This window comes from uncultured Campylobacter sp. (assembly GCF_938045345.1).
Lineage (GTDB): Bacteria > Campylobacterota > Campylobacteria > Campylobacterales > Campylobacteraceae > Campylobacter_B.
Genome location: NZ_CALIMS010000006.1, coordinates 1 through 57671 on the forward strand (window position 1 = coordinate 1; position 57671 = coordinate 57671).

Sequence of the window (57671 nt, forward strand, 5' to 3'; positions counted from 1 at the left end):
CGGGACGCGTAAACGGCAATCTCGTCGCGCTGCTAACGGTGATGAAGGGCTTGCCACTAGCATACAACAAGGATATGCAAGAGGACAAGGAGGGCGTTTTTGATAGCGTCGCCACCGCGCTTGCTAGCCTTGAAATTTTAAAACAGATGTTAAAAACGGCTAAATTTAACGAGCAAAATATGCTCGCGATGACCAGGCGCGGACACCTCACGGCGACCGATCTGGCAGACTATCTCGTGCGGGAGAAAAACGTACCCTTTCGCCAGGCGCACTTCATCACGGGTAAAGCCGTGGCGTATGCGGAAAATTTGGGTCTAGATTTGAGCGAGCTAAATGCGCAGCAGCTTGCTAGCGTGGATGAAAGCTTAGGCGGCGATGCGGTTAAATTTCTTGATCTAAACGCTTCTAAGGAGGCGCGCAAGTCGCAAGGAGGCACGGCAAATGAGAGCGTAGAGGCACAGATTGAAATTTTAAACGAGTGGCTGAAAGGCTAAATTTAAGGAGCCAAATTTGAACGTGCGCGAGCTTTATGAGTATATAGCGGACGAGGACGGGCATTTTTCATTGAGCTCGGCGGGGCGATGAGAACGAAAAAGAGTGTAATAAAAAATAGCACGCTAGCGGAGTTTTTTAAGCGCAAGGATGAAATTTTAAGCGTTTCAAAATTTAGGCGGCAAAATTTTGAAATTTTGCGATCGTGTCTTTAAATTTGAAACTTCGGCGATCTGTGTGGATGCATACACGGGCTAGGCGGGATTAGCGAGCGGCGGCGCGTTAGCTGTGTCCTGAGCGGGCCTCTCGACAGTGTTTTAAGTGCTTGCCGCGACCCGCTAAGTAAAATTTAAGAACGGCGGCGCGTCCTAAGCTGGCTTTAGAGAAGGCGCCTGAGGCTATAAAGTTAAATTTAAAAGACCGAGCCGGCGCAAAGTGGAGTGCTTGGTTGCAAATTTAGACAGTGAGATAAAATTTTAAAAAAGCGTGCCGCCGCTAGACTGCTTAAGCGTGACTAAATAAGCGTAGGCAGGTCAGACAGGCGGTTTTGCCCAGGCAAAAAGGGCGGCTCGGAGTAGAATTAAGTCGAAGCAAATCAAATAATATTTTCTTTGTTTCTACGCGTCGTGGAGGTAGGAGTGAGGCTGAATCAAAGTAAATTTAAATATTTTGGAGAGCGTTTTGATATATTTGGTGTCTAATACGAGATTTGATCATCCGCAGGTGAGGCGGCTTGCGGTCTGCGAGATAAAATTTCTCAAATTTAGCCTGCCTGCGCAGACGGGCGCGCTAATTTTTACCTCCAAAAACGCGGTGGCGGCGATAAAATTTAATGAAATTTTGCCTGATTTAGATACGCCCGTTTACGCTATCGGCGAGCCGTGTGCGGCGGCTGCGCGCGAGTTTGGATTTCGCGATATTTTTGTGGCGCTACACGGGCACGGAAATGAGTTTGCCGCTGAGATCGCGCCGCTTCTAAGGGGCAGAGACGCGCTGTATCTGCGCGCTCGCGAGACGGTATCAAAGCTGGAGCAAATTCTATCTAGCGCCGGCGTGCGGCTGCAAAGCGTGATTGCCTACGAAAATTCCATTCTCAGCCTGTCTGCCGCCGCAAAGCCGCCGCAAGGCAGCACACTGATTTTTACCTCGCCTAAAAACGTTCGTGGCTTTACCGCAAATTTCGGCTGGGACGGGAGCTACAAGGCGATCTGCATCGGTAGGACGACGGCGAGCGTTTTGAGCGAGTTTTGCGAGCCGATAATCTGTGAAAGAAGGTCGATAAAATCCTGCGTCGATCTGGCGCTTTTGCCATAGTTTAAGCAAATTTTGACTATAATTTTGCCCAAGCCTGGGTGAAGCGAGAGCGTTTTATATGAGGGTTCAACATATTTGTATAAGCGACGACGTGAGAGGTCCGTGTGACGCGGCTCGGCTCGAGCTTTTTTAAAGTTACGGGTTGCGACCTAGAGATTTTTCCTAGTTGCAAGATTGGCTTTGTTTGAGCCGATTCTTTTTACGCAACGCTCACTTGGGTTTTTTACGTTACGGAGGCTTCATTGAATATCCTAATAATCGGCGGCGGCGGTAGAGAATACGCGATCGGGCTAAGACTTCGCGAGGATAAAAACGTTTTAAATCTGTATTTTGCTCCAGGAAACGGCGCTACAAAGGTGCTCGGTAAAAATTTAGATTTAAAAGATTTTGATGAACTCGCGCTCTTTGCCAAAAACAACGACATAGCTCTTACTATCGTGGGCGCCGAAGAGCCGCTTACAAAAGGGATCGTGGATATTTTCAAAGCGCAAGGTCTCGCGATATTCGGTCCCAGCGCTGCTGCGGCAAAGCTTGAGGGCTCTAAAGCCTATATGAAGGACTTTCTGGCGCAAAATCATATTAAAACCGCAAAATTTCTAAGCAGCGACGATCTATCCGAAATTTCAAAATTTATCGATACCCTAAACGGCCGCGTCGTGGTCAAAGCAGACGGCCTGTGCGCGGGCAAAGGCGTCATTATCGCAAATTCCAAAGATGAAGCTAAAAAAGCCGCCGCGGATATGCTAAGCGGCGAAAGCTTCGGCGAAGCGGGCAAGCGCGTCGTCGTGGAGGAGTTTTTAGAGGGTTTTGAGCTGAGCTTTTTTGCGATCTGCGACGGGGAAAATTTCGTAAGCCTGCCCGTAGCGCAGGATCACAAAAAGCTGCTTGACGGCGATCTGGGTCCGAACACCGGCGGCATGGGAGCTTATGCGCCAAGCCCGCTAGCGGATGCCGTGCTGATAAAAAGAGTAGAAAGCGAGATCGTCGCACCCACGCTAAAAGGGATGCAGCAGCAGGGCGCGCCCTTTTGCGGCGTGCTATTCGTGGGGCTTATGATCGTAGGCGGCGAGCCTTACGTGTTGGAGTACAACGTCCGCTTCGGCGATCCCGAGTGCGAGGTTTTGATGCCGCTAATCGACGGAAATTTGAGCGAAATTTTATACAACGCCGCCGTAGGCAAGCTAAGTAGCATAAGCTTAAAAGAGCGATTTGCGGTTGGCGTCGTGATGGCTAGCGAGCGCTATCCTTACGGTTCTTCGCAGCCTGCTTTGATCGAAGTCGGCGAAATTCCCGCGAGCGCGCATATCTGCTACGCGGGCGTGAGCGAGCGGGAGGGGCAGATTTACGCTAGCGGCGGGCGCGTTTTGGTAAGCGTGGGCGTCGCGCAGAGCCTAAAGCAGGCGCGCGATGCGGCTTACGCGCTGTGCGAAAATATAAAATTTAGCGGCGCGCAGTATAGGCGCGATATCGCGCACCAAGCCTTAAGAGATAAAATTTGATCGTCGCTCCGCTTAGCAAGCGCGTAATCGCGTTTAGTATCGACGAAGCGGTGAGCGTAACGCTTTTTGTGGTCGTGCTATTTGCTATCGACGAGCCAGAGCTTGTTGCAGCGGCGCAGAGCGGAAGCAATCTTGAGGTACAAAAGATCGCGTCGAAATTCATTTTGCATTACGCGATAATAAAATTTTTATATCAAGCGATTTTTGTCTATCTATACGGCGCGACGCTAGGCAAGCTTGCGGTTAAAATTTATTGCGTCCGCGCTGACGGCAGCGCTATGGATATCGCTACGGCAGCGATCCGCGCGGCGGTTAGGTTGATAAGCGAGATGATCTTTTATATGGGATTTTTGGTGGCGCTTTTTACGAACTCGCGTCAGAGCCTGCATGATATGGCGGCGAAAACATTGGTGGTAGAGATTGAAAAAGAGTAAAAAATTTAAAATTCTAGCGCTTAGTTTTAGCGCTCTTTTAGCAAGTAGTGCGAGTGCAAAGGTCCAAGACGTCGAGCTCATAGCAGATAATGTCGAGAAAAACGGCTTTTTGACGGAGGCGAGCGGCAACGTAACGGTGTATTCGCAGGACTACTTTATCACCGCCGATCGCGCTACATACGACGAACAAAACGGCATCATCGAGCTTTTCGGCAACGTCAATGCGATGCGCGGTAGCAGCGAGACCACGCGTGCACAGCATGTCAAAATCGATCTGAAAAACGATAAGCAGCAAGCCGACGTAAATTTTATGATGGACAAGGACTCCGAGCTTTGGATGCAAAACGACGCTAGCTGCAGCGACAGCGAATATTACCGCGTGGAGGGCTCCAGCGTATCTAGCTGCAACGTTACCGATCCTGATTGGCGCATCAAATTTAGTAGCGGCATGCTAAATAAAGAGAGCAAATTCCTCCATCTTTTTAATCCAAGATTTTACGTGGGTGATGTGCCGGTGCTCTATCTGCCGTATTTCGGCTTTCCGACCGACCGTACGCGTCGCACGGGCTTGCTGCCTCCCGAGGCCGGCTACATCAGCAAGGAAGGGATTTACTACAAGCAACCGATCTATTTTGCGCCTTACGATAGCTGGGATTTTCAGCTCGATCCGCAGGTGCGCACGCGCAGGGGCTTTGGCGTATACGGGACATTTCGATTTACGGAGTCGCCGTATTCTTACGGCGAGATTAGAGGCGGAGTTTTCGATAACTTTTCGCGAGCGCAAAAGCGCCTCGAATACAAAAACGAGCGCCATCACGGCTTTGAAGTGCAATACGATCGCAGCAAGCTCGCGACCTATTTGCTAGACGGCGATCTGCGCGAAAATTTATGGATCGATTTTACTCAGCTAAACGACCTTGAATACTACGATCTGAAGGAAAAGGGAGGTCTTGGCAACGATGCGGATAACTCGCTCGTAACTTCACGGCTGAATTATTATTTGACCTCAGACGAGCACTATTTTGGCGCTTACGGACGCTACTATATCGATACAAGCAAGCTAAACGCCGATAATACCTTTCGCAACGAAGATACCGTCCAAGAGCTTCCGACGCTGCAATATCATAAATTTAGCAATGATTTGGGACTGCCAAATTTGATCTATTCGCTTGATGCGAAGGCGCGTAATTACACCAGATGGGAGGGCGCGACTGCTCGCCAATACGAGTTTGACGTACCGATTAGTATAAGCACGCCGCTACTGGCGGATTATTTAAATTTCGCCTTTACCGAGCGAGTGTATATGACCAATATCGATTGGCACGATAAATTCTACTACGCAAACGGAGATCTTGGCGAGGATAAAAGCACTTTCTACGCTAATCAATACACCGAGCTTTCACTCTACACCGACGTAGCCAGGGCTTACGATAGCTTGTATCATACGATGAGCTGGAGGGCGGATTTTAGAATTCCCGGATGGCAGCAAGGCGACATCGAGGATAGAATTTTAAAGTATCATCAGTATAAATACGACCTTGCTCGCGGCGCAGTAGATCGCTCACGGCTGGGTAACTTGCAAGACTCGCTTTATTGGGAGGATAACTTCTTAAGTGAGCTTAGCGACGAATACACCCACGAAAATGCAGCTTTAAGTATGACGCAGTTTTTTTATAATGAGGACGGACGTAAATTCTTACGCCATAGTGTCAAGCAGCGATATGACTTCGACGATCATCAGTTTGACGATTTAGAACACCGCATCGATGCGTATTTTGCAAATGGGCTAAATATCGGAAACCGCTTTACCTACTCGCATAAATATAAAAGCTTCGATAAGGTCTATACCTACGCCAACTACTCCAACGACGACTTTAGCTTTGGACTCAGCCACGCTTACGAATATGAAAAGCTAAGCATGGAGCCTAAACGCTATACGAAAGATAACTACGGCATCGTAAACGCTTCGGTAAATTTACCTAGGAATAATAAAATTTTTGGGCGTTGGGATTACGACTTGGAGCGATCTTATTCTAAAATGTGGCGTGTGGGACTTTCTCATACGCGCAAGTGTTGGAATTACTCTTTTGTGTATCAAGAGGATATTGAGCCTAAAAATACCAGTACGACGGGCTACAGCAAAGCAAGCAAGGAGCGCGGAATTTACTTTCTCGTAAATTTCTATCCGTTCGGCGGAGTAGGGTATGATTTTTCGGTAGATAGCGAATACGGAAGCGAAAAATAATGACGCCTAGAGCTGAGCTGATGTTTGAAAACCAAATTGACGCCGCGATGAAACTCGCAGAAATTTTACCCGCTACCGTGATCAAAAACGAAAATTTTCTAATAATCGCTCAGTCTCTGGAGTCGCTTCCTATCGCAAACCATCTTGCTCTAAAATTAGGGCTTGCTTATGAGTTTTTATTCACAGAACCCGTTTTGGCACCCAATAATCCGGAATGCGCGATCGCGTGCGTAAGCGAAACCCAAGAGATCGTGATGGTAGATGAGCTCGTGCGAAGCTTCGGCATCAGCCTGGATTACGTTTACGGGCAGGCGAATAGACTTTATGAGGAGAAAATTTTAAAAAACATGTATAAATTTCGCAAGGGTGAGCTTTTGGGAAATTTAGAGAAAAAAAACGTCATCTTGGTAGATGAGGGGTGTGAGAGCGGGCTGACTGCACTTACTTGCATAAAGACGCTCGTAAGCTTAAACGCCAAAGCGATCTTTTACGCTACGCCCGTTATCGGCAGCGATAATGCAGACGAGATCGCCATGCTAGTAGATGGAATTTATGCTGTTCATAAGATCAGAGATTTTGTGAATGTGGATTTTTATTACAAAGAAAAAACGCTCTCAAGCGCGGAGGAGATAATGCAAATTTTAAACAAATGCCCGCTTTATCTGCCGTTTCACGAGACTAACAAAAACAAGGAGAAAATTAATGCAGTGCAAAATTGAAGTAAATGGCAATACCGAAATTTTCGATATCAATAAGGTCGCAAAGCAAGCCGCGGGTGCGGCGCTTTTGCGTGTGAAAAATACCGTCGTGCTGGCTACCGTAGCGCGCGAAGAGACGCAGGTGCAGGAGGACTTTTTGCCCCTTACCGTGCAGTATATCGAAAAGATGTACGCAGCAGGCAGAATCCCCGGAGGCTACATCAAGCGCGAGACCAAGCCGGGCGATTTTGAGACGCTAACGAGCCGCATCATAGACCGCTCGCTGCGCCCGCTCTTTCCAAAGGGATACGCGTATCCGACGCAGATCGTAGTTTACGTGCTATCGGCAGATCCGGAGGTCGATCTGCAAGTCGTTGCTCTTAATGCGGCGTCTGCGGCTCTGTATCTTAGCGACATCCCGATTAAAGCGCCGGTTTGCGGCGTGCGCATAGGCTATGAAAACGGAAATTTCATCTTAAATCCGAGCAACTCCGCGCTTAAAGCTAGTGCGCTCGATCTTTATGTAGCGGGCGTCGGCGATGAGCTTTTGATGATCGAGATGCGCTCCCTGCCGCAGATTAGAGGCGGCGCGCAACAGATGAATGAATTTAGTGAAGATCTGATGGTAGATGCGATCGATTTTGCCGCAAAGGCGATAAGTGTGGGCTCGGGCGCCTACGAAGAGGCCTTTCTGCCGCTTAAAAAGCCGGATGCGAGCCTGGAGTATAAGCCTGAGATCGAGGATGAGGAGATCGCAAGCTTCATCGACGCAAACTACAAAGACGCCGTCAAAGCGGCGATCAATCAGATGGCAAAGAGCGAGCGCGCTACCGAACTAAACAAAATCGTGGATCAAATTTTAGCGACCGAGGCTGCGGCGCAAAACGAATGGAGCAAAGAGGTGATCTCCAGCGTCATTGGCAAGTATAAGCGCGGCATCATCCGCACGCAGATCATCGAGGATCGCTGCAGAGCCGACGGACGCGCGCTTGATGAGGTGCGCCCGATCAGTATCGAGACAAATATCCTGCCGTGCGCGCACGGAAGCTGCCTATTTACGCGCGGGCAGACGCAAGCTTTGGTCGTCACCACGCTGGGCGGCGATAGCGATGCGCAGCTAAGCGACAGCCTAACGCAGCTCGAGCCGATCAACGATAGATTTATGTTTAACTACAACTTCCCGGGCTTTTGCGTCGGCGAAGCAAGCCCGCTTAAAAGCCCCGGCAGACGCGAACTGGGACATGGAAATTTAGCCAAAAGAGCGCTGTATCCGAGTATCGATCTAAACTCGCCGCAGTCTATCCGCGTGGTAAGCGAAATTTTAGAGAGCAACGGCTCAAGCTCTATGGCTTCGGTCTGCGGCGGCGCACTTTCATTGCGCGCAGCGGGCGTGCCTACGCTAAAGCTCGTTGCGGGCGTCGCGATGGGCTTGATTTTTGAGGGCGAAAAACACGCCGTGCTAACCGACATAATGGGTCTTGAGGATCACGACGGCGATATGGACTTTAAGGTCGCGGGCACCCACGAGGGCATCACCGCGCTTCAGATGGATATCAAGCTCGGCGGCATCAGCCTGGAAGTTTTAAAAGAGGCTCTCGCACAGGCAAAACAGGCTCGTGCGCATATTTTGGGCATAATGGAGCAGGCGGACGCGGCGATCGTGATAAATCAAGATGTGCTTCCGAAGCTTGAAATTTTTAGCGTCGATCCGAGCAAAATCCCCGACATCATCGGCCAGGGCGGCAAGGTCATCAAAGAGATTACCGAAAGCTTCGGCGTAAATATCGATCTGGATCGCGAAAAGGGCGAGGTTAAGATCCAAGGCGCAAAATCGGGCGGCGTATCAGGCGCGAAAGAGAAAATTTTATCGATAGTCTCGAATTCTCGCGATTTTCGCAAGCCGCGCAATGAGCGCAAAGAGGTAAAATTTCAGATCGGCGAGGAGTTTGACGGCGTGGTGCAAAGCGTGCTGGATTTTGGCACCTTTATCTCGCTGCGAGACGGCGTGGATGGGCTACTGCGCGCCAAATTTATCACGACGCCTTACAAGGCGGGCGACGTGGTGCGAGTGCGCGTGACCGATCAGAAAGGCACTAAAATTTCACTGGAATTAGCTTAAAATTTTAATAGGAGTATGAGATGCAGCTTAAAAAGATTTTTTTCCCTATCGGCGGTGGCGAGGAGCTGGCAGAGCGTATACGCGGAGCGCTGCTAGTGAATAAATTTTTCGGCACGCACATAAACATAATGGCGTGCCAGCTCGATCCTAAGATGATCTACAACGTTCGTATGACGCTAAAAGGCGGCGTGTTGATGGAGGAATTTTTAAAATCAGCGGGCGATGAGATGAGGGCCGAGCGCGAGGAGATTAAAGCGATCTTCGACGCCGAATGCGCCAAGCTGGGCCTAGATCAAAGCGACGACGATCACGTCCCAAATAGCGCCGCTTTGAGGCATATGGTAGGCATCCGCTCCGAGCTGGTCGAGAAATACTCCAAATATTGCGATTTGGTGCTGGTTTCGGTGCCGCCTACCGGCTCTATCACCGGCACATTCGAGGCGGCGGTCACTAAAAGCGGCAAGCCTTGCATCGTCATACCGCGCAAGCTGAAGGAGTTTAGGGCGGATAAAATTTTGGTCTCGCTTACCGGTACTGCGGCGTCTGCAAGGGCGCTTGATAATTGGCTAGAGCTTTTACAGCGCGCCAAATCCGTCACCGTCATCACGGCAAACCACTATCTTCAAGAGAGCATCCCCGAAACGAAGCGCCGCATAAGCGATTATTTGGCTCTGCACGACGTTAATATCGATGCTTTCGAGACACTAAACGCAGACGGCAAGATCCCGGGGCAGGTGCTGCTAGAGTATGCCGATGCGGGCGATTTCGACCTCATCGTCGCGGGCTTGCACTCAGACAGCGGCATAAAGGAGATTTTCTTAGGCGGCGCGTCGAAATACTTCCTGCAAAAGACGAAAATTCCGGTCTTAATGTAGATTGAGGCTTGGGTGCTGTGTCACGGCATATCGCCCGCACCGCGTCTAGGCTTAAGTTGGCTTTAAGCGCCGCAAGCTAAAGCTTAAATTTTAATCGGCTTGCTTTGATCTTGCTAGCCCGTCCATAAATCGTGCAGTTATGCCATTTTGCGGATGGGTTGCGATTAATTTTATTGCTAGCTTTGCTGACGAGCCGCTTTTGCTTTGCCGCGGCTAGAGGGAGCAAATATATCAGCGGCGAGCGGAGTTAGCGGTCGCAGCAAGCGCGCCGATCCATCTTTTAGCGCGCGAGTTGGGAATTTCCACGCTTGCCGTTTTCGGCTGTGTCGCGAAATTCCGCATAAAATTTGCACTTGAAATTTCTGTTTGCACGCTAAATTTTAAATTCCAAGGAGCGCAGATGGCGTTTGAAAATGCAATCATCACAAAAGATGATGATGAGAAGTATGGATTGAGTAAAATTTACTACAAATATAATCCATACTATGAGACTTTTATTAATGAGCTGCGATGGACTATCGATAGGGAGAGAGATTGCTGGGCTTGGTTTCTTTATAGCTTCCCAGGCTATGAACACGACCACGATTACGATACAAAGTCTATTTGGATATTATATCATAAAGGTGAAATTATAGAGATGATTATAGATCATGAGGTAAATATTGATAGAAAAGTAGTTCCAGAGGAATTTCATAGGATTTGGAAACTCCTAGATTTAAAACCAAATCATACGCAAAGTCTTAATAAGCAAGACATTTTATGTCTGTTAAAAGAAATTTTAGAAGCATATAGGGACTGTGATTTGTGGAAACCGGAGCCGAATTATACTATGGAACTACAAGACCTAACCAATCGCGGCGTAAAATAGAGCTTTAAATTTAACTCCATCTTAGCCCCGCATCAAATCAAATTTCATAGAATTCTAGAATTTCATAGGACTTTAAAATCCTATAATTCCAAAATCCTATAATCTTAAAATTCTAAAATTCCCGCCCTAAAATTTCTTGTAAATAAAATTTATCAAAATCATCGACGCGAGCGCCTCTATGAGCGAGGCGATGATCATCGCGAAGTATATCTCTTGCGAGATCGCGGCGGTGGAGTAAAAAAGCGTCGCCGTGGCGATGACGAGGGTTAGCGGCATAGATAGTGATAGCGCGAAAAGCACCGCGCCTTTGCGCCCCAGGGTGCTTAAAAACGTAGCGCTCGCAAGCAGTCTGATGCCAAACATCAGCGCCGCTAGGCTTACGGCGAAGCTCATCACTCCGGGCATAAGGAGCGCCTCAAGCTTGATCACCGCTCCGGTGTGTATGAAAAATATCGGCACTAAAAAGCCGAAGCCGAACGACGATAGCTTTTCGATGAGGTCGTCCTTGTGCGAGAAAAAGGTCGGCAGAAAGGTGCCTGCGATGAAGGCGCCGATGACGACCTCAAGCCCCAAAAGCATTACTCCGGCGCAGATGAGGCAAAACAGCGCCATCGCAAATCGCACGTCCTTTTCATTTTTGTCGTATTTGGGCATGATGACCGTTTTTAGCGCGGGGAACCACCAAAATAAAATTTCAAGCCCTTTAAAAACCGCAAGGGCTGCTACCGAAAAGCCCAAAAGCGCGCCGATATGAAGCACCATCTCCACGCCGAAGCCGTTTTTAAGGTAGATGCCGCCCACCGTGAGGGCGGCGATGCTAATAAGCTCGCCGATCACGCCCGCGGGCATTGCGAGATTGAGCCACGCTTGATCCTTACCGTACTCCTTATACAGCGCCGAAAGCAGCCCGACGCTCATCAGAGGCGCTGCGATGATAAGCATCTTCGGCAGTTCAAACATCCAAACCGCAAGCGCGCTTAGGATATAAAGCAGCGCCAAAAAGATTAGGATCAGCCGCAAAATTTTGCGCGGCATCGCAAGCAGCGCGCGGAAATCCACCTCGCAGCCCGCCAAAAACATAAGGTAGCAAAAGCCGATCTGCGCGGCTAGATCGAAGGTCGCGCTTGGCGGCAAAAGCCCTAAATTTGCAGCTATGATGCCGAGCATAATCTCCATAGGCGAGAGCGGAATTCTAGCTAAGCTAGCCAAAAATGGCGAAGCAAAGATCAAAAACGATAGCGCGATTAGGACGTAAATTTCATTCATAGTTTTATCTCGCGTTCGCGACATTTTAGAGCTTTTTCGGGCGCGGCACAGACGTGAAATACGCGGAATTTCTCGCCCTGCGCCACGACGTAGGCAAACTCGAAAAGTCGCTTTTTGCGCCCGCAAATCTCGCCCGGATTTAGCACGAGCGCGCCGTTTTTGTCCACCGCCGCGGCGAAATAGTGGGTGTGACCGTAAATTTTGATAGTTGGAATTTTATCCGCGCCGCACTGGCACAAACCCTGATTTTTACTTTCGCCGCTTGCATTGGAGTCAGAATTCGCGGTCAAATTTGAGTTCAAGTTTGGTGTGGCTAAATTTACGCATGAATTCGGTGCGACTAAATTTGCGCATGAGTTCGGCGCCGTTAAATTTACTACGCGATCCGCACCGGAGCTTGCTTTAGAATTCATATCTGGGCTCATATCAGCGGCTAAATTTGCGCTTGCATTTGAGTTTAAATTTGCGTTCGTGCCCGAAGCAAGGTCTACATTCAAATCTAAGTCCAAATTTGCATTTGAGTTCACTTCCGCGCCCGCATTCAAGCCCAAGTTTACATTTGGACTTGCGGGTTGCCCACTTTTTAAATTTACGCTCGCTTTATGCGCGTTTTTGAAATTTTCGTCTGCGCGGAGTGCACTATCTAAAATTTTATCAACGTCCGCGCCATTAGAATTTGCGATTAAAATTTCTCTGCGATCTGCTCCGCAGTTTGAGCCTAAATTCATGCCGCAACTTGCTTCGTCGCTAAAGCTAGAATTTTTGGCTAGGCCCGCGCCGCAATCCATGCGAAAATTTACCACGCGATCCGCACCCGCGCCTAAATCCGCGTTTAAATTTAATCCGTCTGCTTCATTTTGCGCCGCGGGCTCCTCGTCAAATAGATAAAACGGATGGTGCATTATTTTTAGTCGCAGCCCGGCAAACTCCGTGCAGAAGGGCTCACTCTGTAGGTTGAACTCATTTTTAAACTCAGCAAGCGCTTCGTCGTTGTTCCCTAAAACCGCAAAGTAAGGCTTGCCGCTTTGCCTCAAAAGCCGCAGCGTCTCGCTCGCGACGATGTCGCCCGCGTGTACGAGCAGATCCGCTCCGTGCGCGAGCAGCCATTCTATAGCGCTTGCGGGGACATCCGTTTCGCGATGAGAGTCCGAGATGACGCCTATTATCAATCGATCTCTTCTTTAAGCTTGCACTGCGGGCACTCGGCGAAGTTGCCTTTTTTCAGCTCTTTTCGGAGCATGTATGAGTTGCCGCACTGCGGGCACGCGCGCGCAATCGGCGCGTAGTTGCTCACAAAGCCGCATTTAGGGTAGTTCGTGCAGCCGTAGAATTTGCCGCGTCTGGAGAAGCGCTCGACGATCTCGCCCGTGCCGCAGCTCGGGCACTTGACGCCCGTGGAGACGAGCGGCTTTTTCTCCTTTGCCACGCCCTCGATTTTGCGCGAGTATTTGCACTTCGGATAGCCCTCGCAAGCGATAAACTCGCCGTATCTGCCCTTTCGCTTGATCAAATTTTTACCGCACTGCGGGCATTTTTCATCTAGTACTTCGGGCGCCGCCTTCTCCTCGCTTGCCCCCTCGGCGCTAGCGTCCGCGTTTCGCGAGTATTTACATTTCGGATAGTTCGAGCAAGCGATGAACTCGCCGAATCTGCCCTGGCGCCTAAGTAGCTCGCCGCCGCAGTTCGGGCATGCTTCGCCGATCTTTTCGGCTAGCTTTTGGCTTGCGATCGACGTTTTTCCTTTGGCGATCTCGTCCATAAAAGGGTAGTAGAAATCCGCCAAAATTTGCTGCCAGTCCGCTTTGTTTTCGGCGATGTCGTCGAGCTTTTCTTCCATTTTGGAGGTAAACTCGCTATCGACGATGTTTTTAAAATTTTGCTCCAGCATCTCGGTGATCTTAAAGGCGATCTCGCTCGGCACCAGGTGCTTTTGCTCGATATTTACGTAGTTGCGCGCCGTAAGCAGCGAGATGGTAGGCGCATAAGTCGAGGGCCTGCCGATGCCGAGGCTTTCGAGCTTTTTGATGAGGCTCGCTTCCGAATAGCGCGCCGGCGGCTCGGTGAAATGCTGCTGCGAGCTTAGGCTTTGCAGGCTCATCACGTCACCCGCGCTAAGGCTCGGTAAAATTTTATCTTTATCCAGATCGCCGTAAGCCTTGTAAAATCCGTCAAATTCCACCTTGCGTCCGCTGATCTTAAACGCGCCCGCTTCGCCGCGTACGATGATCGTTTGGACCTGCGAGACGCTAGGGCTCATCTGCGAGGCTACGAAGCGGTTGTAGATGAGTGCGTAAAGGCGGTACTCGTCGCGAGGCAGGATCTTTTGCGCGAGCTCGGGGGTAAGCTTCAGATCGGTAGGCCTTATCGCTTCGTGCGCTTCCTGCGCGCCTTTACTTTTGGTGGCGTATAAATTCGGGCTTTTCGGTAGATACTTTTCGCCGAAGCGCTGCTCGATTAGCTCGCGAGCCGCCGCGATCGCTTCTTTAGCGATATTTAGCGAGTCGGTTCGCATATAGGTGATCGCGCCGCCGTTTTTGGTATTGACGCCCTCGTAAAGGCTCTGCGCGAGGCTCATCGTTTTGCGCGGATTAAAGCCCAGAGCCGTGCTCGCCGCCTGTTGTAGCGTCGAGGTCATAAACGGCGGATAGGGGTTCGTCTTGCGCGATTTACTCTCGATACTCTCTACGCTAAATCTGTCTTTTTGCAGCTCAGAGACGATCTCGCTAGCTTGCGCCGCGTTTTTGACCGAGAGCTTTTCCATCTTTTTGCCGCGAAATTCCACGAGCTCGGCTTCCAAGTCCTTTTTAAAAACTGCGTCGATGCTGTGAAATTCTACCGGTTTAAAATTTAAAATTTCGCGCTCGCGATCGACGACGATCTTAAGCGCGGCGCTTTGGACGCGACCCGCGCTTAAGCCGCGCTGGATCTTTAAATTTAAAAGCGGACTTAGCTTGTAGCCCACGATGCGATCGAGCAGGCGGCGCGCTTGTTGGGCGTTTACGCTTGCGATATTCAGCTTGCGCGGCGAGCTTAGCGCGTTTGAGATCGCGCTTTTGGTGATCTCGTGAAACACGATGCGCGGCAGCTCCTCCGCTTGCTTGCCGATCGAAGCTGCGATATGATAGGCGATCGCCTCGCCCTCGCGGTCCTCGTCCGTCGCGAGGTAAATTTGATCCGCCTTTTTAGCGAGCGTCTTTATCTGCTTTACGATCTGATCGTGATCGGCGCTGATTTCGTATTCGGGCTCGAAGCTTTTATCTTTGATTTTAATGCCGAATTTTTTTTGCGGTAGATCGCGGATATGGCCTTTAGACGCGATTACGTCGTAGTCATCGCCTAAGAAATTTTTGATCGTTTTGGCTTTTGCCGGGGATTCTACGATGATTAAATTTTTCATTGTTTAATCCTTTAGAATTCTAGGCAGCGTGATGCCCTTTTGGCTTTGGTATTTGCCCTTTTTATCGCAGTAGCTCACCTCACATGGCTCATCTCCTTGCAGAAATAAAACCTGCGCGATGCCTTCGTTCGCGTAAATTTTTGCAGGCAGCGGCGTGGTGTTGGAAATTTCAATCGTGATGTGTCCCTCAAAACCGGGCTCAAAGGGCGTTACGTTTACGATGATGCCACAGCGCGCGTAGGTACTTTTACCGAGGCAGATCGCAAGCACGTCGCGCGGCATTTTGAAGTATTCGATAGTGCGCGCTAGAGCGAAGGAATTCGGCGGCACGATGCAGACGTCGCCCTCAAAGTCCACGACGTTTTTTGCGTCGAAATTTTTAGGATCGACGACCGTTCCGCCGACGTTTGTAAAAATTTTAAATTCGCGCGCTACGCGTATGTCGTATCCGTAGCTCGAAAGTCCGTAGCTAACGACGCCGCGGCCGATATTCTCCTCGCAAAAGGGCGATATCATATCGTGCTGCTGCGACATCTGTCTGATCCATTTATCGCTTTTCAGTCCCATAAAATTTCCTTAAAATAATCAAAATTTTTCGCGCATTATAGCAGCAAAATAAAATATAATAAAAATTTTATGCTAGAATTTTGCTTAAATTATAAAAATTTTATCACTTTTTAAGGAGCAACTATGGGGCTACTCAAGAAATTTGCGTTCATTACGTTTTTTATCGCGTCATCTTTGGCTGCTGCGAAGCCAAATATTTATATTTTAGCTACCGGCGGCACTATCGCGGGAAGCAGCGCAAGTGCCACGGAGGGCAACTATACCGCAGGCTCTAAGGGCATAGAGGAGATATTATCGGCAGTGCCGCAGCTAGGGGATTTAGCCACGATTAAAAGCGAGCAAATTTCAAATATCGGCTCGCAGGAGATGAATGATGAAATTTGGCTCAAGCTCGCAAACCGCGTAAGCGAACTGCTTACTAAAAACGACGTAGACGGCGTCGTCATCGTGCATGGAACCGATACGATGGAGGAGACGGCGTATTTTTTAAGCTTAGTCATAAAATCCAAAAAACCGATCGTTTTGGTGGGCGCGATGCGAAACGCCGATTCGATGAGCGCGGACGGCCCTTTGAATATCTATAACGCCGTAAGCGTCGCGGCAGATAAAAACGCTCGCGAAAAGGGCGCTCTTGTAGTAATGAACGACGAAATCCACGCCGCGCGCGAGGTTACGAAAACAAATACTACTAACGTTGCGGCTTTTGCCTCGCCGAATTCCGGCAAGATCGGCACCGTAAATTATGGCGTCGTAAATTTTTATATGGCACCGCTTCGCAAACACACCGTCGCAAGTGAGTTTAATATCAAGGACCTCAAAGCCTTGCCGCGCGTCGATATCATCTATGGACACGCGCAAGATAGTGGCGATTTGGTCGATGCAGCGGTGCAAAAGGGCGCTAAGGGCATTATCGTAGCGGGCGTAGGCAATGGAAATTTATATCCGGATCTGCAGGCTGCGCTTGCAAAAGCTAGCGAAGCGGGCGTGATCGTCGTGCGCTCAAGCCGCACGGGCAGCGGCTCAACTAGCGTTAGCTCGGAGGTGGACGACGCAAAACTTGGCTTTCTAACCGCAGATAATTTAAATCCACAAAAGGCGCGCGTGCTGCTGATGTTAGCCCTTAGCAAAACGAGCGATAAAGCTAAAATTCAGAGCTTTTTTGCGACGCATTAACGCATAGGGCTTCGCGCGGATAGAATTTCGGCGCGAGGCTTTAAAATAAAATTTCAGCGCGAAATTTTAAAGAAAAGCAAGGCGCGGAATTTTCGCGCTCGGGGCTTGGGCGTAGAATTTCGGTCGTAAAATTAAGTGCTAAATTTAAAGGATTTAAAATCATCCTGCGCTCTTACGGCAAAATTTCGTGTTTCGCTTGCGAAGTTCGAGCTTAAAATGAACGAGGCAAATCGCAGCCTATAAATCCTTAAAATCAATCCGCAAATTCTGTCGTAAATTTCGCTTTATACTTCTTAAAAGTCCCGCAAAAATCCATTTAAAGAAACAATTATAAAAATTTAGCTAAAATTTCGCAAATTTTTTCAGGAGAAATTTATGACAAAAGCAGAAATCAAAGAGTTAATGGACTTTTTCGGCGAAAAGCAAGGCATTAACGAGCTAAAAATTAAAGATAAAGATTTTGAGATCGAGATAAAAAAATATGGCCCATGCGGTGGGAGCACGCCTCAGCTCGCCGCACCGGCACCCGCTCCGCAACTTGCTGCGCCTTCGGTAAACGTGCTCGTGGGCGATAAGCCCGCCTCAAAAGGCGCGATGGATACGATCGACAGCCCGATGGTAGGTACTTTTTATAAAGCGCCAAGTCCCGGTGCGGCAGAGTTCGTAAGCGTGGGCCAGGTCGTGCATAAGGGTGATACAATCGGCATAATAGAAGCGATGAAGATTATGAACGAGATCGAGGCGGAATTCGACTGCCGCATCAAAAAAGCCCTCGTCGAGGATGGACAGCCTGTCGAATACGCTATGGCGCTGTTTGAGGTCGAGAAGCTATGAGAGAGCTTAAAAAGATCCTCATTGCAAATCGCGGCGAGATAGCGCTTAGAGCGCTTCGCACGATCCAAGAGATGGGCAAGCAAGCCATCGTCGTGCACTCTACCGCCGATCAGGACGCGCTTTACGTGAAATACGCCGACGCGTCGGTCTGTATAGGCGGACCGCGCAGTAGCGATAGTTACCTAAATATCCCCGCGATCATCACAGCCTGCGAGCTAACTGAAGCTGACGCGATATTTCCGGGATACGGCTTTTTGAGTGAAAGTCAAAATTTCGTCGAAATTTGCGCCAAGCACGGCATTAAATTTATCGGTCCAAGCGTCGAGGCGATGACCTTGATGAGCGATAAGAGCAAGGCTAAGCAAGTGATGATGCGCGCGGGCATCCCCGTAGTGCCTGGCAGCGACGGCGCGATTGCAAGTGTCGAAGAGGCACGCAAGCTAGCCGCCGAAATCGGCTATCCGGTCATCATTAAAGCCGCAGCCGGCGGCGGCGGGCGCGGAATGCGCGTGGTCGAGCGCGAAGAGGATATCGAAAAGCTATTTTGGTCGGCAGAGAGCGAAGCGATGAGCGCGTTTGGCGACGGCACGATGTATATGGAAAAATATATCACAAACCCCCGCCACATCGAGGTTCAGGTCTTAGGCGACGAGCACGGACATGTCGTGCATATCGGCGAGCGCGACTGCTCAATGCAGCGCCGCCACCAAAAGTTGATCGAAGAAAGTCCAGCCGTGATCTTGGATGAGCCGACGCGAAAAAGCCTGCATGAAACGGCGGTTCGCGCCGCTAAGGCGATCGGATACGCAAGCGCGGGAACGTTTGAGTTTTTATACGATAGCAAGGACAAGAAATTCTATTTCATCGAGATGAATACCCGCCTGCAAGTCGAACACACCGTAAGCGAGATGCGAAGCGGGCTCGATCTGATCGAGTGGATGATCCGTATCGCACAGGGCGAGAAACTGCTGCCGCAAAGCGAGATAAAATTTAGCGGGCATGCGCTTGAGTGCCGCATCACCGCCGAGGACTCTAAAAGTTTTATGCCAAACCCGGGTAAAATCACAAAATACGTTGCTCCGGGCGGCAGAAACGTCCGTATGGACAGCCACGTCTATGAGGGCTACTCGGTGCCGCCTTACTACGACAGCATGATCGGCAAGCTCATCGTTTACGACAAGGACCGCGCGCGTGCGATTGCGAAGATGAAGGTCGCTCTAGATGAGCTCATCATCGGCGGTATAAAATCGACGCGCGATTTTCATCTTAGGATGATGAATAACCCCGATTTCGTGGATAATAACTACGACACAAATTACCTAGCCAAGCACTGAATTTAAAATTCCAAGGGATGATACTCTTGGAATTTTAAAATTTATTTGAAATTCTGCATTCAAGATTCCGTTTAAAATTTTATATTTAAAAATCTACTTGAAATTTTGTTTTAAAATTTTATCGCGCCACGTTTTAAATTTTGCTATTAAATTTGCCGTCAAATTTAGGTGAAGATGCGCGAGATGCGTCGTCGCACGTGTTTTACGGCGAGATTAATGCTAGGTTCGGTTTAAATTTTACGTTCTGTGGCGATTTAAATTTAGAATATATGTCTTGCCACCGCAAATATTCGCTTTGATCCGCACCGATCTAGTTAAAATTTTAAGTCGCGTACGCGCTTTAATTATCTATTTCGGCGAGTGGTTACCGATGAGCGAGTAAGCGGCTAAAATTTACCGCGCGCCGCCTGCGCCCATTCGGTGTAAACTTGACCGCGCTTGCCGTTGCGAGTATGAAAAAGAGTATCGAGCTGCAAATTTTAAACTATCTCGTCGCACGCGCTTAAGAAATGGTGTTCTGCTTTACGAACAGAACATTTCAGATTCTCAAATTGTCAAAATTTCAAACCCCGAATTCCTCGTAAAATTTATTTAGATAATCGGCGTAGTAAAAGTTTTGATTTCTAGCGTCAAATTTGCCCGCTAGCTCCAAAGCTGTTTTATAGTCGTTCTCGTCGCCAAACGCGCTAACGGCGATGAAAAATCGCAAGTCGTTTAGATCGTCGTTACCGTCAAGTATCGACGCGGAGTGCTTGCGAGCTAAGCTTATCGCCATCTCACGCTCATCCAGCCTAACGGCGATCTCGATGAGCGGCGCGATCTGGTTTATGACGCGAGGATTTGACTCGATGATCTCCGCGGCCTTTGGCAGCAGGGTTTTTGCCTCCTCTATCTTGCCCGTCTTTATCATACTAAAAAGTGTCGGCGCGTAGGTTATGTGCGGCACCTCGGAGCAAGTTAGCTCGCCCGAGAGTATCGGCGCGGCAAGCCCAAGCGCCGCTGCGTGCTCACCTGCAAAATTTAAATACGCGATCTCACCCGATACTTCGCACGCCTCGCAATCATTCATATCGTCTTTGGCGAGCTTTTTCCACAGCTCGTAGTTTGCCCTCATTTCTCTGGCGTCGCCCATGTCGATGTTTTGGTTCATCAAAGCCTTGTAATAAGCCGCCAGCGAGAGCTCCAAGCGCTCGTAGTAAAACAGCATCGCTTCGTTCACCTCATCTATGAGCTCTTTTTCGATCATGGAGCTTTTGGCGACGCCCGAGACGATCCATTTAAATTTCCACAGACAGCTCTCAAAGTCGCCGAAATTTGGGTATTCGCTTTCGCTATCTTTCAAATTTTGCGCGATGTAGTTCGTGAGCCACATTAGCGCTCTCGTTCTTAAAACCGCGCCAAATTTTTCAAAATCGTCGTTTAAAACAAAGTCGCAAATTTGCGTGGCAAAGTCAAAATTTTCCACCTCGATGGTGCCCTTTATCGCATCAAACAGATACTCCTCTTTATCCGCCAGCCTATCAAATTGCCTTAGCTTTTCATAAAGCCCCTCTAGCGAGCTCTGTTTCATTCCTGCTCCTCGTTAAATTTTGCGATAATTATATCCGTTTAATCTGAAGCTAAGCGGCTCATCGCGATTTTAAAACCCAAAAGGCAAAATTTAAAATTTATAGCGTTATCTTAAAGCGGCTCTGCTCGCGCCGTTTTAGCGCCCTATTTGCCGTCGCAATAGGCAAATTTCAGCTTCGTTATATAAATTTGATATTAAAATGCCGTATTCATAAATTTTTTAAAAAAGGAGATTTATGGACATAAACACACGGCGCTTTAAAAGCGAGTTTGAGCAGATAAGCCGCTTTGGGGCTTTGGCGGGCGGCGGGCTTACGCGGCTTGCGTTTTCGCGCGAGGATAAAGCGGCGCGCAACTTCCTCATATCGCTACTTCAAAAAGAAAATTTCAAGATCAAAATCGACGATATGGGCAATATTTTCGTTAAATTTATGGACGTTAAAAATCCCGATCTACCGTCCGTAAGTGCTGGCTCGCATATCGATAGCGTGCCGCAGGGCGGCTTTTACGACGGCACGCTAGGCGTCATGGCCGCTTTAGAGGCGATCCGCGCGGTGCGAGATAGCGGAGAGAGGCTTGCGCGACCGCTGGAGCTCATCGTCTTTGTTTGCGAGGAATCAAGCCGCTTTAAAATGGCGACCGTAGGCAGTAAGATAATTAGTGGCAAGCTCTCGCGGCAGCGGCTAGGCGAGCTAAAGGATCCGGACGGAATTTCGCTATTTGACGCCATGCAGGAGTTTGGGCTAAATCCCGCAAATTTAAAAAGCTGCGTCCTGCCCAAATCCAGCTTTCATAGCTATATCGAGCTTCATATCGAGCAGGGGCCGGTATTGCAGCGACGCGGCATCCCAGTAGGCATCGTCACGGGTATCGCCGCGCCCGTGCGATACGAGCTGCGAATCGAGGGTAGAGCCGATCACAGCGGCGCTACGCCGATGGATATGCGCTGCGACGCCCTAGCTTGCGCTAGCGAGATCGTTTTAAGCGCGGAGAGGATCGCTAAGGCGGGCAAAACCACGGTCGCGACGGCGGGCTATGCAAACGCGCTACCCGGCGTGCTAAACGTAATCCCGAGCTCCTGCACGCTAGGTCTTGATATACGCGATATAGACGAGGAGGCGCTTAGGGCGGCGGACGATAAAATTTGCGCGGCGATAGATGAAATTTGCACTCGCCGAGGGTGTAAATTCGAACTAAAAAATCTCATCAAAGACCGCCCCGTAAAGCTAAGCGAGGAGATGATAGATCTGCTTGAGAGCTGTGCCTGCGAGCTTAAAATTCCAAGCCTAAGGCTTCCTAGCGGCGCGGGACACGACGCGATGAATATGACGGAGCTCGCAGGTCGCGTGGGGATGCTTTTCGTGCCGTGCAAGGACGGCATCAGCCACAACGTAAACGAAAGCATAAACTGGAACGACGCCTTCGCCGCTACGAAGGTTTTAGCCGCGGCGATGTTAAGCTTAGCCAAAGAATAAAGGAGAGAAGATGGATACTATCGCACAAAAAGTAGAGGCGCTCAAAGGCGAGATGATCAGGGATCGCAGGTTTTTTCACTCGCATCCCGAGACGGGCTGGTTTACCTTTTTTACGACCGCGGTTATCGCAGATCGAATGCAGCGCCTGGGCTATGAGATAAAGCTCGGTCGCGAGGTTGTAAAGGCTGAGGCAAGGCAGGGCGTAGGTAGCAAGGATGCCTGCGAGAAGGCGAGGCAGCGCGCCGAGGGGCTTCTAAACGCAGATCAGATAAAATTTCTTGATGCGATGGAGGATGGGCTAACGGGTCTCGTGGCCGAAATAGACACGGGGCGCGCGGGCAAGACGGTCGCTTTTAGATTTGACATAGACGGCGTGGACGTGACCGAGAGCATGGATGCGGATCACCGCCCTTTTAAGGAGGGCTTTCGCTCCGACATTAACGGCATCACGCACGCGTGCGGGCACGATGGGCATATCACGATGGGGCTTGCTTTAGCAAAGCTGATCGCGCAGAGCTTAGATGATTTTAGCGGTAAATTTAGATTTATCTTTCAAACCGCCGAGGAGGGCACCAGAGGCGCCGTAGGTATGGAAGCTGCGGGCGTTACCAAGGGCGTAGATTATCTGCTGGGCGGTCATATCGGCTTTCAGGCAAACACGATGAGAGGCATCATCTGCGGTACCAAAAAGCTACTTGCGACCACTAAATTTGATGTAAGCTTAAAAGGTAAGTCCGCTCACGCAGCGGGCGCGCCGCAAAACGGAGCCAATGCTCTGCTCGCGGCAGCCGAGATGGCGCTTGATATGCACGGCATCACGAGGCACGCAGACGGCGTCACGCGTATCAACGTCGGCGTGCTGCGCGCGGGCGAAGGACGCAACGTCATCGCGCCTAACGGCTATCTTGCGTGCGAGACTCGCGGCGAGAGCACGGAGCTGAATGAGTTTATGAAGGCCAAATGCATGGACATAGTGGAAGGCGTTTCTAAAATTTACGGCGTTAGCTACGACGTGCAGGTTACGGGCGGCACCGCGGGCGGCGATAGCGACGAGGCTACAACGCAGCTTTACGAGGATGCGGCGAAGGCGTCGCCGTTTATCGACGATGATAAAATCGTAAGGGAGCTAAATTTTGGCGCATGCGAGGACTTCGCGCATTTTATGCGCTCGGTGCAAGATGCGGGCGGCAAGAGCGGATATCTGATGATCGGCACGACGCTTGCGGCGGGGCATCACAACGGTAAATTCGACTTCGACGAGGATTCGCTACTTGCGGGAGTGGACGTTTATCTGCGCTGCGCGTATAAGCTAAACGGCAAAATTTAAGGAAGGCGGTATGAAAAGAGCACTACTTCTAAGCGCTTCTAGTTACAAAGACAGCGGCTATCTAAACCACTGCAAGGGGTGGATCAGGGAATTTTTAGGCAGGTTATGGGAGGATGAAATTTTATTCATTCCATTTGCGGGCGTTAGGCGCACAAGCGAGCAATACGAGCAGAAGGTCGCGGACTGCTTGGAGAGCAACAATATCAGATCGATCCATCGATTTGCCGATATGAAAGCCGCCGTTAAAAATGCCAAATCGATCTGCATCGGCGGCGGTAATACCTTCGTGCTGCTAAATGAGCTTTATAAATTTGATCTCTTAGGCGCGATCAAAGACGCCGTGGATAGCGGTACGCCGTATTTTGGCTGGTCTGCCGGCGCAAACGTCGCAGGCAAGACGATGATGACTACCAACGACATGCCGATCGTCTTTCCGCCCTCGCCGGTAGCTCTGGGGATCTTTCCGCACCAGATCAATCCGCACTTCATAAGCGGTAAAATTTCAAACCACAACGGCGAGAGCAGGGAGGAGCGGCTAGAGGAGTTTTTGATTGTCAATCAAAACGACAGCGTCTATGCTATGCCCGAGGGCAGCGCGTTTTTGATAAACGGAAACGAATGCGAGGTGATGGGGCATGCGGACGTGCTAAAATTCGAGTATAAAAAAGAGATCTCGCGCATCGCCGTGGGAAGTAAATTTAAAATTTAAAAGGAGTTATCGTGCAGACGTTTAGGTTACTTTTGGCACTTGCGGGTATCGTCGCAGTCGTCGCTTTGCTAATCATGAAGAAGGACACCAAAACCGTGCTTATCGGCGTGGGTTTGGTGCTGTGCGTGCTTTGTCTAAAGCCGCTGGACGGGCTGGGCGCCTTTACCTCGTATATGACTAAAGCGGGTCTTATTAAGGCGATCTGCGCTAGTATGGGTTTTGCCTTCGTGATGAAATTTACCGGCTGCGACCGCGCTCTTGTAAATTTACTAACCAGGCCTCTTGGAAATATTGGATTTTTATTGATCCCTATCGTCGTGGCGCTTACATATTTTATCAATATCGCTATCCCCTCCGCTGCGGGCTGCTCGGCTGCGGTCGGCGCTACGCTGATCCCCGTGATGATGGCTGCGGGCGTTAAACCAGAGATGGCGGGAGCTGCGGTATTTGCAGGAACTTTCGGTAGCGTTTTAAGCCCGGGCTCGGCGCACAACGTATTTGTCGCCGATATGGTAAAGGCGCACAACCCATCCTATACGGTTCAAGACGTCATCGGGGTGCAGTTTTCTAGCGCGATTACCGCTTTGATCGTGGTTTTGATCGTAATGAGTATAACGGCGATAGTTTGCAAAGACTACACCAAGGGGGTGAATTATCTAGCTCAAAGAGAAAATTTCGCAGGTGCAGACGGCGCAAGCTCTGCCGCATCCGTCGCCGGTTCAAATTTAGATGCGCAGCCTCAGAAAATAAACGTCTTGTACGCGCTTATGCCGCTAGTGCCTTTGGTGATCTTAATCATCGGCGGTACGTCCAAGCTCAACACGATCTCCTTTCTTAAATGGACCAAGATGGGCGTCGCCGAGGCGATGCTACTAGGCGCTATCGTCACCATCGTCATTACTCTGAGCAACCCTCAAAAGATCACGAAAGAATTTTTCAAAGGTATGGGTAGCGCGTATGCCGATATCATGGGTATCATCATCGCAGCGGGCGTCTTCGTCGCGGGTCTTAGCGCGTGCGGAGCGATCGATTTCGTAATCGAGTGGCTGAAAGGCGAGCAGAGCTACGTAAAATTCGGCGGCACCTTCGTTCCGTTTTTTATGGGCGTCGTGACTGGCTCGGGAGATGCGGCGGCGATGGCGTTCAACACCGCCGTGACAGTGCACGCCGACGCGTTAGGTTTTGAACAAGATAAGCTCGGTATGGCGGTTGCGATAAGCGGCGCGTTAGGCAGGAGCGCATCGCCGATCGCAGGCGCTTGCATCGTTTGCGCGGGACTTGCGATGGTAAGCCCTATTCAGATCGCTAAAAGAACGGCCCTAGGTATGTTTCTATCCGTCTGCGTCATCGCATTTTTCATTTTGTAAAAGGAGCTTAATATGGATATCGTGCAGAGGTTTTTAAATTATACCAAGATCAACACCACCACAAATAGAGCCGCGGGCGCGGCGGGTATAATGCCCTCAAACCCCAAGGAGCTCGAGCTTGCAGGTCTCATAAAAGGCGAGCTCGAAGCCTTGGGCATAAAAAATATCAGCCTTAGCGAGAAGTCGATTTTGATCGCTAAAATTCCCTCAAATTTAGACGCGCCCGCTGCGAGCATAGCGTTTTTTGCCCACCTTGATACCAGCGCCGAGCAGACGAATGATACCAAAGCTCAGATCGTAAGATACGAAGGCGGCGATATCTGCCTAAATAAAGAGCTTGGGATCTATCTCAAAGCGAGCGAAAATGAGGAGCTGCAAGATTACAAAGCAGACGAGATCATCGTAACGGACGGTACCAGCTTACTAGGCGCCGACGATAAGGCGGCGATTGCTGCGATCGTGAATGCGCTGGAATTTTTCGTCCAAAATCCGCAGATCAAACACGGCGAGATAATCGCCTGCTTCGTGCCGGACGAGGAGCAGGGCTTGCGGGGCGCAAAGGCGCTGGATGTAAGCGAGGTAGGCGCGGATTTTGGCTACTGCCTTGATTGCTGCGGCATCGGCGAGTTTATCTACGAGAATTGGAACGCGGGCGATTGCGTCGTTACCTTCAAAGGCCAGTCGGCTCATCCGATGAACGCCAAGGGCAAGCTCGTAAATTCCTTGCTTTTGGCGCATAAGTTTATCTCGCTGCTGCCTGCGGGCGAGGCGCCCGAATATACAGAGGGAAAGGAGGGTTATTTTTGGGTCAAGGAGCTTAGCGGCAATAGCGCAAAAACCGTCCTAAAGATTGACGTGAGGGAATTTGACGAGAAAAGATACGAGCAGCGTATGGAATTTTTGCAAAAAACTGCGGACGGGCTTCGCGAGATCTGGGGCGATCGGATCGAAATTTCGCTAAACGACCGCTACAAAAACGTCTATAACTTTTTGAAAAACGATGATGCGCCCGCGATTCGCTTTGCGAAGCAGGCTTTTAAAAGCCTAAACATCGAGCCCAAGATCAAGCCTATGCGAGGCGGCTACGACGGCGCCGTCATCTCCGCAAAGGGATTGCCGTGCCCGAACCTCTTTACCGGCGGGCATAATTTCCACTCGATCTACGAGTATCTGCCCGTAGGCTCTTTAAAAGCGGCGAGCGAAGTGGTTAAGCAGATCATAACGCTGGCGGCGGCGCGAGCCTAGCTCGGGCGCTTTCTGCTCCGCGCGCAGATTTGATTTTAAAATTTTGCTAGTTTATCTCGCCTATTTTGCTACGAAATTTGGCCTTGCTCGGCGGAATTTCTCCTTGCTTTGCGGAATTTCGCAGCGGACAGAATTTTACTCTGCTTGAGTAAATTTTACCGATACGAGGACGTCAAAAACACGGATCAAATTTGCCCGGACTGCGGTAAAAAGCTTACAGAGTATAATGACGGCGACTACTGGCGAAGAAACGCTCCTCATCAAAGCGCTAAAACCCCGAAGATCAAAAAGCGTAAATTTAAAAAGCGATGAAATTTGATTTGTTATAGAGGAATATATAAAAATGCTAAATAGAATTTTCGCATTAATCGGTTTTTTTGCTTTTTTCGCATGGGGACTGGCGGCCGCTCTATTGGGGAGAGTTGATATAAAACCCGACTTTATGGCGTCGGTAAAATTTGAAAGCGCGTATCTGCGTATCATCATAGGAATTTTATGCTTTGCGGCGTGCGCTTTCTTTTTATATCTCGCATTTCGCCCTGAAAAAAGCGTAAAGTATTATCCTAAATTTATGCGTTGCAAAGGATGTCTTAAATTTTAAAATTTAGCCCCGAAATCGGGCTTTAAATTTAAAATTTTTTATCCGCGCTCTTTGCGCTTAAATTTTTTAAAAATTCCGCGTACTCCGCCGCGCCTTTTTCTATCTGCGTGACACTGCTTTGATAATCCACGCCCGGCGTCTCTTCGGCGCCGTAAAACGCGAAAAATCCGCGCCAGTCGGCATGAAAATAGTAGCGGAATGCGAGCTCAAACGGCACCAAAATCTGTTCCATCGTGAAATGATACCGCCCGCTAGGCGCGTAGTCGGCGCGCTTGATACCCGCGCTCACTGCCAGCGCCACGGCGCGCCCACGAATGCCCTCGCTCGTGCGTCCGTAGGCAAATCCATACGTCATCGTCGCATCGATCCAGCTTTTTAAAATCGCGGGCGAGGAGAAATTATGCAGCGGAAATTGCAGCACCAGTGCGTCATGAGCTTTGATTATCGCGCGCTCGCGCTCGCCGTCTATCTCGCCGCTAGGATACTCGCACGCCAGGTCGCGCACGGCGAAATTTTGTGCGGCAGCCTCTTTCAAAAACCGCTTGTTTATGAGCGAATTTTCGATGTCGGGATGAGCTAGAATGATTAAATTTTTCATATTTTTCCTTTAAAATTTTGGTGTGGGGCGATAAAATTTGCCGCTAAAATCGTAGTTATAGCTCTGCCTAAAATTCAATTTTCAAATGAGAAGCAGAATTCTGAGGCAAAATTTCAAGACTAAATTTTAATGCCGAAGCTTCGACGCTTAAATTTGACGTCGAAATTCCGTAGCAAATTCAGTGCATAAATTTCATATTAAAGCTTAGCGCCCAAATACGCCGGGCCCTATTTCAAAATGCTTGCTTAGCGCTTTATTTCCCCGCAGCTAGCAGATCTGCAAGCACCTTTGCGGCGTGATCCTTTGCCTTGACGCTTTTATAGACCTTTAAAATTTTGCCATCCGCACCGATCAGAAAGGTCGAGCGCACGATCCCCAGATACTCGCGCCCGTAGTTTTTACGCACCTGCCACGCGCCGTATAGCTTGGCTACCTCGTGCTGCGGATCGCTCAGCAGGATGTGCTTTAGGCTCTGCTTGGCGATGAAGCCTGCGTGGGATTTGGCGCTGTCGGGGCTGATGCCGACGATCACGCAGTCTGCGGCGATGAAATCATCGTATGCGGCGCTAAATTCGCACGCTTCGGTCGTGCAGCCGGGGGTATTGTCCTTGGGGTAAAAATACAGCGCGACCTTTTTTCCCGCGAAGTCCTTTAGCGCGACGCTCGCGCCGTCGGCGTTTTGCAAGCTAAACTCGGGCGCCACATCTCCGGCTTGCAGCGTGATTTTGCGCTCGCGATCCTCTGCGCTAAACTCGTCTTCGATCTGTGTTTTTCTCTGCATATCGTTTCCTTTTTTTGAAATTTTCAGGCTCGTAGCCCAAATCGCGGCTAAATTTTAATCTTTTTTCATAAATTTATCCTTGCTTGGATAAAATTTTGCTCCGTGCCGTAGCTGCACGCGCATTGGACGGATCGTAAGCAGATCGTTCTAGACGAGACTAATCCTGGAAGCTTGTGCTTTACGGCACGCGTAAAAACATTTGTTGCACATGCCTTGAGGCAGTATGGTACGAGAGCGCCTAGTTATCTATCGTGCCACGCAAATCCCATTCCTCACAGGCAAAATAACGCCTTGCTTTCCAACTCCTCTTAATCTACTTTTAGCTTTTTAACGATATGATTCTGCAAATTTTAAGAAAGGAAATAAGATGAAAACGCTAGTGATCTTATCACATCCCAATTTCGCCGCATCGCGTGTGAACAAAGCCCTATCGCAGGTCGCAAAGGGCGCTACCGGCGTAGAGGTGCGTCATTTGGAGGGACTTTACGGCACCGATACTGCGCGTATTGACACCCGCGCAGAGCAAGACGCGCTATTGGGCGCTGAGCGCATCGTATTTTTGTACCCGATGTACTGGCTAAACGTGCCGCCTATGCTAAAAGCCTATATCGACATCGTCTTTTCGCACGAGCTGGTGGGTTCCGGCGCGCTTAGGGGCAAGGTTCTGCAGCTCGCGCTAAGCGCTAGTACGCCGCTTAGCGAGTACTCCAAACAGGGTGCTATCGGCTTTAGCTTGGATGAAATTTTAACACCGCTTAAGATCGCAGCAAACTACTGCGGGATGGACTTTGCTGTGCCGTTTGTCAGCAGCGGGTTTGAGCCTGGAGAGTTTGGCGACGATGCCGTAGATGCCGCAGCCGCACGCTTTGGTAAGCTCTTGCGAGGCGAGTTGAGCCCCGGCGAGTATCAAATTTAGCAAAGCAAGTGCTCGCTACCCGTGGCTACGAGCTGAAATTTTACAAGAGTGATTTTATTCGCGGAATCTACGCCTTTTAACGAGCCGATCGGTAAAAGCTCAAAAAACGCTCGGATTTAGGGCGAGGCGATCGGTTCGATGATCTGTTCGTGCTGCTATGATCTAGATCGGCTCACTCTTGATGTGGACATCTACGCGAGGATCGGTCGCTACTACGCAAAGCGGCGGCGTGTCACGAGTGCGCAAAATATGAAAACACATCGTTATAAGCGAGCAGGCAGGGCAAAGGCGGGTCTGCGTTTCATAGATATCTCGTGCTAGTGGGGCTTGCGTGCTACATGGATACAAAGCCTGCGCGAAATGCGCACTGCGGTAAAATAGGGTAAGACCGCTTCTTGGTGTGATTGGGGCTGGATGTCGCGCGGGATATATTTGCGTGCATGAGAGAAAAGAGCGCTTATAGCGCGATTTGAGCTGCTACGAAATTTAATTTATCAAAAGAGATTTTTGAATAAGGAGCAGAATTTATAAAATTTCGCTCCTTGATTTTGCGATGTTTAAAGCGCGCGTATCGCTGTCGCACGCACCGTTACGCCTGATTATTTTACACCGACGATGATTTGAGTAGCTTTGATGATCGCAGTTACTTCGTCGCCGACTGCTAGCGCCAAATTTTTAACGGAGCCGTTTGTGACGATCGCGCTTAGATTCTCACCGCCTGCGGTTCTGACATCGATTTCAGCATTGATTGCGCCCTCTTTAACGGCGGTGATTTTGCCTTTTAGTTGATTTGCAGCACTTAGGCGAAGATCATTTTCTCCCTTTGAAATGATGACATTTGGGGCTTTGAATAAAAATACCGCCTCTTTGCCTGCTTTTAAATCCAAAGTTTTTTCAGAATCGACCGTAACGGTCGCTTTTAGCACGTCGCCGCCTCTGGTTTTAGCTGTGATTAGCGAATTTACCGCACCTATTTTTACGTCGCTGATTACGACGTGAAGCTGATTTCTAGCACTTATTGCCATTGTTTCTCCTTGTAAAAAATTACGAGCAATGTTAGCGGCAAATCCTTAAATGAAATTTAAAAATGCTGCGTGTAAGAAATTAATTTAATTTGTTGCGAATTTATATTAAGCTCACTTTTTAAATTCCTAGCTTGCATTATGAAAAATAGCGTTAAAAAATAGATGAAATTCTAAATTTGCATATATTAAATCGAGTTATTTTCCTTGAAATTTTATTTGCTTTTTATAAAATTCTGCGTTTTTTAGAGTTCTGACGCAAAATTTAGCGTTTGTTTTGCGCATCTGCGAAGTGTACATCCGGATGAAAATTTATCTCAAATTACGCCTGGCAAGGCTTTAATAGCGCTCCGCTTAAGCCTTGTTCGCTGAATTTTACGCCTCGCGCATCGGTTTTACGAGTGGATTGGTGAGTGAGGCGGTTTTACATTTGCTTTAAAATTATGGCGAGCGGTGCGCTTTGAGCGCAAAATTTCAGTGCACCTTACTTTGCAAAAAATCGCGCAGAATCATCGCGTGGTTGCAGTGCTCGTCCTTTGCGGCGTATAGTAGCGTGACGACCGACTCGTTTTTAACCGCTTTTAAAAACTCCGCCACGGCGGGATTTTGCTCAAGTTCGACTAGGTAAAGTTCCTTAAAATGGGCGAAATTCTCAGGCTTATGCGCGAAAAGCTTACGTATTTCGGTGCTAGGTGTTATATCTTTCGCCCACATATCAAGCTCCAGCGCGTCTTTTTTTATGCCGCGCGGCCAAAGTCTGTCGCATAGTACGCGAAATCCATCCTCTTTCTCCGCGCTCTCATAGACGCGCTTAATCTTAAATTTTGTCATAGTTTGCCCCTTTAAATTCGCTAATCTTTGATGAAATAATCGCCGTCGAAACTTACGAGCGAATACTTGCGCTCGCTTCCAAGCGCCTCTACGAGCTCCGGTACGCTAAGAAACGTGAGGCTGTCGGCGCCTATAAATTTGCAAATTTCATCCGTGCTCATATTTGCGGCGATCAGCTCGCGCACGCTCGGCGTGTCGATGCCGTAGCGTTCGGGATACTTCAGCTCCGGGCTTGCGATGCACATATGCACGCGCGCTGCGCCCGCATGGCGCAGAAGCTCGACGATCTTTTTGCTCGTGGTGCCGCGCACGATGCTGTCGTCGATCACCGCGACGCTCTTGCCGTGCAGTGCCGCGCCGATCGGATTTAGCTTGAGTTTGACCTTTAAATTTCGCACTTCTTGCGTCGGCTCGATGAAAGTGCGGCCGATGTAGTGGTTGCGAACGATCGCCATCTCAAAAGGGATTTTGCTCTCTTGCGCGAAACCTAGCGCCGCCGGCACGCCGCTATCGGGCACGGGCACGACGAAATCGGCTTTTAAACTCTCGCATTTTCGCGCGAGCGCAGCGCCCAGCTTTTTTCTGACCTCGTATACGTTTTTGCTCTCTACGACGCTGTCGGGGCGCGCGAAGTAGATGTATTCAAACGCGCAAATTCTAGCCTCCGCGGCTTTTAAAATTTGAACCGAGCTGAACTCATCCTTGCCCTCTTCGAAGATCACCATCTCGCCGGGCTTCACGTCGCGGACGAACTCGGCTCCTACGAGATCAAACGCGCAGGTTTCGCTCGCGACGATGTAGCCGCCGTCTTTGAGCCTGCCGATGCTGAGCGGACGCACGCCGTAGCGATCGCGCACGGCAAACATCTTCGAGCGGCTCAGGATCAGAAGCGAGTACGCGCCCACGCACTGATTCAGAGCTTCGACGATGCGGTCTTTTAGATGCTCCTGCTTGCTGCGTGCGATGAGGTGTAGGATATTTTCGGTGTCCATGCCGGACTGAAAAATCGCCCCCTCGCTTACGAGCTTGCGGCGGATTTCGTCTTTATTGATCAAATTTCCGTTATGAACGATCGAGATCTCTCCCAGTGCGTAGTTGCCGGCTACCGGCTGCGCGTCCTTCAGGCTGCCTGCGCCCGCGGTGCCGTAGCGGTTGTGGCCGATCGCGATGTTGCCCTTTAAAAGCTCAAAACTCGCGGGGCTAAAAACCTCCGTCACTAGTCCTGTGGCTTTGATCGTTTTGATATGATGGTTGAAGCTCGAGCTGATGCCGCTTGCCTCCTGGCCGCGGTGCTGCATGGCAAAAAGCCCGTAATACGCGGTTTTAGCCGCACCTTCGGAATTTATGACTCCCACGATTGCGCACATTTTTTAACCTCTTAAATTTTATTTTTTAGAAATTTATCTATATTTTGTTTTATCATTGACGGCTCGCCGTCCGGCATTTTGCCGACGCCTCATCAAACAGATCGGCTGAAATTTTAAACCTCTCGGCGATATTTTCTCCGCCTTTGGCGTAGCTGCCGAATAGCCCGACTTTGCAAATTCCAAAGCTTTCAAGCTCGGGCTTTAGCTCGCGCAAAAAATTTAAAATTTCATCTTTGGTTGGCATTTTTTCCTCTTAAATTTAGCCGCAAACGCTAGATTCCTAAGCAGTCGTCTATGCCGTAAAGCCCGCTATTTTGGGGCGCTAGCCAAACTGCCGCCTTTATCGCGCCTCTGGCAAAGGTCGCGCGCGAAGTTGCCGTATGATTTAGCTCGACGAACTCGCCCTCGCCGTAAAACCCCACGGTGTGGCGCCCGACTATATCGCCGCCGCGCAGCGACATCACGGCGATCTCGTCCTTGCCGCGCTCGCCGATGAGCCCGTCGCGACCGCTTACGCGCACGTCTTTTAAGTTTAGCTCGCGCGCGCTTGCGGCACTCTCGGCAAGGCTCATCGCCGTGCCGCTCGGAGCGTCTTTTTTGTGGCGGTGGTGCATCTCTAAAATTTCGCAGTCAAAATCGCGCAGGCTCCTGCTAGCAAGCGCTACGAGCTTGTTTAGCACCGCGACGCCCAGGCTCATATTCGTAGCGTGTAGTACGGGCATTTTTGCGCTGCATTCGCGCAGTAGCCGCTCACCCTCATCGCCCAGAGCCGTTGTGCCGATGCAAAGCGGCTTTGGATGCGAAAGCGCAAATTCCATTAAATTTATTGCGCCGTCTCGGATCGTGAAGTCTATCACGACGTCGCAGCCGCTAAAAAGCTCGTCGTAGCTGCTCGTTACGGCGCAGCTGGGCGTATAATCAAGCGGCGCAATCGTGTAGATTACGCTTGCTCGCGCCTGATCGAAATTTTTCAGGCATTCGTAGATCATCGTGCCCATTCTGCCGCTTCCGCCGTGAATTCCTATATTTATCATCGCCGTTCCTTTAAATTTAGTCCGCTTAGTATAGCCAAATTTTGCTTACACTACCTCTCTACGCCGAGATTTAGCGGGATGAAGCTGTTTTGTTTGAGCTCGGCTTCGCTTGGTTTTTTGATCTCTATGCGAGAGGCGCTTACGCCGCGCTGCACGAGTGCCGCTTGCACGGCAGTCGCCCTGGCAAGGGCTAACTCATCAAGACGCGAACGGGTAAATTTCTGCGCCCCTATCAGCTCCTCCATCGCCTCATCGCCGCTAGCTTTGATGCCGTATTTGACCTTAAGCGCCGCTATGGCTTCATCCGTGGAGAGACCTTGTTTATTAGACATCAGCGTGAGGGTATTTTGCAGCGAGCGCCTTTTAAACTCGTGAGTATCGAGCTTTTCGTTATACGCAGAGTTTAGAATGATCTTGAGTTCAGGCTTGGCTTTTGCGACCTTGGCCAAATCATCGATTTTAGAGTTTTCGCTTATTAAAATTTCACTACTTGCCGCCTCAAAATCGATACTTTCGAGCTTTTTCGTATCTACGCCCGCGATCTTTCCCATAAATCTAAACGGGCTTAACACGATGTCGGAGAGTAGCTTTTTGACCGCGCCCCAAACCAGCGCGCCGTAGCTAAATTTCGGATCGCTCAGCGTGCCGCTTAGAGGCAGGCTAATATCGATCTGATCGTCGCTGTCCTTTAGGATCGATACGACTAGACCGATCGGAAGACTCAGCGCATCCTTGCTCGCTACCTCTTTGCCGAGCTCGAAGCGGTCTAAATTTAGATCGTTGCTTGCGTTTAGCTTGCCATCGTCGATTTTGTAGGCAAGTTTTAAATTTAACTTGCCACCCGCGATTTCATTGCCGATATACTTGGCGGTATAGGGCGATGCGGGCACAAGCGGAATCTCCTTTAAAACGACGTTTATATCGCTTTTTCGTTTAAAATCCAGCGGATAGGCGCGCACCGTGATGCTCGCTAGCCCGCTTCCGCTTACGAGCGAGCTAAGCTTGATATCCGCCGCTCGCTTCGGGCTGATCTCGCTGATGCTTGCTTTCATATCGCTGATGCGCAGTTTAAAGGGTGTTGCTAGACTCTCATCAGTGAAATTTAAACTTCCGCCGCTAAGCGAGATGTTTTTTACGCTCCACGCAAAGTTTGCCCCGTTTTTTGCGGATCTATTAGGCGCAGCTTGGGCGGGCTTTGCGGTCTGTTTTGCCTGCGCGGCGGGCTTTATCAGCGAGAGCAAATTTAAACGCCTGTCTTTATTTAGCGAGATATTTGCCGCGGGCGAGCCAAGAGTGATCTTATTTAGCGTGAGAGAGTTTGGGCTCAGCGCGATTTGCGCGACATTTAGCGATGCAAGGGAGAAAATTTTATCCCTGCCCGAGCTTAGCGCCAAGCCCTTGCCTGAAAGCTTTGCTTCGAGCGAGAATGCGTTTGAAAGCTTCAGCTGCCCTTGCGTAGCGAGCTCGCCGGCGATGGAGCCTGCGATAAATTCCGCGGCGTATTTGTTAAAGACGCCCAAGTTCGGTGCATTTAGGCTGAAGCTCACGCCCGCGTTAAGCGGCGCGATGCTAGCCTTGCCGTCCGCGTTAGCGGTGATTTCGCCCGCGATAAGGCTTGCTTTGATACCGAAGGGCTCGGCGAAATTCGAGCTTAGCCCGCTTAGCGTGGCGCTGAAATCCTTGATCTCGTGCACGTTGTTTTTAACTATAAAGCTCTCGCTGATCTTGGCCTTTGCGCCCGTTACGGAGGCCTCGCTGATCTTAAATTTTAAAGCGGGGCTTTTGGCGGGCTTTTTAGAATCCGAATTTGCGCTGCTTGCCGTAGAATTTGCATCCGCTTGGCTTACTGCGTTAGAGTTCGCCGTTTTTTTGGGGCTTGCAGGATTTTTAGAGATCGCGCTTAAGATCGCCAGATCGTTTATGCTTTTCGCGCCATTGGCGCCCACTTCCGAGTTAAAAAACGGCGCGTTTAGCAAAATTTTATCCACGCCGAGATTTAGATCCGCGATGTTAAATTTCACTCCCTGCACGCCGAAGCTTTCAAATCCGCTAAAAATTCCGTTTTTATTTACGATTTTGGAGTTTGAAATTTTAGCAAACTTCAGACTTGCGCCGTTTTGCATGCCCTCTTTGTCGTAGCTAAATCCGCCCAGCTCGGTTGCGGCGACCGAAATTTTATCGCTGCGCGCTAACATAATCTGCGTGTCAGCGATATTAAAGGCGCCAAAGCCCGTATGAAGGGCTGTGTCGTTACCTTCGGCGTTAAATTTCAAGAAATTTTCCGTGATTTTAGTGTCGTTTGAAACGACTGAAATTAGCGGGTTTGCAAAGCTTGAGCGGTTTAGATCTACGCTTTTTACGGCGGAGTTTAGCCGCAAGTTCGCGCCCGTTTTATTAAAATCCAGCGCAAAATCCGCGACCCGCGCCCCTTCAAAGCCCGTGGAAATTTTGGTTTCGTTCATATCGTATTTTGCATCCGAAAGCAGCACCTGCGGGATCGCTACTGCGCCTGAAATTTCATCCGAAACGTCCGTATTTAGGCTGAAGCTCGGGATTTTTAGCGAGCCAAGAGAAATCAGGCTTTGATCTTGCAAAATTTCTAAGCTCTCAAGCTCGAGCTTTGAGTTTTCAAGCGTAAATTTTATATTTTTATCAAGGCTCAATCGGTAATTCAGCGTGGCGGAAAGAAAGCCGTTTTTAAGCCGCACGCCGCTAGGATCGAGATACGATAGCCAAAACGGATCGATTTTCAGCCGTTTAAGATCTATTTTGCCGTGCAAGCGCAGAGGCGCCAGATCGATGGCTCCATCGAAGCTCAGCGAGTCGTATGTACGCGAAACGGCGCTTAGATCATGCTCGCCGATCGTTTCGTCCTTTAAGTTTAGCCCGTTGATCTCATAATTTAGCTCGGTCGAGATGAGTGAAAACGGCCTTTTTAAGGAGTTATCGACGTATCCTAGAGAGCCGCGCTCGATCTTAAAATTATTCAGCGTGACGTTGAAGCTCGAGTTTTCATCCTTGCTTTCGCTCTTTTGCTCCGAAAGTAGCGGCTCGAAATTGAAGGTGCCGTTTTGCTCGCGCTCGACGTGAAATTTAGGGGATTTAAGATGCAAAATTTCTACTGCGAGAGTCTTTTTAAAAAGCTTTGAAAAACCGATTTTTAAATTTATCTCATCGGCGCTAAATAGCGGCTTAAAGGTGCTAAGCTCGGGGCGCGTGATATTTAGCTCGTAGGTAAAGGGGTTAAATTTGGCATCCTGCACGCTAAAGCTTGCTCTGCCCTCTAAAATTTTAGGCAGCGCCTTTTCGATAAAAAGTGGCACGCCGAAAAAGCCCGCGAGCACGTAAAATAGCGCAAATCCGCCCAAGCCGCAAGCAAACTTACGTTGGTGTTTTATAAAAAAATTTTTCATTTTTCCGCTCATTAATTTTGATAGCGTAAAATTATATCCAAAAATTTCGTGCAAAGGGTTAAAATTTGCTGGTTCACATCTGCTGCTCGGTCGATTGCGATTATTTTTTGCGCCGCTTAAAAGAGCTCACGCAAGAGCCGCTAATAGGCTATTTTTACGATCCAAACATCCACCCTTGCGGCGAATACCTTCTTAGAATGCACGACGCAAAGCGGGTTTGCGAGAATTTAGGGATTAAATTTATCCCGGGCGAGTATGACTTTCAGAGCTGGCTAGACGGTGCGCGCGGGCTTGAAAACGAGCCCGAAAAAGGCGCGCGCTGCGAGTTTTGCTTTGATTTTCGCATGCAAAAAACGGCCGAGCTCGCGCTAAGCTTGGGCGAGCGTAAAATCACCACGACTCTTTTAATGAGTCCCAAAAAATCGCACTCTCAGCTCTGTGCCTCGTTGCAACGTATCTGCGAGCGCTGCGGACTGGAGTTTATCGCGCCCGATTTTCGCAAAAACGGCGGCACGAACGAGCAGTTTGCGCTTGCGAAAAAAGACGCGCTCTATCATCAAAACTACTGTGGCTGCATCTATGCGCTCGCGGCACAGCGGAATGATCAGCGAAAGGCTGAGCGGAATTCGAGCGGAATTTTGACGGCGGATTTGAGGCTAAATTTAGCCCAAGGCGCCGAAATTTACGAGCTAATGTCGCCGATCGATAGGCAAATCTTGCCCGCTTCGGTAGAGGAGAAGCTGAAATTTTACAAAAAGCTTTGCTCGCTTGAAAGAAAAGGGGTTAAATTTAGCGTGCTGCGCGATCGATTTTTAAACTACCGCCTGCTCCGTGCATGGATTAAATTTGACGGGCGCGCAGTGCCTTCGTTTGTGCTATTTGGCTCGCATTTTACGCGCGAAAACGTGAGCTTTGGCATAGAGCGCGAGTGCGAAATTTTTTGCAGCGACAAGGGCGAGATTAAAATTTTAAACCTGGCGAAATTTAACGAAATTTCAAGATCAAATTTCAAAAGCGTATCTGAGATGCTAAAAAATCCGCCGAGTCTCGCGCGCCAAAATAAAACTCGCGTCGCCCTGTGCGCTGCGGGCTCGCTCTCGCCGATCATCGTCACGGACGAGATAAGAGCCGCCAAAGTTCAAATTTACGGGCTCTCGCGCATATTTTTAGACGTTAGGGAAATTTTAGTAAGAATTTGATAAGATTCTAAAATTTCTAAAAAAGGCAGATCAATGATAGATATAAACGAAATCCTCTCCATCCTACCTCATCGTTTTCCGTTTTTGTTGATAGATCGCGTCGAAGAGCTCAGCATAGGCGAAAGTATCAAAGCCTATAAAAACGTAACCTATAACGAGCAGATCTTTCAGGGTCACTTCCCAGGCCACCCGATCTATCCGGGCGTAATGATAATCGAGGGCTTGGCGCAGGCGGGCGGCGTGCTGGCGTTTAAGAGCATGGAGAAAGAGGGCGTCGATCTAAGCGATAAAGTCGTGTATTTTATGAGTATCGACAACGCTAAATTTAGAAGTCCCGTCCGCCCCGGCGATAAGCTTGAGTATCGCATCAGCGTAATCAAACATCGCGGACGCATCTGGGTGCTAAAGGGCGAAGCCTACATCAACGACGGCGCCACACTGGCCGCGCAGGCTGAACTTCAAGCAATGATAATGGATAAATGATGGCTAAAGTTCACCACACGGCGATCATCGAGGACGGCGCGCAGATCGGAGCCGAGGTTGTGATCGAGCCGTATGCTTTTATAAGCGCACAGGCTAAAATCGGCGACGGCTGCACGATCAAGCAGGGCGCGCGCATCATCGGCGATACGCAAATCGGCGAGGGCTCTAAAATTTTTTCATACGCGATCGTGGGCGAAATTCCGCAGGATATGAGCTTTGAAGAGGGCGAGCGCACTGGGCTAATCATCGGTAAAAACGCTACGATTCACGAGTTTTGCACTATCAGCTCGGGCTCGCATAAGGGCGACGGATTTACGCGCATCGGCGATAATCTCTTTATGATGGCGTATTGCCACATCGCGCACGATTGCGTGCTGGGCAGCAACATAATCCTAGCCAACAACGCCACGCTCGCAGGTCACGTCGTAATGGGCGATTATGCCGTTATTGGCGGACTTACCCCCGTGCATCAATTCGTCCAAATAGGCGAGAGCTGCATGATCGCGGGGGCTAGCGCGCTTAGTCAGGACGTAGTGCCGTTTTGCCTAGCCGAGGGAAATCGCGCCTATATTCGCGGGCTAAATTTAACGGGCATCCGCCGCCGCTTCGATAAAGAGACGGTCGAGACGATAAATCGGGCGTATAAATTTTTATTTAACCAAGGCGCGGGCTTAAAGGAGCAGGCGCAGATCCTTTTAGCCGAAACGAGCGATCAAAACGTGCGCAAGATGTGCGAGTTTATAATCAACACAAAACGCGGGATTCCGCTAGATAAAGGTAAAATTTAATGGCAAATAAGTGCAGTTTTTGCGGTGAGACGGGCGCAGACGGGCGTCGTATCTATCCTAACGACGACGGTACGGCGGCTATCTGCAGCTATTGTATCGATATGGCGTACGCCGCCATCCACGGCAGCGAAGGCCAAAACGAGGCGATACAAAATCAAAATAAAGAGATCGATTTCGAGGCTATCAAGCCAAAGGCGCTGATGGAAGTGCTAAATCGCTACGTCATCGGTCAGGAGCGTGCTAAGAAAATTTTTAGCGTCGGTGTTTATAACCACTATAAAAGAATTTTCAGACAGACCGACGCGAAGGGCGACGATACCGAAATTTCAAAATCAAATATCTTGCTTATCGGACCTACCGGCAGCGGCAAGACGCTTATGGCGCAGACCTTGGCGAAATTTTTAGACGTTCCGATCGCCATTAGCGACGCTACGAGCCTAACGGAAGCGGGCTACGTCGGCGAGGACGTAGAAAATATCCTCACCCGCCTTTTGCAGGCTGCGGACGGCGATGTAGAAAAGGCACAGCGCGGTATCGTTTTCGTAGATGAGATCGATAAGATCGCGCGAATGAGCGAAAATCGCAGCATCACGCGCGACGTAAGCGGCGAGGGGGTGCAGCAAGCGCTGCTTAAGATCATCGAAGGAAGCGTCGTAAATATCCCGCCGAAGGGCGGCCGCAAGCATCCAAATCAGGACTTCATACAGATCGATACTACTAATATCCTATTCGTCTGCGGCGGCGCGTTCGACGGGCTAAACGAGATCATCAACCGCCGCATCGGGCAGAACGTGCTCGGGTTTAACCAAACAAAGCGCAGCAAGAAAGAGAGCCTAAATTTACTAAATATGGTCGAGGCCGACGATCTCGTGCATTACGGCATAATCCCTGAGTTAATCGGGCGATTGCACGTAGTGGCTACGCTAAATGAGATCGACGAAAAGGCGATGGTTAGAATTTTAACCGAGCCGAAAAACGCGATCTTAAAGCAATATCAAAAGCTCTTTGCGATAGATGGCGCAAATTTAAAATTTGACGACGACGCGCTAAGGGAGGTCGCGAGCCTTGCAATCAAGCGCAAAACCGGTGCGCGCGGACTTCGCAGCATAATCGAGGAGATCATGGTCGATATAATGTTTGATCTGCCTGAGCTTAAGGGCTATGACGTCATCATCTCCAAAGAGGTCGTAGATGGCGTTTCTAAGCCTATACTTGTAAAACAAAATTTAACTGCATAAAGGGGATAAATGTTACTTGATTCGATTCTAGGATTATTTTCTAGGGATATGGGCATCGATCTAGGCACGGCAAACACGCTCGTGCTGCTAAAAGATAAAGGCATCATCATCAACGAACCGAGCGTCGTCGCGGTACAAAACGAACGCTACGGCAAGCAAAGGATCATCGCCGTGGGCGCCGAGGCTAAAGAGATGCTAGGACGCACTCCTGGCGATATCGAGGCGGTGCGCCCGATGAAAGACGGCGTTATCGCGGATTTTGATATGACGGAGAAGATGATTAGGTATTTCATTGAAAAGACCCACAAGCGCCGCTTTTTTGTAAGTCCGCGCATCATCATCTCGGTTCCTTACGGGCTAACTCAGGTCGAGCGCAAAGCCGTGCGAGAAAGCGCGATGATAGCGGGCGCACGCGAAGTTTATCTAATTGAAGAGCCGATGGCTGCGGCGATCGGTGCGGGGCTTCCGGTAAATGAAGCGCGCGGCTCACTGGTCGTAGATATCGGCGGCGGTACCACCGAGATCGGCGTCATCTCGCTAGGTGGCATCATCAGCGCCAAATCCGTCCGCGTCGCGGGCGATAAGATCGACGCGAGCATCGTTAATTACGTCAAGGAAAAATATAGCCTGCTTATTTCGGAGCGAGCGGCCGAGGAGATTAAGATCAAGATCGGCACGGCGGTGCAGCAGCAAAAAGATCTTACATACACAGTCAAAGGAAAAGACCAGATCAGCGGGCTTTTAAGCTCAGTCGATCTTACGAGCGAGGACGTTAGAGAGGCGATCAAAGACTCGATCAGAGAGATTGCAGACGCGCTGAAATTTGTGCTAGAAAGCATACAACCCGAAGTCGCCGCCGACATTGTCGAAAACGGCGTCGTACTAACGGGCGGCGGTGCGCTAATTCGCGGATTAGATAAATATCTAAGCGACACCGTAAAGCTTCCGGTTTTCGTCGCGGACGAGCCACTGCTGTGCGTCGCAAACGGCACGGGAAAAGCCTTAGAAGAGATCAAATCGCTAAAACAAGCGGCAAATGACTAATCTCAAACTCCTCCTCGTCGCGGTTTTGCTGGTAGCCGTTTCGCTAACGTTCGGCTCGTATATCCACGGCAAATTTATCGGATTTGCAGGAGGAATTTTAGAGGTTTATTACGGTGTGAGCGATCGGGTAAAAAGCGCTGTGAACGAGCATTTTAACCAGGCAGAGACGATCAAAGCTCTACGAGAAGAAAACGCCGAGCTGAAAAAATCGGCGATGCTGCTTAGTACGTTCGCGGGCGAGCTAAATAAAATTTTGATCGATAAAAATAGCTCCATTTATGAGCCCAAAGTCCAGCTAGTAAAGGCGTTGAGTTACGCGAATCTAAATGACTACAACAAATTCTTCGTAAATTTTGAAAATTTTAACCCAAACAAAATTTACGGCCTCATCAGCGAGGGTAAAACCGCAGGGATTTTAGTAAATAAAGACGGGCGCCCGCTTGCAATCTTACAGCGCGACGAAAAGAGCAACTTCTCCGTTTTCATAGGAGATACTCAAATTCCTGGCGTCGCAGGCGGCGAAAATAACGAGCTCGTAGTTAGATACATCCCACAATGGCTTGATCCTAAGGTAGGCGATGAGGTCTTTACGAGCGGGAAAGATGAAATTTTCTTTGCCGGTGTACCAGTAGGAAAGGTTAAAGAAATTCAAAACGGGAAGCTATACAAAAGCGCCGTCGTAGAGCCCTACGTGAGCTCCGAGATGCCGGCGTTTTTGTATGTCGTTACAAAGGAAAATTGATGCCCAAAAGAGATGATATTAAGACGATTTTACTGATCGGTAGCGGTCCGATCGTAATCGGCCAGGCGTGCGAGTTTGATTATAGCGGCACGCAGGCGGCTAAGACGTTAAAGAGCCTTGGATACCGCGTAGTGCTAATAAATTCTAACCCCGCTACCATTATGACCGATCCCGATTTTGCCGACGCTACTTATATCGAGCCGATCACCAAAGAGAGCATTTTGCGTATCATAAAGCGCGAGGGCGTCGATGCGATCCTGCCTACGATGGGCGGACAGGTCGCGCTAAACGTCGCGATGCAGGCCTACGAAAGCGGCGAGCTAGCGGGGGTGAAATTTCTAGGCGCCAAGCCTGAAGCGATCAAAAAGGGCGAGGATAGGGTAAAATTTAAAGAGGCGATGATTAAGATCGGAATGGATCTGCCTAAATCCAAATATGCCTACAATATCGAAGAGGCGATGGCTGCGGCGAATGAGATCGGCTTTCCGCTCATTATCCGCGCTAGCTATACTTTGGGCGGTGCAGGCAGCGGCGTAGCGTACAATATCGACGAGTTTAAAGAGGTCGCGCAAAACGGGCTAGACGTGAGCCCTATAAATGAAATTTTGATCGAAGAGAGCCTGCTTGGATGGAAAGAGTTCGAAATGGAGGTTATCCGCGATCACAAGGACAACTGCATCATCGTCTGCTCGATCGAAAATTTCGACCCGATGGGGGTGCATACGGGCGATAGTATCACGGTTGCGCCCGCTCTGACGCTTACCGATAAAGAATACCAAGCGATGCGCGACGCGAGTTTTAAAATTTTGCGCGAGATCGGCGTGGATACGGGCGGCTCAAACGTGCAGTTTGCGGTAAATCCGCAAACGGGGCGGATGATCGTCATCGAGATGAACCCGCGCGTAAGCCGCAGCTCGGCTCTCGCATCCAAAGCCACGGGCTATCCGATCGCCAAGGTCGCTACGATGCTGGCGGTGGGCTTTAGCCTGGATGAGATTAAAAACGATATCACCGGCACGCCCGCGAGCTTCGAGCCGGTGATCGATTATATCGTGACTAAAATTCCGCGCTTTGCGTTTGAGAAATTCCCCGGCGCAAACCCGTATCTCGGCACTGCGATGAAAAGCATCGGCGAGGTGATGGCGATCGGGCGCAGCTTTAAAGAGAGTATCCAAAAGGCGCTGTGTTCGCTGGAGAAGGGCTACTTCGGCTTCGTGGAGCTAAATTTAAGCGAAAAAGATCTCATCTTCGGGCTTCGCAACGCGCAGCAAGATAGAATTTTATATATCGCTCAGGGCTTTAGAGCGGGCATGAGCGTGGATCAAATTTACGAGCTTAGCAAGATCGATCGCTGGTTTTTGAGCCAGATCGAGCAGATCGTAAAATTTGAAGAGCGCATCGATATGGAGATCATCAACGACGCGGCGCTTTTGAGACAGGCTAAGAGTTGGGGTTTTAGCGATAAGATGATCGCAAATTTAATCAACAAAAAGGACAATCTGGGCCTTACGCAAAACGACATCCATTTTGCCTGCGCCAGACAGGGCATCGACCTTGAATATAACGAAGTAGATACCTGTGCGGGCGAGTTTGCGGCGCTCACTCCGTATCTGTACTCCAGCACCAACATAACGCCCGCCATCGCAAGCCGTAAAATTTCAAAAGATAATAAAAAAGTCCTCATCATCGGTGGCGGTCCGAACCGCATCGGACAGGGCATCGAGTTTGACTACTGCTGCGTGCACGCCAGCTACGCTCTGCGCGATATGGGGATAACTACGATAATGTATAACTGCAACCCAGAAACTGTCAGCACTGACTACGACACGAGCGATATTTTATACTTCGAGCCGATCGATTTTGAGCACGTTAGAGCGGTCATCGAGGCTGAGAGCCCGGACGGCGTGATCGTGCATTTCGGCGGCCAAACTCCGCTAAAGCTCGCCAAGCGCCTAAGCACCGTGGGAGCCAAGATCATCGGCACGAGCGCGCGCACGATAGACGTAGCGGAGGACCGCAAGAAATTTAGCGAGTTTATCGCAAGCATCGGCGTTAAGCAGCCGAAAAACGATACCGCCATAAGCGAAGCAGAAGCGATCGAAAAGGCCGCTGCGATCGGCTATCCGGTGCTCGTGCGCCCTAGCTACGTGCTCGGCGGTCGCGCGATGAGGCGCGTGCATAGCGAAGCCGAGCTTAGGCAGTATATGAGCGAGGCGGTGCGCGTGAGCCACCACTCGCCGGTGCTTATAGATAAATTTTTACTTGACGCAACAGAGCTTGATGTCGACGCGATCTGCGACGGACGCGACGTGTATATCGGCGCGATAATGGAGCATATCGAAGAGGCGGGCATCCACAGCGGCGATAGCGCGAGCATTTTGCCGCCGCTTAGTCTAAGCGCGGAGATGATCGATCTGGTAAGTCGCCAAACTAAAGAGATCGCGCTAAATCTCGGCGTCGTGGGACTTATGAATATTCAATTCGCAATTTTTGAAAACGAGCTTTACATTATCGAGGTAAATCCGCGCGCGAGCCGCACCGTGCCGTTTGTGAGCAAGGCGACGGGAATTCCGATGGCTAAGGTCGCTACCCGCGTAATGTGGCAAGGGGGTCTGCGCGAGGCTTTGAAATTTTACGACGAGTTCGGCGTGCTGGTCGAAGAGAAGGGAATTTTAAAACCGCGTATTAAAAACCATATCTGCGTCAAAGAAAGCGTCTTTCCTTTCAACAAGCTTGCAGGCGCGGATCTGATCCTGGGGCCTGAGATGAAAAGCACCGGCGAGGTGATGGGTATCGGCGAAAATTTCGCCAAAAGCTTTGCTAAATCGCAAATCGGCGCGAACAACGCGCTTCCAAGCGGCGGCAAGGTATTTTTGTCGCTAGCCGATCACGACAAGCTGCGAGCCGTGGAGCTTGCACGCGCACTTACGGGCGCGGGCTTTAGTATCGCCGCTACGAGCGGCACTCACAAGCTACTGGGCGAAAACGGCGTGGAGTGCGAGTTTGTCTATAAAATCAGCGAGGGTCGCCCAAATATCGAGGACAAACTCAAAAACGGCGAAATTTCGCTCGTCATCAACACCAGCGATAGCAAATCAAACTCTACCGACGCCGCAAAGATCCGCCAGAGCGTGCTACGCTTTAGGCTGCCGTATTTTACGACGATGAAGGCGGCGATCGCCGCTACGCGCTCGATCTGCTCGATAAAGGACGACTCTGTGCTTGAAGTTAAAACGTTACAGGAGTATCTAAGCGGAAGGTAGCGCGAGCAGCCTTCTGCCGGCACCATGCTGCGATGAAATTTTAGGAAGCGAAATTTTGCTGCGAAAATTAGAGTATGGAATTGCTAAATTTTATCGGCAGCATTCCCATTTTATATGCATAAAATTTTTTTAGGAGATACTATTAAATGAGCGAAGAGACGCAGCGCAAGGCTTTGCAAAACCAAATTTGGAGTATTGCAAATGAAGTAAGAGGTGCTGTTGACGGCTGGGACTTTAAGCAATACGTCCTGGGCACGTTGTTTTACAGATTTATTAGCGAAAATTTTACGGATTATATAGAGGGCGACGACGGTGATTTTGACTACGCAAGCTTGCCCGACGATTCGCCGGAGCTTGAAGCGATCAAGCACGATACTATTGTTACGAAGGGATATTTTATATACCCTAGTCAGTTATTTAAAAACGTCGTAAAAAATGCCGACAATAACGCAAATTTAAATACCGATTTAGATCAAATTTTTAAAAGTATCGAAGGTTCGGCATCCGGGTATGAGTCAGAGCAGGACATAAAGGGGCTTTTTGCCGATTTTGATACTACTAGCAACCGTTTAGGAAATAGTGTTACAGAGAAAAACAGGCGACTCGCAGCGGTTTTAAAAGGCGTGGCCGAGCTTGATTTTGGCGATTTTAAGAACAACCATATCGATCTTTTTGGCGACGCATACGAGTTTCTTATCTCGAACTATGCCGCGAATGCAGGCAAATCCGGCGGCGAGTTTTTCACTCCGCAAAATGTCTCAAAGCTCATCGCCGCACTTGCCATGCACGAACAAGAGCGCGTAAATAAAATTTACGATCCAGCATGCGGTTCTGGTTCACTACTTTTGCAGGCTAAAAAACGTTTTGACAAACATGAGGTCGAGGATGGATTTTTTGGCCAGGAGATAAATCACACGACATACAACCTGGCGCGTATGAATATGTTTTTACACAACGTTAATTACTCTAAATTTCACATAGAGCTCGGCGATACGCTACTAGATCCAAAGCTTAGCGACGATAGGCCTTTTGACGCTATCGTTTCAAATCCTCCTTACTCCATCAACTGGATCGGTAGCGACGATCCGACGCTCATAAACGATCCTAGATTTGCTCCTGCGGGCGTTCTTGCGCCAAAAAGCAAGGCGGATTTTGCCTTTATCTTGCACGCACTCAGCTACCTTTCGGCAAAAGGCAGAGCCGCGATAGTTAGTTTCCCGGGCATTTTTTATAGAGGCGGTGTGGAAAAAAAGATCCGCGAATATCTCGTAAAAGAAAATTTTGTCGAGACCGTCATCTCGCTCGCCCCAAATCTTTTTTATGGCACTCCGGTAGCTGTTAATATCCTTGTTCTTTCAAAGCATAAAACAGAGACTAAAACGCAGTTTATAGATGCTAGCGGGTTTTTTGAAAAAAGAACAAACAACAACGTCCTAACTGACGAACACATTGCGAAAATAATAGAAATTTTTGGTAAAAAAGAAGATATCGCCCATGTATGCGCACTCGCAGATAATGAAAAAATAGTCCAAAACGATTACAATCTAGCCGTAAGCTCTTATGTCGAGGCAAAAGATACACGCGAGGTTATTAATATAGACGAGTTAAATTTACAAATAAAACAAACAGTAGCCAAAATTTCAAATTTGCGCGAACAAATCGACGAAATCGTTGCGGAAATAAATTCGGGCAGCGAAATATGAAAGCTATTATTTACACGACAAGCGATGGCAAGTCAAGATTTTCTTTGCAAAAATTTGATGAACAGCTTTGGCTGACGCAACTTGAAATCGCGGAACTTTACCAGACGACCAAACAAAATATTAGCAAGCATATAAAGGCTATTTTTTTAGAAAATGAGATAGATGAAAAAGCAACTGTCAACTTTCAGTTGACAGTTCAAAATGAAGGCGGGCGCAATATAAAGCGTAAAATGGCTTATTATCCTTTGCCTTTGATTATAGCCGTAGGTTACCGCGTGCGTTCATCTCGCGGTACGCAGTTTCGTCAGTGGGCGACGCAATGCTTAGGAGAATATATAAAAAAGGGTTTTGCGCTTGACGACGAACGCTTAAAAGGCACGGGCGGCGGCGATTATTTCAAAGAGTTGCTTGAACGCATTCGCGATATCCGTAGTAGCGAAAAAGCGATGTATCGCCAAGTACTCGACCTTTACGCCACTAGCTACGACTACGATCCAAAAAGCGACGAGAGTATTAAATTTTTTAAAATAGTTCAAAACAAGCTTCATTACGCCGTTAGCGAGCAAACCGCCTCCGAGATTATTTTTAGTAGAGTAAACGGAGATAAAGAATTTATGGGGCTTACAAATTTTAAAGGCCAAATGCCGACGCTAAACGAGGCTAAAACGGCAAAAAATTACCTAAGCGAGGATGAACTTTTTAGATTAAATCGCTTGGTTTCGGCGTTTTTCGATCTTGCCGAGGTGAAGGCGCACGAGCGCGAGCCGATGTATATGAGAGACTGGATAAGCGAGCTGGATAAATTTAGCGTAACTTACGGCAAAGGCGTTTTGCAAAATGCTGGCTCGGTAAGTCATAGCGAGGCTATGAAAAAAGTTGACACCGAATATGCAAAATACCGACAAAACAACCTAACTCCGGTCGAGAAAGAATATATAAACGCCGTCAAAAGTATAAATTTAAAGCTAAAAGACAAAGGCAAGAAATGAGTAAAATTTTTGATTTGATAAACGAGCTTTGTCCGCAAGGGGTGGAGTTTAGGGAGCTTGGAGAGATTGGTTATTTTTATGGTGGTTTAAACGGAAAAACAAAAGATGATTTTGTAAAACACGGTAACGTAAAATATATAACCTATATGAATGTTTTTTCAAATTTAAGTATAGATTTGAATGCGCTTGAATTTGTAAAAATAGAAAATAATGAAAGGCAAAATTTAGTTGCTTACGGCGATGTTTTATTTACAGGCTCGTCTGAAACTAGAAACGAATGTGGATTTTCATCTGTTCTTACTAAAAAACCAGAAGAACCAATTTATTTAAATAGTTTTTGCTTTGGCTTTCGTTTAAATGATTTACGTTTATTTGAACCAGAATTTCTAAAATATATTTTTAGAAGTAAATTTTTGAGAGCACAAATTATTAAGACGGCCAATGGAGTAACTCGTTTTAATATTTCAAAAACAAAATTTCAAAAAATCAAACTCCCCGTACCTCCTCTGGAAGTACAGCGTGAAATAGTCCGCATTTTGGACTGTTTCACGCTGCTTACAGCAGAGCTTACAGCAGAGCTTACAGCTAGGAAAAAGCAATACGAATTTTATCGCGACTTCCTTTTAAGCTTTGACGAGCTCAATAAAAATGGGGGGTATGAACTAAAAACACTTAGGAGCATTGCAGACTACTCGAGCGATAGAATTAAATTTGACTCTTTAAATGAGCTAAATTACGTCGGCGTGGAAAATTTGCTTCAAAATAAAGCAGGGAAAGTATCGTCAAAATACGTTCCGGCGAGCGGAAACTGTACTAAGTTTGAAAGCGGCGATATTTTGATAGGCAATATTCGTCCTTATTTAAAGAAAATTTGGCAAGCTGACTGCACTGGTGGAGCAAGTGGCGACGTTTTGGTTTTGCGTTTAAACGACGAAAGCGTCAATTCTAGATATTTGTATCAAATTTTGGCTGATGATAAATTTTTCGATTATAATATGAAAAATGCAAAAGGCGCAAAAATGCCACGAGGAAATAAGAATGCTATTTTGGAATATAAAATCCCTGTTCCATCACTACCAACCCAGCGCAAAATCGTCGAAATACTCGACAAATTTGACACGCTCGTAAACTCTATAGCCGAGGGTCTACCGTGCGAGATAGAGTTAAGGCAAAAGCAGTATGAGTATTACAGAGAAAAGCTATTAAATTTTACAGAAATTGAAAAGGAGATATAGTAGTGTTTGCTGGTACTCTTAACGAAATAGCAAATAAGCTTAAAAATTTGAATAAAAAAGCACAATTAATTTATGCTTTTAACGGTACGGGTAAGACTCGTTTATCTGTAGAATTTAAAAATTTAATAGAATCAGGAGCCGATGAAAACAGTGATTCTGACCAAAAGAAAATTATTTATTATAATGCTTTTACGCAGGATTTATTTTATTGGGATAACGATATAGAAAATGATGTCGAGCCAAAATTAAAAATACAACCGAATTCTTTTACTAGCTGGGTATTTCAAGAACAAGGATTGGATAAAGAGGTTATTGATACTTTTCAGCTTTATGTAGGTAAAAAGCTTGAACCTAGATTCGATGCAAATTTTTCAGAAGTTTCTTTTTCTTTTATAGATGACAATGCCTCCGAAGATAATATTAAAATTTCAAAAGGAGAAGAAAGTATTTTTATTTGGAGTATTTTTTATGTATTAATAAGGCAAGTAATAAATGAATTAAATATAGCGGAACCAGATAATCGATCAACTCACGAATTTGATGATCTGGAATATTTTTTTATAGATGATCCGGTGAGTTCACTAGATGAGAATAACTTAATAGAGATAGCTGTAAATTTAGTTGAAAGAATAAAAGAGAGCGAATCAAATATAAAATTTATAATTACCACTCACAACCCTTTATTTTATAATGTGATACATAATGGGCTAAGCAGGGAAAGAAGGTGCAGCATGCATCTATTAAAGAAAACCGAAGATGAAATATATGTTTTAGATAAACAAAATAATGATTCGCCGTTCGCCTATCATCTTTATTTAAAGGCTGAGATAGAAAAAGCCATTGAGAATAATCAAATCAAGAAGTACCATTTTAATTTTCTAAGAAATATTTTGGAAAAAACTTCTACTTTTCTTGGTTATAAAAGCTGGGGCGATCTCTTGCCGGATACTCCAGGCGGAGATTCAAAACCGTATGAAACAAGACTGATTAATATTTCAAGTCATTCTAAACATTCTGCCGAAGAGAGTGTTGAGCCAAACGATAACGACAAAAGAGTATTAAGATTTTTAATTCAGAAAATTAGCTCAATATACCATTTTAAATAAAAAAACTAACAAAGGAAAAAAATGACAGAGACCAAACCGATAGCCGAGAGTAAAAATTTTATAGTCCTGGACGAATATGAAAAGATAATCCAGCCCTCAACCTACCAAAGCGAGGCGGATATGGAGCGCGAGCTGATAAGCGATCTAGTCGCGCAAGGCTACGAGTATGCAAAAGACATAAACTCTCCTGCAAAGCTACTGGAAAATTTAAAACAGCGGCTGGAAAGCCTAAACGAGGTTAAATTTACGCCTTCTGAGTGGACTAGATTGCTTAGCGAGTATCTTGACGCGCCAAACGATGGAGTGAATGAAAAGACTCGCAAAATCCAAGACAATCACATTTATGATTTTGTTTTTGATGATGGGCATATACAAAATATATATTTACTGGACAAGAAAAATATCGCGCGAAATAGCGTGCAGGTTATTAATCAATTTGAGCAGACGGGCGCGCACGCAAATAGATACGACATTACTATCCTAGTAAACGGCTTGCCGCTGGTGCAAATCGAACTAAAAAAGCGCGGCGTGGCGATAAGAGAAGCATTTAATCAAATCCACCGCTATGCCAAAGAGAGCTTTAACGCGTCAAATTCGCTATTTAAATACCTGCAAATTTTCGTTATCTCAAACGGCACGGATACGCGCTACTTTGCAAATACTACAAAGCGCGATAAAACTAGCTTCGATTTTACTATCAACTGGGCGGATTCTAAAAATTTGCCAATTAGGGACATAAAGGACTTTACTGCGACTTTTTTAGCGAAAAATACGCTTTTAAGCATACTGACAAAATATTGCGTATTTGACGCGAGTGACACCTTGTTAATCATGCGTCCGTATCAGATCGCAGCAACCGAACGTATATTGTGGAAGATAAATAGCTCGCATCTTAGTAAATGCTATGCAAAGCCGGAGGGCGGCGGCTATATCTGGCATACGACAGGATCGGGCAAAACGCTAACTAGCTTTAAGGCGGCAAGGCTCGCTACTCAGCTTGATTTTATAGATAAGGTCTTTTTCGTAGTAGATCGTAAGGATCTAGACTATCAGACGATGAAAGAGTATCAAAAATTTCAAAAAGATAGCGTAAACGGCTCAAATAGCTGCGCCGAACTAAAACGAAATACGGAAAAAGAGGACGGTAAAATAATCGTAACGACCATACAAAAGCTAAATAATCTGATGAAAAGCGAAAGCGAGCTGGCTGTATATCAAAAGGAGGTCGTTTTTATATTTGACGAGTGCCACCGCTCGCAGTTTGGCGAGGCACAGAAAAATTTAAAGAAAAAATTTAAGAGATTTTTCCAGTTCGGTTTTACGGGTACGCCGATATTTCCGCAAAATGCGCTAGGAGCGGAGACGACGCAAAGCGTATTTGGAAGCGAGCTTCACTCGTATATATTAACCGATGCCGTAAGGGATGAAAAAGTGCTTAAATTTAAGGTTGATTATAACGACGTAAGGCCTAAATTTAGAGAATTTGAGACCGAAAAAGATGAGCTAAAACTAAGCGCTGCGGAGAGTAAAGAGGCATTTTTGCACCCTGATCGTATAAAAGAGATTTCGCAGTATATCCTGGATCGTTTTAGGCAAAAAACGCACCGACTAAACGCAAGCGGTAAAGGCTTTAACGCTATGTTTGCAGTAAGCTCTATCGAAGCCGCGAAGCTATACTACGAGGCGTTTAAAAATTTACAAAAAGATAAAGAGCGACCGCTAAAAGTAGCAACGATTTTTTCATTTTCGCAAAACGAGGAGCAGGGTGTTATAGGTGAGATAGCAGACGAAAATTTTGAGCCAGAGACGATGGATATGAGCTCAAAAGAATTTCTAAATGTGGCGATAAAAGATTATAACGCCTATTTTAGGACGAATTTTAGCATCGAGGGTAGGTCGTTTCAGGACTATTACCGCGACTTGAGTGAACGCATGAAAAAGCAAGAAGTCGATTTGCTCTTGGTTGTGGGCATGTTTTTAACAGGGTTCGACGCACCTACGTTAAATACGCTATTCGTAGATAAAAATTTACGTTATCACGGGCTTATGCAGGCTTTTTCACGTACGAATAGAATCCTAGACGCCACTAAGACCTTTGGCAATATCGTGACTTTTAGAGACTTGCAGCAAGCTACGATCGATGCCATCACGCTTTTTGGTAAAAACAGTACCAAAAACGTAATTTTGGAAAAAAGCTATAAGGAATATATGCAGGGCTTTACCGATGCTGCTACCGGCGAGGCCAGACGAGGATTTCTAGAAGTTACGAGCGAGCTTGAGGCGCGCTTCTCAGATCCTAACGCAATAGAAACGCAAAAGGATAAAAAGGATTTTGTTAAGCTTTTTGGCGAGTATCTTCGCGTAGAAAATGCTCTGCAAAACTATGACGAATTTGCGGCGCTGCAGGCTCTGCAAGGGGTAAATTTGAATGATGAGAATGCCGTGCGCGAATTTAAAGAAAAATTTTATCTAAGCGAAGAGGATTTGCAGGAGATGCAAAGCATAAAAGTGCCTAGCGTGCGAGCGCTCCAAGACTACCGCTCTACCTATAACGATATAAGAGACTGGCTAAGAAAAGAAAGAGCGGGCGAACGCAAAGAGACGCAAAAGATGGACTGGGACGACGTGGTCTTTGAGATTGACCTACTCAAGTCGCAGGAGATAAATTTAGACTATATTTTGGGGTTAATATTTGAGCACAATAAAAAGATTAAAGATAAGATCGCGCTTACCGAAGAGATCCGCAGGATCATCCGCGCCAGCCTGGAAAATCGCTCAAAAGAGGGGCTAATAGTAGATTTTATAAACGGGACTGATTTGGACGAGTTAAAAGATAGAGCAGGCGTAGTCGAGGCATTTTTTAAATTTGCAAAAGGCGAGATGTCGCGCGAAGCAAAAGAACTGATTGGCTCGTTAAATTTAAATGAAAATGCTGCAAAAAGGTATATTAGCGCGTCGTTAAAACGCGGATATGCTAGCGAAAGCGGAACTGATTTAAACGAAATTTTACCTAAAATGAGTCCTCTAAATCCAAAGTATCTAAGCGTGAAGCAAAATGTTTTTGAAAAAATCGCTTTTTTTGTGGATAAATTTAAGGAAGTCGGCATTGAGGTTTAGGCACGACTTAATTTGGATGTATTATTTTGTACTATATAAGCGATGCAAATAGGAGTTTTATGCGTTTAGATTATATTTTTACAGACGAAAATTATTAGAAAAATTGTTGTTGAGTTAAAATATGTTGCATTGAAAACAAAGAAGTATAATTTGTGTCAATACGATGATGTAGATTCGTATAAATTTTAAAATTTAGCTCCTCGCCGCTGTTGTTATCGCCCAAACGGCGACGAGTTTTGAGGCGGCATCGATGTGGGAGAAAAATTTGCTCGCGCCGAAGCTCGCAGCGCTTATGCCGCCATTTCTAGGATTGCTTTTAAGTTCGGTAAAATCGTTGATTACTATCACGCAAAGCCTTTAAATTTTATTAAAATTTTACGCGCGAACAGGCAAGCTGCGTGCTCGCCATTGCGTTATCGGCGTTAAATTCTATAAAAATTTAATGCATGGCGGTGGATTTTAAAATTTACCGCCTTTTTTGCACTTTAACTTTTGGGGCGGTTTTTGTGCCTTGCGCTTTTGCCTGCGGACGCTCGATAATGCGGATATTAGCGTTTGAGCGGAGTCTGTCATTGAACTCGGTGATTGCCTTTTTGCGCTCAGAGGTCACGTAGCCTTCGATCGCCCTGTCTTGCACGCTGTCAAAATCAAGCGTACGAAGCCCCTTTTTGTCGTTTACGTAAAACATCTCGTAGCCGTTGCGCGTAGGGATTATCGGCGAAAATTTACCCTGCTCGACATTCGTGACGATATATTTTAGCCCCTCGTCCATTTGATTGGCCTTGAGGGTTCCCTTCATCACATACACGTCGCTTGGGCGGAGCTTTGGATTTGCGCGAATCTTATCGAGCGGAGCCTGAGATTTCGCGATGTAGCGGGTGAGCGTGATGCTATCGAAGGTTGTAAACAAAGAGCTATTTTGCGTGTAGAATTTTTTGACATTTTCGGGGGTCGTGCGGTGCTGTACGTCTGCGAATATCGAGCCATAGAGCTTTTCTTCAAGCAGTGTGCGGCGGATATTTGCTTTAAAGTCATCGTAGTTCATGCCTTGCTTTTGCACAGCGGTTTTGAGCTGGTCTAAGCTAAGCTTATTTTGATCGGCGATCGCTTTGAGTCTCGCGTCGATCTCCGCGTCATTTACCGCGATGCCGCGGCGTTTAATCTCGGATTGTTGCAGCTTTTGCCCGATTAAAATTTCCATCGCAGCTTGCGGCGAAGCACCCGTTAGTTTTTGAACTTTGGCTAGTTCGTAGCCGGTGATCGGTTCATTATCTACCACGGCGATGACGCCGTTTACTACTTCGGCATTTGCACAAACGGCACATATCATTGCGGAAAAAAGCAGTTTCTTTATCATTTTTAACCTTTATTTAGTCTTTTTGCTTTATAATTACAAGATCGCGATTATAACATTAAATAGTAATTTTTGCAAAGGAATTTTTATGATAGTAACTCGTTTTGCGCCGAGTCCTACGGGATATTTACATATCGGCGGACTTAGAACGGCACTTTTTAGTTATCTTTACGCTAGGGCAAACGGCGGCAAATTCCTGCTGCGTATTGAGGACACTGATCTGAAGCGCAATTCGCAGGAGGCTGCTAAGGCGATCGAGGAAGCTTTTAAGTGGTGCAATCTAGACTATGACGGGCAGATCGTGTATCAAAGCTCGCGCTTTGATCTTTACAAACAATACGTCCAAAAGCTGCTAGATGAGGGCAAGGCATACAAATGCTATATGAGTAAGGACGAGCTGGATGAGCTGCGCGCGCAGCAGGAAGGTCGCAAAGAGCGCCCGCGCTACGATAATCGCTATCGCGACTTTACCGGCACGCCGCCTGCTGGGATCGAGCCCGTAATCCGCATCAAATCCCCGCTTAGCGGCACGATAGAATTTAACGACGGCATCAAGGGCGAGATAAAATTTAACGCTGCCGATATTCTGGACGATTTCATCATCGCGCGCTCCGACGGCACGCCCACGTATAACTTTACGGTCGTGATCGACGACGCGCTGATGGGCGTCACGGACGTGATCCGCGGCGACGATCATCTAAGCAACACCCCGAAGCAGATCGTGCTGTATAATGCGCTAGGCTTTAAAATCCCTAAATTTTACCATGTTGCGATGATCAACGGCACCGACGGCAGCAAGCTGAGCAAACGCCACGGTGCTACCGACGTGATGGAGTACAAGCGCATGGGCTATCTGCCGCAAGCTCTGCTAAATTTTTTAGTACGCCTGGGCTGGAGCCACGGGGATGATGAAATTTTTAGCATGGAGGAGATGAAGCGATACTTTGATCCTAACCATATCAGCAAGAGCGCTAGCACCTTCAATCAAACCAAGCTCGAGTGGCTAAATGCGCATTATATTAAAAACTCAGACGATGATGAGCTTGTCTTGCAGCTTGCGGAATTCGGCGTCGATATTCGCTCACATGCGAAAAAACATCTCATCGCCCAGCAGTACAAACAGCGCGCAAAGACGCTAGTGGAGATGGCTGAGGGCATTAAAATCCTTCTAAACCGCCCGAGCTGCTATGACGAGAAGGCGTATAAGAAATTTGTAACCGAAAGTTCGCTAAGCTTACTCGCAAAATTTTCGGATACTCTAAGCGCAAATTTAAATGCAAAGGAGTGTGAGGAAAGGACGATGGAGTTTTTGGACGTAAACGGCGCCAAGCTAAAGGATCTTGCTCAGCCGCTGCGCGTTGCGATCACGGGAGGAAGCGTAAGTCCGTCGATTTTTGAAATTTGTGAAATTTTAGGAAGCGACGAAGTTAAAACGAGAATTTCAAATTTAATCAAAAAAGGATTATAAAATGGCTAAAGTAAACGTTGAAGCGGCTTTGAAGTACCACATAGGCGGTAAAATCGGAACGAATGTAAAAACCCCGTGCGCTACGGCGGAGGATTTGGCGCTTGCATATACGCCGGGCGTCGCGGAGCCTTGCAAGGTGATCGAAGGTGATCACGAGGCTGCGTTTAAATACACGAATAAGGCTAATCTCGTAGCCGTTATCACTAACGGCACAGCGGTTTTGGGGCTTGGTGATATCGGCGCAATCGCCGGAAAGCCCGTAATGGAGGGCAAGGCGGTTTTGTTTAAAAAATTCGGCGGCGTCGATGCTTTCGATATCGAGATCGACGAAAAAGATCCTAAAAAGATAATTGAAATTTGCAAAGCGCTTGCGCCTACGTTCGGCGGTATAAACTTAGAGGATATCAAAGCTCCCGAGTGCTTCGAGATAGAGCGCGAGCTGCAAAAAGCCGTCGATATCCCCATCATGCACGACGATCAACATGGCACCGCTATGATTACGGGCGCAGGGCTAATCAATGCAGCCCTTATCAGCGGCAAAAAAATCGAGGATATGAAGATCGTCGTAAGCG

Annotated in this window: 49 protein-coding genes and 1 pseudogene (1 of these 50 running past the window's edge); 34 read left to right on the forward strand and 16 right to left on the reverse strand. The window is 48.1% G+C overall.

Features of this window, described 5'->3' with window-relative positions:
* The 10 genes and pseudogenes from Q0144_RS01705 to Q0144_RS01750 form a co-directional block, all read left to right on the forward strand.
* Positions 1 to 494 (forward strand): annotated as a pseudogene (locus Q0144_RS01705) (argininosuccinate lyase); the annotation flags it as partial.
* Positions 495 to 581: 87 nt separating this feature from the next.
* A complete protein-coding gene (locus Q0144_RS01710) occupies positions 582 to 707 on the forward strand; it encodes a hypothetical protein (RefSeq protein WP_298061170.1) in 126 nt (41 codons plus the stop codon).
* Between the two features lie 466 nt (positions 708 to 1173).
* Positions 1174 to 1806 carry a uroporphyrinogen-III synthase gene (locus tag Q0144_RS01715; RefSeq protein ID WP_298061172.1) on the forward strand — a complete coding sequence of 211 codons (633 nt, stop codon included), beginning with the start codon at positions 1174 to 1176 and terminating at the stop codon, positions 1804 to 1806.
* 242 nt (positions 1807 to 2048) lie between these two features.
* Entirely contained in the window at positions 2049 to 3305 is a 1257-nt protein-coding gene (purD, locus tag Q0144_RS01720) for a phosphoribosylamine--glycine ligase (protein ID WP_298061173.1), read from the forward strand.
* Positions 3302 to 3739: an RDD family protein gene (locus Q0144_RS01725; protein ID WP_298061174.1), complete on the forward strand. Its 438-nt coding sequence runs from the start codon at positions 3302 to 3304 to the stop codon at positions 3737 to 3739. The genes purD and Q0144_RS01725 overlap by 4 nt, the downstream gene beginning before the upstream one ends.
* Positions 3726 to 5984: an LPS-assembly protein LptD gene (locus Q0144_RS01730; protein ID WP_298061193.1), complete on the forward strand. Its 2259-nt coding sequence runs from the start codon at positions 3726 to 3728 to the stop codon at positions 5982 to 5984. The genes Q0144_RS01725 and Q0144_RS01730 overlap by 14 nt, the downstream gene beginning before the upstream one ends.
* On the forward strand, positions 5984 to 6703 hold the full coding sequence (locus Q0144_RS01735) for a phosphoribosyltransferase family protein (protein ID WP_005871536.1): 720 nt from the start codon (positions 5984 to 5986) through the stop codon (positions 6701 to 6703). The genes Q0144_RS01730 and Q0144_RS01735 overlap by 1 nt, the downstream gene beginning before the upstream one ends.
* The gene (locus Q0144_RS01740; RefSeq protein ID WP_298061194.1) at positions 6687 to 8801 is read left to right on the forward strand and encodes a polyribonucleotide nucleotidyltransferase; all 2115 of its coding nucleotides are present in this window, start codon (positions 6687 to 6689) and stop codon (positions 8799 to 8801) included. The genes Q0144_RS01735 and Q0144_RS01740 overlap by 17 nt, the downstream gene beginning before the upstream one ends.
* 20 nt (positions 8802 to 8821) lie before the next feature.
* Positions 8822 to 9676 carry a universal stress protein gene (locus Q0144_RS01745; protein WP_298061195.1) on the forward strand — a complete coding sequence of 285 codons (855 nt, stop codon included), beginning with the start codon at positions 8822 to 8824 and terminating at the stop codon, positions 9674 to 9676.
* A 400-nt stretch (positions 9677 to 10076) separates the two neighbouring features.
* Positions 10077 to 10544 carry a hypothetical protein gene (locus Q0144_RS01750; protein WP_298061196.1) on the forward strand — a complete coding sequence of 156 codons (468 nt, stop codon included), beginning with the start codon at positions 10077 to 10079 and terminating at the stop codon, positions 10542 to 10544.
* Between the two features lie 126 nt (positions 10545 to 10670).
* Here the strand turns inward: Q0144_RS01750 and Q0144_RS01755 are convergent, their stop codons facing one another.
* From Q0144_RS01755 to dcd, 4 genes are read right to left on the reverse strand one after another with little or no spacing between them, the layout of a single operon-like run.
* Positions 10671 to 11834, reverse strand: a complete 1164-nt coding sequence (locus Q0144_RS01755) for a cation:proton antiporter (RefSeq protein ID WP_298061197.1) — start codon at positions 11832 to 11834, stop codon at positions 10671 to 10673.
* Positions 11807 to 12979: a metallophosphoesterase family protein gene (locus Q0144_RS01760; RefSeq protein WP_298061199.1), complete on the reverse strand. Its 1173-nt coding sequence runs from the start codon at positions 12977 to 12979 to the stop codon at positions 11807 to 11809. Before Q0144_RS01760 ends, Q0144_RS01755 begins: the two co-directional genes overlap by 28 nt.
* Positions 12976 to 15207: a type I DNA topoisomerase gene (gene topA / locus Q0144_RS01765; RefSeq protein WP_298061200.1), complete on the reverse strand. Its 2232-nt coding sequence runs from the start codon at positions 15205 to 15207 to the stop codon at positions 12976 to 12978. The genes Q0144_RS01760 and topA overlap by 4 nt, the downstream gene beginning before the upstream one ends.
* Before the next feature lie 3 nt (positions 15208 to 15210).
* Positions 15211 to 15774: a dCTP deaminase gene (gene dcd / locus Q0144_RS01770; protein WP_298061201.1), complete on the reverse strand. Its 564-nt coding sequence runs from the start codon at positions 15772 to 15774 to the stop codon at positions 15211 to 15213.
* Between the two features lie 174 nt (positions 15775 to 15948).
* Here dcd and Q0144_RS01775 point away from each other — a divergent pair, with 174 nt between their 5' ends.
* The 3 genes from Q0144_RS01775 (at position 15949) to Q0144_RS01785 (ending at position 19115) form a co-directional block, all read left to right on the forward strand.
* The gene (locus Q0144_RS01775) at positions 15949 to 16947 is read left to right on the forward strand and encodes a type II asparaginase (protein WP_298061359.1); all 999 of its coding nucleotides are present in this window, start codon (positions 15949 to 15951) and stop codon (positions 16945 to 16947) included.
* Between the two features lie 375 nt (positions 16948 to 17322).
* Positions 17323 to 17781: an acetyl-CoA carboxylase biotin carboxyl carrier protein gene (gene accB, locus Q0144_RS01780; protein ID WP_297990110.1), complete on the forward strand. Its 459-nt coding sequence runs from the start codon at positions 17323 to 17325 to the stop codon at positions 17779 to 17781.
* Positions 17778 to 19115 carry an acetyl-CoA carboxylase biotin carboxylase subunit gene (locus Q0144_RS01785; RefSeq protein WP_291938702.1) on the forward strand — a complete coding sequence of 446 codons (1338 nt, stop codon included), beginning with the start codon at positions 17778 to 17780 and terminating at the stop codon, positions 19113 to 19115. Before accB ends, Q0144_RS01785 begins: the two co-directional genes overlap by 4 nt.
* A 562-nt stretch (positions 19116 to 19677) precedes the next feature.
* On the opposite strand, the gene Q0144_RS01790 is transcribed toward Q0144_RS01785, so the two are convergent.
* The gene (locus Q0144_RS01790) at positions 19678 to 20685 is read right to left on the reverse strand and encodes a hypothetical protein (protein ID WP_298061203.1); all 1008 of its coding nucleotides are present in this window, start codon (positions 20683 to 20685) and stop codon (positions 19678 to 19680) included.
* A gap of 235 nt (positions 20686 to 20920) precedes the next feature.
* Here Q0144_RS01790 and Q0144_RS01795 point away from each other — a divergent pair, with 235 nt between their 5' ends.
* The 6 genes from Q0144_RS01795 (at position 20921) to Q0144_RS01820 (ending at position 27119) form a co-directional block, all read left to right on the forward strand.
* Entirely contained in the window at positions 20921 to 22159 is a 1239-nt protein-coding gene (locus Q0144_RS01795) for a M20 family metallo-hydrolase (protein WP_298061204.1), read from the forward strand.
* A gap of 10 nt (positions 22160 to 22169) precedes the next feature.
* Positions 22170 to 23486 (forward strand): amidohydrolase, encoded by a 1317-nt coding sequence (locus Q0144_RS01800; RefSeq protein WP_298061205.1) that lies wholly within the window; start codon positions 22170 to 22172, stop codon positions 23484 to 23486.
* Positions 23487 to 23496: 10 nt separating this feature from the next.
* Positions 23497 to 24195 carry a dipeptidase PepE gene (gene pepE / locus Q0144_RS01805; RefSeq protein ID WP_298061206.1) on the forward strand — a complete coding sequence of 233 codons (699 nt, stop codon included), beginning with the start codon at positions 23497 to 23499 and terminating at the stop codon, positions 24193 to 24195.
* Positions 24196 to 24206: 11 nt separating this feature from the next.
* On the forward strand, positions 24207 to 25562 hold the full coding sequence (dcuC, locus tag Q0144_RS01810; RefSeq protein WP_298061207.1) for a C4-dicarboxylate transporter DcuC: 1356 nt from the start codon (positions 24207 to 24209) through the stop codon (positions 25560 to 25562).
* A gap of 12 nt (positions 25563 to 25574) precedes the next feature.
* Positions 25575 to 26807: a peptidase T gene (gene pepT / locus Q0144_RS01815; RefSeq protein ID WP_298061208.1), complete on the forward strand. Its 1233-nt coding sequence runs from the start codon at positions 25575 to 25577 to the stop codon at positions 26805 to 26807.
* Between the two features lie 108 nt (positions 26808 to 26915).
* The gene (locus tag Q0144_RS01820; protein ID WP_298061210.1) at positions 26916 to 27119 is read left to right on the forward strand and encodes a hypothetical protein; all 204 of its coding nucleotides are present in this window, start codon (positions 26916 to 26918) and stop codon (positions 27117 to 27119) included.
* A 317-nt stretch (positions 27120 to 27436) separates the two neighbouring features.
* Here the strand turns inward: Q0144_RS01820 and Q0144_RS01825 are convergent, their stop codons facing one another.
* Both Q0144_RS01825 and bcp read right to left on the reverse strand, forming a co-directional pair.
* Complete coding sequence (locus Q0144_RS01825) at positions 27437 to 28006, reverse strand: NAD(P)H-dependent oxidoreductase (protein ID WP_298061211.1); 570 nt, start codon at positions 28004 to 28006, stop codon at positions 27437 to 27439.
* A 253-nt stretch (positions 28007 to 28259) separates the two neighbouring features.
* On the reverse strand, positions 28260 to 28787 hold the full coding sequence (gene bcp / locus Q0144_RS01830; protein ID WP_298061212.1) for a thioredoxin-dependent thiol peroxidase: 528 nt from the start codon (positions 28785 to 28787) through the stop codon (positions 28260 to 28262).
* Between the two features lie 367 nt (positions 28788 to 29154).
* Here bcp and Q0144_RS01835 point away from each other — a divergent pair, with 367 nt between their 5' ends.
* Positions 29155 to 29703, forward strand: coding sequence for an NAD(P)H-dependent oxidoreductase (locus Q0144_RS01835; RefSeq protein WP_298061214.1), 549 nt, complete (start codon positions 29155 to 29157; stop codon positions 29701 to 29703).
* A gap of 162 nt (positions 29704 to 29865) precedes the next feature.
* Here the strand turns inward: Q0144_RS01835 and Q0144_RS01840 are convergent, their stop codons facing one another.
* From Q0144_RS01840 to Q0144_RS01870, 7 genes are all read right to left on the reverse strand, one after another.
* Positions 29866 to 30051: a hypothetical protein gene (locus Q0144_RS01840; protein WP_298061215.1), complete on the reverse strand. Its 186-nt coding sequence runs from the start codon at positions 30049 to 30051 to the stop codon at positions 29866 to 29868.
* 251 nt (positions 30052 to 30302) lie between these two features.
* Positions 30303 to 30728, reverse strand: coding sequence for a TOBE domain-containing protein (locus tag Q0144_RS01845; protein ID WP_298061217.1), 426 nt, complete (start codon positions 30726 to 30728; stop codon positions 30303 to 30305).
* A gap of 471 nt (positions 30729 to 31199) precedes the next feature.
* Complete coding sequence (locus tag Q0144_RS01850) at positions 31200 to 31556, reverse strand: DUF488 family protein (RefSeq protein WP_298061218.1); 357 nt, start codon at positions 31554 to 31556, stop codon at positions 31200 to 31202.
* Positions 31557 to 31576: 20 nt separating this feature from the next.
* The gene (purF, locus tag Q0144_RS01855; protein WP_298061219.1) at positions 31577 to 32923 is read right to left on the reverse strand and encodes an amidophosphoribosyltransferase; all 1347 of its coding nucleotides are present in this window, start codon (positions 32921 to 32923) and stop codon (positions 31577 to 31579) included.
* A gap of 52 nt (positions 32924 to 32975) precedes the next feature.
* On the reverse strand, positions 32976 to 33167 hold the full coding sequence (locus Q0144_RS01860) for a hypothetical protein (RefSeq protein ID WP_298061220.1): 192 nt from the start codon (positions 33165 to 33167) through the stop codon (positions 32976 to 32978).
* Between the two features lie 28 nt (positions 33168 to 33195).
* On the reverse strand, positions 33196 to 33957 hold the full coding sequence (dapB, locus tag Q0144_RS01865) for a 4-hydroxy-tetrahydrodipicolinate reductase (RefSeq protein ID WP_298061221.1): 762 nt from the start codon (positions 33955 to 33957) through the stop codon (positions 33196 to 33198).
* 50 nt (positions 33958 to 34007) lie between these two features.
* Positions 34008 to 37370 carry a DUF748 domain-containing protein gene (locus Q0144_RS01870; protein ID WP_298061223.1) on the reverse strand — a complete coding sequence of 1121 codons (3363 nt, stop codon included), beginning with the start codon at positions 37368 to 37370 and terminating at the stop codon, positions 34008 to 34010.
* Positions 37371 to 37435: 65 nt separating this feature from the next.
* Between Q0144_RS01870 and Q0144_RS01875 the strand changes: the two genes are divergently transcribed.
* The 12 genes from Q0144_RS01875 to Q0144_RS01930 all read left to right on the forward strand — a co-directional run bounded on the left by Q0144_RS01875 (position 37436) and on the right by Q0144_RS01930 (position 54277).
* On the forward strand, positions 37436 to 38569 hold the full coding sequence (locus tag Q0144_RS01875; RefSeq protein WP_298061224.1) for an epoxyqueuosine reductase QueH: 1134 nt from the start codon (positions 37436 to 37438) through the stop codon (positions 38567 to 38569).
* A 33-nt stretch (positions 38570 to 38602) separates the two neighbouring features.
* Positions 38603 to 39052, forward strand: a complete 450-nt coding sequence (fabZ, locus tag Q0144_RS01880) for a 3-hydroxyacyl-ACP dehydratase FabZ (protein ID WP_297920846.1) — start codon at positions 38603 to 38605, stop codon at positions 39050 to 39052.
* The gene (gene lpxA / locus Q0144_RS01885) at positions 39052 to 39840 is read left to right on the forward strand and encodes an acyl-ACP--UDP-N-acetylglucosamine O-acyltransferase (protein WP_298061225.1); all 789 of its coding nucleotides are present in this window, start codon (positions 39052 to 39054) and stop codon (positions 39838 to 39840) included. The genes fabZ and lpxA overlap by 1 nt, the downstream gene beginning before the upstream one ends.
* A complete protein-coding gene (gene clpX, locus Q0144_RS01890) occupies positions 39840 to 41078 on the forward strand; it encodes an ATP-dependent protease ATP-binding subunit ClpX (protein ID WP_298061226.1) in 1239 nt (412 codons plus the stop codon). The genes lpxA and clpX overlap by 1 nt, the downstream gene beginning before the upstream one ends.
* A gap of 9 nt (positions 41079 to 41087) precedes the next feature.
* Positions 41088 to 42122, forward strand: a complete 1035-nt coding sequence (locus tag Q0144_RS01895; RefSeq protein ID WP_005869818.1) for a rod shape-determining protein — start codon at positions 41088 to 41090, stop codon at positions 42120 to 42122.
* On the forward strand, positions 42115 to 42864 hold the full coding sequence (gene mreC, locus Q0144_RS01900; protein WP_297920840.1) for a rod shape-determining protein MreC: 750 nt from the start codon (positions 42115 to 42117) through the stop codon (positions 42862 to 42864). The genes Q0144_RS01895 and mreC overlap by 8 nt, the downstream gene beginning before the upstream one ends.
* A complete protein-coding gene (gene carB / locus Q0144_RS01905; protein ID WP_298061227.1) occupies positions 42864 to 46127 on the forward strand; it encodes a carbamoyl-phosphate synthase large subunit in 3264 nt (1087 codons plus the stop codon). The genes mreC and carB overlap by 1 nt, the downstream gene beginning before the upstream one ends.
* A 146-nt stretch (positions 46128 to 46273) precedes the next feature.
* Positions 46274 to 47830 carry a type I restriction-modification system subunit M gene (locus tag Q0144_RS01910; RefSeq protein ID WP_298061229.1) on the forward strand — a complete coding sequence of 519 codons (1557 nt, stop codon included), beginning with the start codon at positions 46274 to 46276 and terminating at the stop codon, positions 47828 to 47830.
* A complete protein-coding gene (gene rhuM, locus Q0144_RS01915; protein WP_297942717.1) occupies positions 47827 to 48819 on the forward strand; it encodes a RhuM family protein in 993 nt (330 codons plus the stop codon). Before Q0144_RS01910 ends, rhuM begins: the two co-directional genes overlap by 4 nt.
* Positions 48816 to 50054 (forward strand): restriction endonuclease subunit S, encoded by a 1239-nt coding sequence (locus Q0144_RS01920; RefSeq protein ID WP_298061231.1) that lies wholly within the window; start codon positions 48816 to 48818, stop codon positions 50052 to 50054. Before rhuM ends, Q0144_RS01920 begins: the two co-directional genes overlap by 4 nt.
* 2 nt (positions 50055 to 50056) lie before the next feature.
* Positions 50057 to 51160 (forward strand): AAA family ATPase, encoded by a 1104-nt coding sequence (locus Q0144_RS01925; protein WP_298061232.1) that lies wholly within the window; start codon positions 50057 to 50059, stop codon positions 51158 to 51160.
* A 21-nt stretch (positions 51161 to 51181) separates the two neighbouring features.
* Positions 51182 to 54277, forward strand: a complete 3096-nt coding sequence (locus Q0144_RS01930; protein ID WP_298061233.1) for a type I restriction endonuclease subunit R — start codon at positions 51182 to 51184, stop codon at positions 54275 to 54277.
* A 192-nt stretch (positions 54278 to 54469) separates the two neighbouring features.
* On the opposite strand, the gene Q0144_RS01935 is transcribed toward Q0144_RS01930, so the two are convergent.
* Together Q0144_RS01935 and Q0144_RS01940 are read right to left on the reverse strand one after the other, a co-directional pair.
* Positions 54470 to 54625: a hypothetical protein gene (locus tag Q0144_RS01935; protein WP_298061235.1), complete on the reverse strand. Its 156-nt coding sequence runs from the start codon at positions 54623 to 54625 to the stop codon at positions 54470 to 54472.
* A 118-nt stretch (positions 54626 to 54743) separates the two neighbouring features.
* Positions 54744 to 55634 (reverse strand): peptidylprolyl isomerase, encoded by an 891-nt coding sequence (locus tag Q0144_RS01940; RefSeq protein WP_298061236.1) that lies wholly within the window; start codon positions 55632 to 55634, stop codon positions 54744 to 54746.
* A gap of 85 nt (positions 55635 to 55719) precedes the next feature.
* On the opposite strand from Q0144_RS01940, the gene gltX reads away from it, so the two are divergent.
* Together gltX and Q0144_RS01950 are read left to right on the forward strand one after the other, a co-directional pair.
* Entirely contained in the window at positions 55720 to 57099 is a 1380-nt protein-coding gene (gene gltX, locus Q0144_RS01945) for a glutamate--tRNA ligase (protein ID WP_298061237.1), read from the forward strand.
* Position 57100: 1 nt separating this feature from the next.
* On the forward strand, positions 57101 to 57671 hold the 5' end (the start) of the coding sequence (locus Q0144_RS01950; protein WP_298061238.1) for a malic enzyme-like NAD(P)-binding protein. It continues 686 nt past the right edge of the window; 571 of the gene's 1257 nt are visible here — the first part of the coding sequence; the start codon lies at positions 57101 to 57103; the stop codon falls past the right edge of the window.

What these genes read in the sequence shown, in the direction of transcription:
- Q0144_RS01825 (WP_298061211.1), bottom strand. Translation starts at nt 28,006, where the DNA reads ATGAAAAATTTAATCATTCTAGCTCATCCCGACATCGAAAATTCGCTC.
- Q0144_RS01745 (WP_298061195.1), top strand. Translation starts at nt 8,822, where the DNA reads ATGCAGCTTAAAAAGATTTTTTTCCCTATCGGCGGTGGCGAGGAGCTG.
- Q0144_RS01800 (WP_298061205.1), top strand. Translation starts at nt 22,170, where the DNA reads ATGGATACTATCGCACAAAAAGTAGAGGCGCTCAAAGGCGAGATGATC.
- bcp (WP_298061212.1), bottom strand. Translation starts at nt 28,787, where the DNA reads ATGCAGAGAAAAACACAGATCGAAGACGAGTTTAGCGCAGAGGATCGC.
- purF (WP_298061219.1), bottom strand. Translation starts at nt 32,923, where the DNA reads ATGTGCGCAATCGTGGGAGTCATAAATTCCGAAGGTGCGGCTAAAACC.
- pepE (WP_298061206.1), top strand. Translation starts at nt 23,497, where the DNA reads ATGAAAAGAGCACTACTTCTAAGCGCTTCTAGTTACAAAGACAGCGGC.
- Q0144_RS01795 (WP_298061204.1), top strand. Translation starts at nt 20,921, where the DNA reads ATGGACATAAACACACGGCGCTTTAAAAGCGAGTTTGAGCAGATAAGC.
- Q0144_RS01750 (WP_298061196.1), top strand. Translation starts at nt 10,077, where the DNA reads ATGGCGTTTGAAAATGCAATCATCACAAAAGATGATGATGAGAAGTAT.
- Q0144_RS01940 (WP_298061236.1), bottom strand. Translation starts at nt 55,634, where the DNA reads ATGATAAAGAAACTGCTTTTTTCCGCAATGATATGTGCCGTTTGTGCA.
- carB (WP_298061227.1), top strand. Translation starts at nt 42,864, where the DNA reads ATGCCCAAAAGAGATGATATTAAGACGATTTTACTGATCGGTAGCGGT.
- Q0144_RS01790 (WP_298061203.1), bottom strand. Translation starts at nt 20,685, where the DNA reads ATGAAACAGAGCTCGCTAGAGGGGCTTTATGAAAAGCTAAGGCAATTT.
- Q0144_RS01785 (WP_291938702.1), top strand. Translation starts at nt 17,778, where the DNA reads ATGAGAGAGCTTAAAAAGATCCTCATTGCAAATCGCGGCGAGATAGCG.
- Q0144_RS01910 (WP_298061229.1), top strand. Translation starts at nt 46,274, where the DNA reads ATGAGCGAAGAGACGCAGCGCAAGGCTTTGCAAAACCAAATTTGGAGT.
- Q0144_RS01735 (WP_005871536.1), top strand. Translation starts at nt 5,984, where the DNA reads ATGACGCCTAGAGCTGAGCTGATGTTTGAAAACCAAATTGACGCCGCG.
- Q0144_RS01860 (WP_298061220.1), bottom strand. Translation starts at nt 33,167, where the DNA reads ATGCCAACCAAAGATGAAATTTTAAATTTTTTGCGCGAGCTAAAGCCC.
- topA (WP_298061200.1), bottom strand. Translation starts at nt 15,207, where the DNA reads ATGAAAAATTTAATCATCGTAGAATCCCCGGCAAAAGCCAAAACGATC.
- Q0144_RS01835 (WP_298061214.1), top strand. Translation starts at nt 29,155, where the DNA reads ATGAAAACGCTAGTGATCTTATCACATCCCAATTTCGCCGCATCGCGT.
- lpxA (WP_298061225.1), top strand. Translation starts at nt 39,052, where the DNA reads ATGGCTAAAGTTCACCACACGGCGATCATCGAGGACGGCGCGCAGATC.
- Q0144_RS01845 (WP_298061217.1), bottom strand. Translation starts at nt 30,728, where the DNA reads ATGGCAATAAGTGCTAGAAATCAGCTTCACGTCGTAATCAGCGACGTA.
- dapB (WP_298061221.1), bottom strand. Translation starts at nt 33,957, where the DNA reads ATGATAAATATAGGAATTCACGGCGGAAGCGGCAGAATGGGCACGATG.
- Q0144_RS01930 (WP_298061233.1), top strand. Translation starts at nt 51,182, where the DNA reads ATGACAGAGACCAAACCGATAGCCGAGAGTAAAAATTTTATAGTCCTG.
- fabZ (WP_297920846.1), top strand. Translation starts at nt 38,603, where the DNA reads ATGATAGATATAAACGAAATCCTCTCCATCCTACCTCATCGTTTTCCG.
- gltX (WP_298061237.1), top strand. Translation starts at nt 55,720, where the DNA reads ATGATAGTAACTCGTTTTGCGCCGAGTCCTACGGGATATTTACATATC.
- clpX (WP_298061226.1), top strand. Translation starts at nt 39,840, where the DNA reads ATGGCAAATAAGTGCAGTTTTTGCGGTGAGACGGGCGCAGACGGGCGT.
- Q0144_RS01870 (WP_298061223.1), bottom strand. Translation starts at nt 37,370, where the DNA reads ATGAAAAATTTTTTTATAAAACACCAACGTAAGTTTGCTTGCGGCTTG.
- Q0144_RS01755 (WP_298061197.1), bottom strand. Translation starts at nt 11,834, where the DNA reads ATGTCGCGAACGCGAGATAAAACTATGAATGAAATTTACGTCCTAATC.
- accB (WP_297990110.1), top strand. Translation starts at nt 17,323, where the DNA reads ATGACAAAAGCAGAAATCAAAGAGTTAATGGACTTTTTCGGCGAAAAG.
- Q0144_RS01740 (WP_298061194.1), top strand. Translation starts at nt 6,687, where the DNA reads ATGCAGTGCAAAATTGAAGTAAATGGCAATACCGAAATTTTCGATATC.
- Q0144_RS01710 (WP_298061170.1), top strand. Translation starts at nt 582, where the DNA reads ATGAGAACGAAAAAGAGTGTAATAAAAAATAGCACGCTAGCGGAGTTT.
- dcd (WP_298061201.1), bottom strand. Translation starts at nt 15,774, where the DNA reads ATGGGACTGAAAAGCGATAAATGGATCAGACAGATGTCGCAGCAGCAC.
- Q0144_RS01920 (WP_298061231.1), top strand. Translation starts at nt 48,816, where the DNA reads ATGAGTAAAATTTTTGATTTGATAAACGAGCTTTGTCCGCAAGGGGTG.
- pepT (WP_298061208.1), top strand. Translation starts at nt 25,575, where the DNA reads ATGGATATCGTGCAGAGGTTTTTAAATTATACCAAGATCAACACCACC.
- mreC (WP_297920840.1), top strand. Translation starts at nt 42,115, where the DNA reads ATGACTAATCTCAAACTCCTCCTCGTCGCGGTTTTGCTGGTAGCCGTT.
- Q0144_RS01850 (WP_298061218.1), bottom strand. Translation starts at nt 31,556, where the DNA reads ATGACAAAATTTAAGATTAAGCGCGTCTATGAGAGCGCGGAGAAAGAG.
- Q0144_RS01895 (WP_005869818.1), top strand. Translation starts at nt 41,088, where the DNA reads ATGTTACTTGATTCGATTCTAGGATTATTTTCTAGGGATATGGGCATC.
- rhuM (WP_297942717.1), top strand. Translation starts at nt 47,827, where the DNA reads ATGAAAGCTATTATTTACACGACAAGCGATGGCAAGTCAAGATTTTCT.